General features: G+C 45.2%; 45 protein-coding genes (2 of these 45 running past the window's edge). 13 read left to right on the plus strand and 32 right to left on the minus strand.

Going from position 1 to position 57,671, the window contains the following annotated elements; genetic code table 11:
- The 4 genes from NDI33_RS07730 to NDI33_RS07745 all read right to left on the minus strand — a co-directional run.
- Window positions 1-199 carry the beginning of a GIY-YIG nuclease family protein gene (locus NDI33_RS07730; protein ID WP_190677380.1) on the minus strand. It extends 464 nt beyond the left edge of the window, so 199 of the gene's 663 nt are visible here — the first part of the coding sequence; its start codon is at window positions 197-199; its stop codon lies beyond the left edge, outside the window.
- 117 nt (window positions 200-316) lie between these two features.
- On the minus strand, window positions 317-697 hold the full coding sequence (locus tag NDI33_RS07735; protein ID WP_190677289.1) for a DUF1823 family protein: 381 nt from the start codon (window positions 695-697) through the stop codon (window positions 317-319).
- Between the two features lie 118 nt (window positions 698-815).
- Entirely contained in the window at window positions 816-2,387 is a 1,572-nt protein-coding gene (locus NDI33_RS07740) for an ATP-binding protein (RefSeq protein WP_190677291.1), read from the minus strand.
- Between the two features lie 721 nt (window positions 2,388-3,108).
- Window positions 3,109-4,896 carry a DUF3352 domain-containing protein gene (locus NDI33_RS07745; protein ID WP_190677293.1) on the minus strand — a complete coding sequence of 596 codons (1,788 nt, stop codon included), beginning with the start codon at window positions 4,894-4,896 and terminating at the stop codon, window positions 3,109-3,111.
- 130 nt (window positions 4,897-5,026) lie between these two features.
- Between NDI33_RS07745 and NDI33_RS07750 the strand changes: the two genes are divergently transcribed.
- The 7 genes from NDI33_RS07750 (at window position 5,027) to bioF (ending at window position 10,840) form a co-directional block, all read left to right on the plus strand.
- Window positions 5,027-5,386, plus strand: a complete 360-nt coding sequence (locus tag NDI33_RS07750; RefSeq protein ID WP_190677294.1) for a rhodanese-like domain-containing protein — start codon at window positions 5,027-5,029, stop codon at window positions 5,384-5,386.
- A 197-nt stretch (window positions 5,387-5,583) separates the two neighbouring features.
- Window positions 5,584-5,775: a hypothetical protein gene (locus NDI33_RS07755; RefSeq protein WP_190677296.1), complete on the plus strand. Its 192-nt coding sequence runs from the start codon at window positions 5,584-5,586 to the stop codon at window positions 5,773-5,775.
- A gap of 123 nt (window positions 5,776-5,898) precedes the next feature.
- Window positions 5,899-7,011, plus strand: coding sequence for a heat-inducible transcriptional repressor HrcA (gene hrcA, locus NDI33_RS07760; protein ID WP_190677298.1), 1,113 nt, complete (start codon window positions 5,899-5,901; stop codon window positions 7,009-7,011).
- Between the two features lie 126 nt (window positions 7,012-7,137).
- Window positions 7,138-7,824, plus strand: coding sequence for a DUF2834 domain-containing protein (locus tag NDI33_RS07765; RefSeq protein ID WP_190677300.1), 687 nt, complete (start codon window positions 7,138-7,140; stop codon window positions 7,822-7,824).
- Between the two features lie 14 nt (window positions 7,825-7,838).
- Window positions 7,839-8,522, plus strand: coding sequence for a hypothetical protein (locus tag NDI33_RS07770; protein ID WP_190677301.1), 684 nt, complete (start codon window positions 7,839-7,841; stop codon window positions 8,520-8,522).
- Window positions 8,523-8,702: 180 nt separating this feature from the next.
- On the plus strand, window positions 8,703-9,386 hold the full coding sequence (locus tag NDI33_RS07775) for a DUF2834 domain-containing protein (protein WP_190677303.1): 684 nt from the start codon (window positions 8,703-8,705) through the stop codon (window positions 9,384-9,386).
- A 281-nt stretch (window positions 9,387-9,667) separates the two neighbouring features.
- The gene (gene bioF / locus NDI33_RS07780) at window positions 9,668-10,840 is read left to right on the plus strand and encodes an 8-amino-7-oxononanoate synthase (protein WP_190677305.1); all 1,173 of its coding nucleotides are present in this window, start codon (window positions 9,668-9,670) and stop codon (window positions 10,838-10,840) included.
- A gap of 99 nt (window positions 10,841-10,939) precedes the next feature.
- Here the strand turns inward: bioF and NDI33_RS07785 are convergent, their stop codons facing one another.
- Together NDI33_RS07785 and NDI33_RS07790 are read right to left on the minus strand one after the other, a co-directional pair.
- Window positions 10,940-12,361 carry a general stress protein gene (locus tag NDI33_RS07785; RefSeq protein WP_190677307.1) on the minus strand — a complete coding sequence of 474 codons (1,422 nt, stop codon included), beginning with the start codon at window positions 12,359-12,361 and terminating at the stop codon, window positions 10,940-10,942.
- A 62-nt stretch (window positions 12,362-12,423) separates the two neighbouring features.
- Complete coding sequence (locus NDI33_RS07790) at window positions 12,424-12,588, minus strand: hypothetical protein (protein ID WP_190677309.1); 165 nt, start codon at window positions 12,586-12,588, stop codon at window positions 12,424-12,426.
- Window positions 12,589-12,968: 380 nt separating this feature from the next.
- On the opposite strand from NDI33_RS07790, the gene NDI33_RS07795 reads away from it, so the two are divergent.
- Both NDI33_RS07795 and NDI33_RS07800 read left to right on the plus strand, forming a co-directional pair.
- A complete protein-coding gene (locus NDI33_RS07795; RefSeq protein ID WP_190677315.1) occupies window positions 12,969-14,567 on the plus strand; it encodes a HAMP domain-containing sensor histidine kinase in 1,599 nt (532 codons plus the stop codon).
- Window positions 14,568-14,725: 158 nt separating this feature from the next.
- Window positions 14,726-17,347 (plus strand): CHAT domain-containing tetratricopeptide repeat protein, encoded by a 2,622-nt coding sequence (locus NDI33_RS07800; RefSeq protein WP_190677317.1) that lies wholly within the window; start codon window positions 14,726-14,728, stop codon window positions 17,345-17,347.
- A gap of 50 nt (window positions 17,348-17,397) precedes the next feature.
- On the opposite strand, the gene NDI33_RS07805 is transcribed toward NDI33_RS07800, so the two are convergent.
- From NDI33_RS07805 to NDI33_RS07875, 15 genes are all read right to left on the minus strand, one after another.
- The gene (locus tag NDI33_RS07805; protein ID WP_190677387.1) at window positions 17,398-19,686 is read right to left on the minus strand and encodes a CBS domain-containing protein; all 2,289 of its coding nucleotides are present in this window, start codon (window positions 19,684-19,686) and stop codon (window positions 17,398-17,400) included.
- Window positions 19,687-20,169: 483 nt separating this feature from the next.
- The gene (locus tag NDI33_RS07810; protein WP_339380271.1) at window positions 20,170-20,652 is read right to left on the minus strand and encodes a hypothetical protein; all 483 of its coding nucleotides are present in this window, start codon (window positions 20,650-20,652) and stop codon (window positions 20,170-20,172) included.
- Between the two features lie 197 nt (window positions 20,653-20,849).
- A complete protein-coding gene (recF, locus tag NDI33_RS07815; protein WP_190525340.1) occupies window positions 20,850-22,013 on the minus strand; it encodes a DNA replication/repair protein RecF in 1,164 nt (387 codons plus the stop codon).
- 106 nt (window positions 22,014-22,119) lie between these two features.
- A complete protein-coding gene (locus NDI33_RS07820; protein ID WP_190525339.1) occupies window positions 22,120-24,966 on the minus strand; it encodes an HAD-IC family P-type ATPase in 2,847 nt (948 codons plus the stop codon).
- A 65-nt stretch (window positions 24,967-25,031) separates the two neighbouring features.
- Complete coding sequence (locus NDI33_RS07825; RefSeq protein ID WP_190410392.1) at window positions 25,032-25,922, minus strand: lipid kinase; 891 nt, start codon at window positions 25,920-25,922, stop codon at window positions 25,032-25,034.
- Between the two features lie 165 nt (window positions 25,923-26,087).
- The gene (locus NDI33_RS07830; RefSeq protein WP_190410393.1) at window positions 26,088-27,182 is read right to left on the minus strand and encodes a glycosyltransferase family 1 protein; all 1,095 of its coding nucleotides are present in this window, start codon (window positions 27,180-27,182) and stop codon (window positions 26,088-26,090) included.
- On the minus strand, window positions 27,179-28,345 hold the full coding sequence (locus NDI33_RS07835; RefSeq protein WP_190410394.1) for a glycosyltransferase family 1 protein: 1,167 nt from the start codon (window positions 28,343-28,345) through the stop codon (window positions 27,179-27,181). The genes NDI33_RS07830 and NDI33_RS07835 overlap by 4 nt, the downstream gene beginning before the upstream one ends.
- A gap of 37 nt (window positions 28,346-28,382) precedes the next feature.
- Window positions 28,383-29,522, minus strand: a complete 1,140-nt coding sequence (gene rffA / locus NDI33_RS07840; RefSeq protein WP_339380833.1) for a dTDP-4-amino-4,6-dideoxygalactose transaminase — start codon at window positions 29,520-29,522, stop codon at window positions 28,383-28,385.
- A gap of 40 nt (window positions 29,523-29,562) precedes the next feature.
- On the minus strand, window positions 29,563-30,753 hold the full coding sequence (locus NDI33_RS07845; RefSeq protein WP_190410395.1) for a hypothetical protein: 1,191 nt from the start codon (window positions 30,751-30,753) through the stop codon (window positions 29,563-29,565).
- Window positions 30,750-31,616, minus strand: coding sequence for a class I SAM-dependent methyltransferase (locus NDI33_RS07850; RefSeq protein WP_190410396.1), 867 nt, complete (start codon window positions 31,614-31,616; stop codon window positions 30,750-30,752). Before NDI33_RS07850 ends, NDI33_RS07845 begins: the two co-directional genes overlap by 4 nt.
- A gap of 20 nt (window positions 31,617-31,636) precedes the next feature.
- A complete protein-coding gene (locus tag NDI33_RS07855; RefSeq protein WP_190410397.1) occupies window positions 31,637-32,317 on the minus strand; it encodes a GNAT family N-acetyltransferase in 681 nt (226 codons plus the stop codon).
- The gene (locus NDI33_RS07860; protein WP_190410398.1) at window positions 32,304-33,290 is read right to left on the minus strand and encodes a glycosyltransferase family 2 protein; all 987 of its coding nucleotides are present in this window, start codon (window positions 33,288-33,290) and stop codon (window positions 32,304-32,306) included. Before NDI33_RS07860 ends, NDI33_RS07855 begins: the two co-directional genes overlap by 14 nt.
- A 16-nt stretch (window positions 33,291-33,306) precedes the next feature.
- On the minus strand, window positions 33,307-34,041 hold the full coding sequence (locus tag NDI33_RS07865) for a sugar phosphate nucleotidyltransferase (protein ID WP_190410438.1): 735 nt from the start codon (window positions 34,039-34,041) through the stop codon (window positions 33,307-33,309).
- A gap of 118 nt (window positions 34,042-34,159) precedes the next feature.
- Entirely contained in the window at window positions 34,160-35,818 is a 1,659-nt protein-coding gene (locus NDI33_RS07870) for a hypothetical protein (RefSeq protein ID WP_190410399.1), read from the minus strand.
- An 11-nt stretch (window positions 35,819-35,829) separates the two neighbouring features.
- The gene (locus tag NDI33_RS07875; RefSeq protein ID WP_190410400.1) at window positions 35,830-36,762 is read right to left on the minus strand and encodes a glycosyltransferase family 2 protein; all 933 of its coding nucleotides are present in this window, start codon (window positions 36,760-36,762) and stop codon (window positions 35,830-35,832) included.
- Window positions 36,763-36,901: 139 nt separating this feature from the next.
- Between NDI33_RS07875 and NDI33_RS07880 the strand changes: the two genes are divergently transcribed.
- The gene (locus NDI33_RS07880; protein ID WP_190410401.1) at window positions 36,902-37,672 is read left to right on the plus strand and encodes a methyltransferase domain-containing protein; all 771 of its coding nucleotides are present in this window, start codon (window positions 36,902-36,904) and stop codon (window positions 37,670-37,672) included.
- Between the two features lie 168 nt (window positions 37,673-37,840).
- Here the strand turns inward: NDI33_RS07880 and NDI33_RS07885 are convergent, their stop codons facing one another.
- The 4 genes from NDI33_RS07885 to NDI33_RS07900 form a co-directional block, all read right to left on the minus strand.
- On the minus strand, window positions 37,841-41,107 hold the full coding sequence (locus NDI33_RS07885; RefSeq protein ID WP_190410402.1) for a glycosyltransferase: 3,267 nt from the start codon (window positions 41,105-41,107) through the stop codon (window positions 37,841-37,843).
- A gap of 248 nt (window positions 41,108-41,355) precedes the next feature.
- Window positions 41,356-42,699 (minus strand): hypothetical protein, encoded by a 1,344-nt coding sequence (locus NDI33_RS07890; protein ID WP_190677321.1) that lies wholly within the window; start codon window positions 42,697-42,699, stop codon window positions 41,356-41,358.
- 47 nt (window positions 42,700-42,746) lie between these two features.
- Complete coding sequence (locus NDI33_RS07895; RefSeq protein ID WP_190410404.1) at window positions 42,747-44,129, minus strand: ABC transporter ATP-binding protein; 1,383 nt, start codon at window positions 44,127-44,129, stop codon at window positions 42,747-42,749.
- A 45-nt stretch (window positions 44,130-44,174) separates the two neighbouring features.
- A complete protein-coding gene (locus NDI33_RS07900; protein WP_190410405.1) occupies window positions 44,175-45,020 on the minus strand; it encodes an ABC transporter permease in 846 nt (281 codons plus the stop codon).
- 437 nt (window positions 45,021-45,457) lie between these two features.
- On the opposite strand from NDI33_RS07900, the gene NDI33_RS07905 reads away from it, so the two are divergent.
- The 3 genes from NDI33_RS07905 (at window position 45,458) to chlG (ending at window position 47,839) form a co-directional block, all read left to right on the plus strand.
- On the plus strand, window positions 45,458-45,652 hold the full coding sequence (locus tag NDI33_RS07905; protein WP_190410406.1) for a DUF2862 domain-containing protein: 195 nt from the start codon (window positions 45,458-45,460) through the stop codon (window positions 45,650-45,652).
- A 6-nt stretch (window positions 45,653-45,658) separates the two neighbouring features.
- Window positions 45,659-46,756 (plus strand): ArsA family ATPase, encoded by a 1,098-nt coding sequence (locus tag NDI33_RS07910; protein ID WP_190677323.1) that lies wholly within the window; start codon window positions 45,659-45,661, stop codon window positions 46,754-46,756.
- 90 nt (window positions 46,757-46,846) lie between these two features.
- The gene (chlG, locus tag NDI33_RS07915) at window positions 46,847-47,839 is read left to right on the plus strand and encodes a chlorophyll synthase ChlG (RefSeq protein ID WP_190677325.1); all 993 of its coding nucleotides are present in this window, start codon (window positions 46,847-46,849) and stop codon (window positions 47,837-47,839) included.
- An 84-nt stretch (window positions 47,840-47,923) separates the two neighbouring features.
- Here chlG and hpsP read toward each other — a convergent pair whose 3' ends face one another.
- From hpsP to NDI33_RS07950, 7 genes are all read right to left on the minus strand, one after another.
- On the minus strand, window positions 47,924-49,123 hold the full coding sequence (gene hpsP / locus NDI33_RS07920) for a hormogonium polysaccharide biosynthesis glycosyltransferase HpsP (RefSeq protein WP_190677327.1): 1,200 nt from the start codon (window positions 49,121-49,123) through the stop codon (window positions 47,924-47,926).
- A 35-nt stretch (window positions 49,124-49,158) separates the two neighbouring features.
- Entirely contained in the window at window positions 49,159-50,334 is a 1,176-nt protein-coding gene (hpsO, locus tag NDI33_RS07925; protein WP_190677328.1) for a hormogonium polysaccharide biosynthesis glycosyltransferase HpsO, read from the minus strand.
- Window positions 50,335-50,383: 49 nt separating this feature from the next.
- Window positions 50,384-51,979: a glycosyltransferase family 39 protein gene (locus NDI33_RS07930; protein ID WP_190677330.1), complete on the minus strand. Its 1,596-nt coding sequence runs from the start codon at window positions 51,977-51,979 to the stop codon at window positions 50,384-50,386.
- A 2-nt stretch (window positions 51,980-51,981) separates the two neighbouring features.
- Window positions 51,982-52,959, minus strand: coding sequence for a hormogonium polysaccharide biosynthesis glycosyltransferase HpsN (gene hpsN / locus NDI33_RS07935; RefSeq protein ID WP_339380834.1), 978 nt, complete (start codon window positions 52,957-52,959; stop codon window positions 51,982-51,984).
- Window positions 52,960-53,026: 67 nt separating this feature from the next.
- Window positions 53,027-54,709: a hormogonium polysaccharide biosynthesis protein HpsL gene (hpsL, locus tag NDI33_RS07940; protein ID WP_190531482.1), complete on the minus strand. Its 1,683-nt coding sequence runs from the start codon at window positions 54,707-54,709 to the stop codon at window positions 53,027-53,029.
- A 104-nt stretch (window positions 54,710-54,813) separates the two neighbouring features.
- A complete protein-coding gene (glmM, locus tag NDI33_RS07945) occupies window positions 54,814-56,277 on the minus strand; it encodes a phosphoglucosamine mutase (RefSeq protein WP_190525304.1) in 1,464 nt (487 codons plus the stop codon).
- Window positions 56,278-56,350: 73 nt separating this feature from the next.
- A protein-coding gene (locus NDI33_RS07950; RefSeq protein ID WP_190677332.1) for an ATP-binding protein crosses the window boundary here: on the minus strand, window positions 56,351-57,671 show its 3' portion. The gene runs 653 nt beyond the window's last position; the window shows 1,321 of its 1,974 coding nt (coding positions 654-1,974); its start codon lies off the right edge, out of view; the stop codon is at window positions 56,351-56,353.

The following is a 57,671-nucleotide window of genomic DNA, read 5'->3' on the forward strand; positions in this document are numbered from 1 at the left end:
CAGCGATTTTCGCATTCTGGACGCGATCGCACCAACTCTGAAGCGGTAGCACTTCAGTTCCATCGTTTTCGAGATCGACAGGAGTCGCTATCTCAGGGGCACCGTGTTCGTCGTCGGAGCTATACAAAAAGTCGTGCAGCCCCCGGTGCCCTTCGGGTACATTTTGGTGTTCAACGGGCACATTCTGGTTTGTCTCCACCTGAATTAGTCTCCATTCAATGAATTTGCTACCGGGAGTCAGCCAATCCTGGGATTTATCCACTCCCGATAACTTGTTTATAGTTTAGGGCGTGGGCAGTGGTGATTTGAGTCCCGCTTAGTATGACTTAGTTGAACGGGTGGTTTGCATATAGCTCAACAGCCAATTCGCCGCTGTTGCCCGACGAGTCTGTCTGGGACCAAATTCACCTAATTTGTAGCCTTTAAAGCCGAGTTGTTCTTTTAGTAGCTGCTTGTTTTCTGCCGGAATCGAGCGAGTTAGCTTCACCGTTGGTGGACGGTTCTCAATAAAATCAGGCGGTTGTGGATATTCATCTCGCCATTCTGGGGGAACTTCGCTCGCGTCCCATTGATTCGCCCCTGTGTCGTAGCGATAACCCAAGCATTGCCACACCAGTTGGTTCACTGTGGCATCATCAATTTCATCGTTCAGGATAGCCCAAATCGTTTCGGTATTCAGCGGCGGTAAGTTAGACATGAGAATGAACAATTAACAACAAAAGCTGTATCAATAAAATACAACTTTTTTCCTTGGCTAAATATCTCTGGAGAATTCCATTCGCACTTTTTACAAAAATGGTGCGCTCTCACGGCTGTTAACTTGCCAAAAGTTGATTTCTTCTGTTAAGCGTTGATTCTTCCTGGGTGTGCCACACGGGAATCTCAATACAAAATTCTGTTCCTTGTCCAGGTACCGATACGCAATTAAGCGAACCTTTGTGCTTCTCTACTACAATCTGATAGCTAATGGATAACCCTAGCCCAGTACCTTTACCGACAGGCTTGGTGGTAAAAAATGGCTCAAATAATCGGGCTTTAACATCTTCATTCATGCCCTGCCCGTTATCAGCAATCCGCACAATAATCGTATTGGAAGAAGTCAGTTCTGTGCGAATCAAAATTTGACTGGGTTTGTTGAGTAATTCATCCGAACTGCGAACCCCCGAAATAGAACCTTTATTTAGGATTTCGCTACTGTAACGCTCTAACTCATCAATCGCATTGCCGAGCAAATTCATAAATACCTGGCTCATTTGCCCTGGGTAACATTCCACCAAAGGTAAATCAGCATACTCTTTAATCACTTCAATTTCTGCATGGTTGCCATGTGCTTTTAGTCGGTTTTGCAAAATCAGCAGGGTATTATCAATCCCTTCGTGAAGGTTCACCTGCTGCATAACCTGTTCATCATTGCGAGAAAAATTTCGCAACGATAGCACAATCTGATGAATACGCTTTGCCCCTATTTCCATTGAAGACATCACTTTAGGGAGATCTTCTCTGAGAAAATCTATGTCGATTTCTGCGATTTTTTCTTGCATCAAGCAGCTAGGATTGGGGCACTCTTGCTCGTAAAGCGTCACTAAATCCAGCAAATTTTGCACATAGTCAACTGCATAATTTAGGTTCCCATAGATAAAGCTAACAGGGTTGTTGATTTCGTGAGCCACCCCTGCTACCAAACATCCCAAATTGGACATTTTTTCTTTTTCAACGAGTTGGGATTGGACTTGTTGCAGGTCGTGCAAAGCTTGCTCTAAATGCTTTGATTGAGCAACAGCTTGGGCAGCGGTGGCACAACTTTGCTCGTAGAGTTCCGCTTGATGAATATTAAGGGCGAGTTGTTCAATATCACTTTCTTGTTGATATTGGCTCACCACTGCATCTAGAGCCTCAAGCAGGTTGGTAGAAGACTCTGTAAGAATGTAACGTAGATGCGGATTGTCGGAGGTTAGTTCTTCAGGGGTTGCTTGGGCGATCGCTCTTGCTTGCGCGATATATTGGCGTATGTGCTGGTCTAAATTTAGCGGTGGCTTAAAGTACATTGACCAAACAACGGGTGATGGTTGACCTGGTAGTTTCATCTCCGGATTGCCCTCGATTAAACCACTATGCGACCGTTCCATCAAATCCAGGTCAGCTTGCAAAGTAGAGCGCAATTTCTCTTGCTCGGCAATATCTTTTGTACAGACCAGTCTTAAGGCGAACAGTGCCGTGCGTTGAGATAACATCCGCTGACGACCACTGATATTAACCACCGCTGCGTTAATTTCCCGCACTGTATTAATTTCGTTTAAATGTAAATAATTAGCCAAGACAAGTACCGGCAATAATTCAAATAACCCTAAAGATTGCGGAATTATACCATTAGCCGTTTTTTTTGTCATGGTACTTGTTAGATTTTTTTGAAGTGAAAAGCAAAAAAACCGCGAATCTACTGTATAGTCACGTAAATCTATGACTAAGTTCCAGTTTACTTGTAATTTAAAGATGCAGCTTTGACTTCCTCCGAATTATTGCTTGGCTAGTACTGAAAAACTATGAACCAAAGCGGTACCAAATTTAGTGCATTTTTATACGGATTAAAAAAATTAGCGTCACTTAAAGGCCTTCGTGAATCTCAACCAGCTTCATCTCAGCTTCATCTAACCATGAGAAATTTCACAAATTCAAGACAATTTGCTGAATTCTATCTGCCTTTTAATTGATAGAGGCGTCAGATTTCAAGAAGGTCTCGGATATAATTATTGGTCTAAACCAGGTTGCCATAAATAAAATTCACAGAATCGTTAATTTCGTGGGCGATATCGGCAACTAGACAGCAGAGGCTGGGCATTTTTTCGGTTTAAATTCAGTTGCGTTTAGGTTCGTTGTAACTGTTTTACTGACTACAAACAAGGCTTGGGGAGCAAAACGGAACTGGCAGTTCAAGAAGACTTGTGTATACACAGTAGCTCAAAGAATAAAGAACCCCAAGAGATAGCTTTCTTGGGGTTCCGGGAAATTATGGAAATTTAGTGGACATGATATGACTCAGCAGCGGGGGAGGCGGGAAGTTTTTAGCGATTACTGATTACCGATTCCCTTGCCCCAACTCGGATGTGCGAATCATTCCTCAGCCTTAGCACCTAGACGGAGGAAGACTTTACTGCGGCGAACCCCGTCATCGCTGCCGTAGCTGCTAAAGGCAAGCGAATTTAGCTCGTTAAATAACGGTTTTGCCACCAGTTCCACCACTCTGACAATGGGCAGCTGACGCTCTAAAAACGCCTGACTAGATGCCCAGTCTAGATACAAATAGCCGTTATTTGGCTGGGGTAAAGAGGTGATGTTTGCCTGGAAGCGATCGCTCTTGACGAGAGAATTATCAGGAGCCTTAATCGCTTGATTCATTGCTTCGATCGAAGTGGTGAAAATCTCGTATTTGCCAATACTGGCGTGAACTCCTTTCACCTGTGCCTCTAGCTTGACTGAATCTTGGTCTTCACCCTGATTCTTATCGGCAGTGGTTGTGAGTTGTGTCCAGGCAGAGATCGGTTGATTCTCCAGGGTAAATGAGCTAACGCTCAACCCTTGCTGTTTGGCAACAGCGTCTAGACGATCGATTGCCGCCTCTGCTTTTGTCGTTGCTGATTTCTCGGCGACAAAAATCCAATCTGAATCTTTGCGGTCGGCACGAGGTAGCATTCCTAAAGCGTACTCGCCTTGCACCCAACTAAAGATATCTTGCTTTAAATCAATGCCCCAACGAGCTTGGAGATTCGCGATGGGTTGATCGATCAGTTGGACAAGGCTATCATCGCTATCTAATCCAGAAGTGAGTTGAGTCCACAGTTGCTCTAAGTTACTCCCAGAAGCTGCGATCGCTATTTTCTCTGGTAGATACTGCAACGCTCCGACTGGTTGAGATAGGCTGGGAGTTGTCGGGGGGATTTCCTGTCCGGTAGCCGCTAATAAAGCGGTTTCTGCCAGCAATCCTTGAGTTTTTGGAGAGATGGCGATCGCTAAACTCTCATAGGTTGGGTCAATTTCCATCTGTGAATTGTTCCCCAGCAACTTCGCCAGCGCGGGTAGATTCACATAAGTCAGACCAATTTTCGGCTGAGAGATGCTTTCGATTGCCCGCTGATAAGAAGTTGAATCGCTGAGGCTGAGATTGGGCGCTTGCACATTATTAATGGCTTCTTTCAGCACCCTAGGATTATTGGCAAACAACACAAAGCGATCGCCAACAACTGCGGTAGCAACCGAGTTTTGAGCTGAGGCGCGGTTTATTGCGTCTTTTGGCAATGCCGATCTATCGCGGTTGTAAAAGCCTTTATTTCCAGCATCTTGAGTTTTGACGACCGACTCTTGATTCTTATAAATCAGCTTGACACCTTTATAAGTCTCAAAGACTAAATCTGTCTCAACATTTGCTTGCTTCTGCCAGAACAAATCCACAAACTCGCGGCTGCGTTGCGGATTTTTGGTGGTGACAGCCAGTAGCAGCCCGCGCTGCTCTCCATTGTCACGGGTGCGATCGATATCTAAGCTGGTGAGAGCCAGCGTGATTTCATCCCCCAGCCAGGGTTGGATATCTCGGCGATAGTCCAGATCCGTGTTCGCGAGTAAGCTTTGTTTAAATTGGTTGAGTTCTGCACGCGATCGCTTGCGGTTCGCGGGACGCGCTACAGCCTGCCGCAACCCTTCCAACCGATCTGGATTCACAAGCAATGACACCATTACGGGTGCCTTTTTCGGCACAAATATGGTGGCAGATGGGTTCGTCACCTCCCCACCCCCTAGAAGGGCGAGAGGACTGTTTGCCCTCAGCCAGTAAAAGCCACCGGCACCAATTAACAGCAGCACTAAAACGCCAGCTGCCAGAACGTAGAAAAACGAGCGTCGCTTCATGGTGAAATGTAGACCTTGGGTGAGCGCGATTCAGCTAAGAACACTAATCCCGATGCCAGAACCTATTATTTCAGCTCATCGGACTGCCAACTATTAAAATCTTAGTTAATCTCCAGCGTTGCACAACCTCATGTCTGCTCAATCTTTTCGCCAAGATATTCCCCAGATTAGCGTAGAAGAACTTGCCAGCCGTCTTGCCGATTCCCCTGAGAGTCTGCAATTGGTGGATGTGCGAGAACCACAGGAAGTTGCGATCGCCAGCATTGAGGGTTTTGAAAACCTCCCTTTGTCGGAATTTGCCGACTGGGCTGACCAAATCCACGCCCAGTTCGATCCGCACGCCGAGACGTTGGTCCTCTGCCATCATGGCATCCGTTCGGCTCAGATGTGCCAGTGGCTCCAAATGCAAGGCTTCACCAATGTCAAAAATGTTGCTGGTGGCATCGATGCCTACTCGCTCCGAGTTGATCCGACGATTTCCCAATACTAACGATCCCAGTGCAAAACTATCTTGAAGCTGAAACCTCTTCCCCAACCCCTTTCCTGCAACAAGAGGACAAGAATTCTCTTTCTTCCCTACTAAGGACAAAGGCTGGGGCTAGATTTTTTAATTAAATACGGTTCACGATATTGTTTTAATTTTTACTAGCGAAATAAGTATTTAGAGGTTTTGGCTGACAAACTTCAATGCAGTCGAGTAGACTACAGACAATCCTGATAGAGACTGTGGACTCTAGAGTTACGGGTAGCGATAATGTCCTAACTCTGCGATCGATCGTCATGATATGTCTAAGGTTGGAGTTCGGCGGCTGTTATGCTTCTACTGGCTGGGTGTGGCGAACCGGCAGGCAGAAGGCAGCATCTGCTATTCTGTTTTAACCTATCCTATTTTAATCGGCTGCTTGCTTGACAAGAGCGCCGGACTTACTGAGAAATTCATCATCAGAAGTCCAGGAATTTCCAATTGTTTTTAAAACCCTATCCAATTCGGCTTTCGTTTAAATGGCTAGGCAAGTAAGTCTGACTGACCGTCAACAACGTATTCTCTGGGCAACTGTCCGTCACTATATTGCGACGGCTGAGCCAGTCGGCTCAAAAGCTTTGGTAGACGAGTATAATCTGTGCGTCAGTCCAGCGACGATTCGCAATGCAATGGGCGTCTTAGAGAAAGCGGGGTTGCTCTATCAACCCCATACCTCGGCTGGACGGGTTCCCTCTGACTCTGGCTATCGAATTTATGTCGATCAATTAATTAAGCCTTCTGAAGCCTTGGGGCGTCAGGTAGAGCAGTTATTCACAGACCGTTTGAACTTGGAACATCAGAGTTTCGAGACTGTGTTGCGGGGTGCAGCGCAAATTCTGGCAACGCTCAGCGGTTATATTACCCTGATCACGATGCCGCAGACTCGGACTAATCGTTTGCGGCATTTGCAACTGGTGCAGCTCGATCCGGGAAGGGTGATGCTGATTGTGGTGACGGATTCTTATGAGACGACTAGCGTCTTAATGGAGTTACCGCTCTCAGAATCGGAGGATGAGCAACCGGACGCAGAAATTGTAGATCGGGAGTTGCAAATTTTATCGAATTTTCTGAATAGCCACTTGCGGGGGCGATCGCTCAGTGAATTGGTAACTTTAGACTGGAGCGAACTAGACCGAGAATTTCAACGATATGTCGATTCTTTGCGAAATCTGCTCTCCGACTTGATCCGTCGCACTTCTCAACCTGCCATAACCCCAATTATGGTTCGCGGCGTCGCTGAAGTATTGCGTCAGCCAGAATTTTCCGAGTTACAGCAAGTGCAGACGCTTATACACCTATTGGAAGAGGAACAAGACCAGCTGTGGCCTTTAATCTTTGAATGGCCTAGACCAGATGTCACGGCTATCTCAGATGTACCTTCTGGTTCGCGGGTGACGGTGCGGATTGGTTCGGAAAATCCTTTAGAACCGATGCGTACCTGTACGCTGATTTCTGCAACTTACCAGCAGGGTTCAGTACCCGTGGGAAGTGTGGGGGTTTTGGGGCCAACGCGGATGGTGTACGAAAATGCGATCGCACTCGTTGAAGCTGCCGCCGATTATCTCTCTGATGCTCTTACGCAACCCGCTTAATTTAGAAAACGGCTACCCAATAGCTAATCGCGATTAGCTATTGGGTAGCCGTTCACTACGAACCACGAACGATAAATATGGCTAATTTCGATTAGCTCTAATTTTTACTTTTCATTTTTCATTGATATGGTTAGAAAAGTTGGCTTTTGGTCGCTTTGGGCAGCATTTATTACCTATGCCTTTCTATTAGCGCCTCCTGAACAACCAGGCACTTTTGAACTGATAAAAAATCTCTCTACAGGTCAATGGACGGGGATTAACCCCCTAGTTGTCGCTCTATTCAATCTGCTGGGCATCGTACCGATGATTTACGCCTGCCTAATGTTGATTGATGGCAAACAGCAAAAGGTAAAAGCTTGGCCTTTTTCGGCGTTCTCTTTTGGAGTCGGAGCGTTTGCTTTGCTACCTTATTTAGCACTGCGAGAACCCAACCAGGAATTTCACGGAGAAAAGAATTTATTTCTAAAAATACTCGATTCCCGGTGGCTTGGTTTTTTGCTAACATTCGGTGCTGGGAGTTTGGTTGTATATGGCTTATTGGGCGGGAATTGGGCAGATTATATTCAGCAGTTCCAGACAAATCGCTTCGTTCATGTCATGAGTTTGGATTTCTGCCTGCTGTGGTTAATATTTCCCGCACTTCTGGGAGATGATATGGCGCGTCGGGGAATCAAGAATTCTACACTTTTTTGGATAGTAGTGCTGATTCCTTTGTTTGGGGCTTTAGCTTATCTTTGCCTGCGTCCTCCCTTACCAGAAACTAATGCCGAAGCTTTCTCCACGGAACGGCAACCCGCACAATCTAGAAATTAAAATTTGATGGAAATATGGCTAGAAAAACAGCACTTTGGTTATTATGGGCTGGATTTATCTCCTATGTTTTGCTGCTGGCACCACCAATTACGCCAGACACACTGAGGCTCATTAAAAATATATTGACGGGTCAGTGGACCCAGGTCAACCCAATTATCCTTTCTATATTTTCCCTGATTGGCATCTGGATACTCATCTATAGCTGTCTTTTGTTCGTCGATGGGAGGATGCAAAAGATTCGTTTCTGGCCTTTTGCTTTGGGTTCAGCGGGAACGGGAGTGATTAGCCTAATACCTTATTTAGCATTGAGGGAACCGAATCAAGAGTTTTCCGGGCAAAAGGATACCTTGCTGAAAGTTTTTGATTCTCGCTGGACGGGTATTATCCTCAATTTCAGCACGCTTTTCTTGCTAGCATTTGGCTTGCTTGCGGGTGATTGGGCAGGGTTTATTCAACAATTCCAAAGCGATCGCTTTGTCAATGGCATGAGTTTGGCTTTTTGCATGTTCTGTCTGTTGTTTCCGAGCGTTCTCGGCGATGATATGGCGCGTCGAGGGTTCAATATTCCCCCAGTTTTTTGGGCAGTATCGCTGGTTCCTCTGCTGGGACCCCTTGCCTATCTCTGTATTCGTCCACCTTTACCAGAAGCCGGTGCTGGTTCAGCACCAGAGTCTGTTGCGAACACTACACGAGTGTGAACAATTTTCGAGGTTTTCAGGAGAGAACAAACCGCGGAGGTCGCAGAGGACGCGGAGGAAAGAAAGGAGAGGCTGTGGCTTTCTTTTGAATGCAAGTTGGTGTGACTTAAGACGGAGGTAAGTGCTGTTATCTGACTTTTAAAGTTAAATAATTGATGTATAAAGTTATGGGTCAAGATTATGGGCAGAAAAATTGCCTTGTTCTTGATATGGATTACATTTCTTGTCTATACCGTATGGTTAGATCCACTTGCTCAACCAGAGACGTTTTCGCTGGTTTGGAAGTTGTTAACATTCCAGTTGGCAGATGTGAATGCAATTCTTGTGGCTATCTTCTGGCTCATGGGCGTTTGGCCTATGATTTATGCTTGTCTGATGTTTGCTGATGGCACAACGCAACCGTTTCGCTCATGGCCTTCTTTCATTGGGGCAAATGGAACGGGTGTGATTTGCTTGATCCCCTATTTAATTTTCCGAAAATCAAATCAAGAATTTTCTGGACCGAAGGATAAATTACTAAAAATTCTAGATTCCCGTTGGACAGGAATTTTCCTACTGTTAACAACGATTGGCTTACTTGCCTACGCAATATTTGCTGGAGATTGGGGAGATTATATTCAACAGTTTAAAACCAGGGAATTCGTTCACCTCATCAGTTTGGATTTTTGTCTGATGTGCCTGGTGTTTCCATTAACGTCACTGTTTGACGATGATATGGCTCGTCGGGACATAAAGGATGCTCGAATTTTCTGGGCGGTGGCGCTAGTACCTTTATTGGGACCACTTGCTTATCTTTGCCTGCGTCCATCTTTACCCGAATCAAGTGCTGAGGTCAGCTTTCAATCGTCTAATTTGACAGCTTAGCTTGCGAGTTGTTCCAGGAGAAAATGTAGAGACGCGCTGTAGCTTGTCTAGGAGGAGAGAAGCATAATTGCCACTTTTCCGGTATTTTCTTTTATAGCAATTCTCGTTTGGATGCAGTACCGTTTAACCCCACCCCTACCCCTCCCCTCAAGCAGGAAGAGGTTCAATACTGTCCCCTCACCGAAAAGTGGAGAGAGGGGATTGGGGGTGAGGTTAGGAGTGTGTTGCAACAAAGTGAGAACTGCTATACAGGCAAGTTAAAGGTGCGATAACCGATCGAAATGCCAACGAATCCTTACGCTTGGGTAGAGCAATCCCTCGCCACCATTCACCGCGCAGATTGGTATCGGTCGGTGCAAGCGATCGCTAGTCGTCCGGGTGCGACGGTGTTGCTGGAGGGGCGTGAAGTCATCAATTTTGCCAGTAATGATTACTTGGGACTCGCGGGGGATGAACGCCTCATCCAAGCCGCAGTAGCGGCTACTCAGACATTTGGCACGGGTAGCACGGGTTCTCGGTTACTCAGCGGACATCGGGAACTGCATCGGGAATTGGAAAAAGCGATCGCATCCCTCAAACAAACTGAAGATGCCTTAGTTTTTAGTTCTGGATATCTGGCAAACTTGGGAGCGATCGCGGCTTTAGTCGGAAAACGCGACCTGATTGTGTCTGATGGGTACAATCACTCCAGTCTGAAAAATGGGGCAATTCTTAGTGGTGCAATGGTTATTGAATACCCTCACTGCAATGTTGAGGAGTTAAAAACCCAACTGAATTTACACCGGGAAAAATACCGTCGATGCTTGATTCTTACAGACAGCGTCTTCAGTATGGACGGCGATTTGTGCCCCTTACCGGGACTGTTAAAGCTGGCGGAGGAATTTAGCTGTATGCTGCTCGTTGATGAAGCTCATGCCACAGGGGTACTCGGAGCAACGGGTGCTGGGTGTGTAGAACATTTTCGCTGTAGCAACGTCCCGTTAATTCAAATCGGCACCCTCAGCAAAGCTTTAGGCAGTTTGGGTGGATATGTCGCAGGCAACTCGGCTGTGATTGACTTTTTGCGGAATCGGGCACCTAGTTGGATTTATACCACGGCTCTTTCACCCGCTGATACCGCTGCGGCATTGGAAGCAGTTCGCATCATCCAAAAAGAACCGGAACGCCTCGCTAGTCTGTGGCGTAATGTCAATTTTCTCAAACAGCAGATTGCCCAGAAGTTACCACTACAATTACTGCCTTCTGAATCACCCATTCTCTGCTTTCCCTTGGAAAGTGCAGAAGCAGCGCTAAAAATGGGACATCAACTAAAAACATCCGGCATTTTCGCCCCAGCGATTCGTCCTCCCACGGTGCCTACGAGTCGAATTCGGCTCTCGGTAATGGCAACCCATGAAACTGCCCATCTTCAACGATTGGTGGAGGCGTTAATGGGTAATATTCAGCCTGGTTGATTCCCCGTAATATAAGAACCCCTCCCTGCCATCGCCTGCGGCTCCAGTTCCCGTCCCCGTAAGCGGGGAGGGTTGGGGGTGGGGTTCCAGGTGGAAAAACTATTGCCGATGGTCAACGATGGTAACGCGATCGCTTACTTGGGTCACGTTATCCTGAGACTTAATCTCATTCACAGCCGTCAGATTCTCCTGAGGTTCGATGATGCGGTTAGTGGAATCGGTTCTCGAAGTTGTAGAAGGCGGTACATCGTAGATAGCCCACTCTTGAATGCCGCGATTGCTCAGAACTGATTCGGCACGTTCGATATCGTCTTCGGTGCCATCTACCATAACCAGATAATCACCGCGAGCCACAAGATTGTTATAAACTTGCGCTCGATCTTCAGGAATTCCCAAACCCAGCAGTGCGCCAATCAAGCCACCTGCGGCTGCGCCGATTCCACTCCCCGCCAGGGTGGTTGCGATCGCAGTTGCGGTAGCACCAGCCAACAAAATCGGGCCAACTCCGGGAATCGCCAATACACCCAAACCGAGTAATAGGCCCGTCAGACCGCCTAAAGCACCCCCTGCGATCGCCCCTGTGGTTGCGCTTTCATCAACGTTATTGTCATCAACGCGATCGCTCATTTCAACGCCAGCGATTTGATCCTGGGGGTCTGCATCTCTGGCAACGACGGAAACTTTACTCATCGGAAAGCCAGAATTACTCAGCTCGTGAAGTGCATCTTCCGTATCCCGACGGCTGACAAAGGCACCAACGGCTCGCTTGTGTCGGCTGAAATCGCTGTCATTGACATTATCTTCTGTAGGAACATAGGTGATGGGAGAGGCGGCACCCAGCGGATTCATTCCTAACGAAGAGGAATAACCCGTCGCCAGGGGATCGAGTCCCAATGGGGAAGGATACGTGCTGCTGATCGGATCGAAGGGGGTTGAGGAAGAAGCGCCATAATTGTCAGGAACCGCCGAAACCCCAGTCACATTGTAGACACCCCAATGCTGAATACCTTGCCGGTTCAAAATCGATTCAGCACGATTAATTTCGTCTTGCGTACCCTCGACAATTACTAAATAATCTCCTTGGGAGACTCGGTGGTTGTAAACTTTGGCTTGTTCTTCAGGAATTCCTAAACCCATCAGTGTGCCGACAATGCCACCTGTCGCAGCGCCAACCGCACCCCCGATTAAAGCATCTCCCAGAATAGAAGCGATCGCACCTCCTGCGATAACCGGACCAAATCCCGGAACTGCCAACGCACTTAAGGCTCCTAGGACGCCAACTAAACCGCCGACCGCACCGCCTGCTAAGGCACCCGCCGCTGCACCCCCACCGGCTTCATTGCCGCCTCCGTAAGGGTTGACTTCAGCACCAGCTACCTCATCTTGCCGAGTGCTATCCCGTGCCACCACAGAAACTGTGTTCATGGCAAAACCAGAGTCCCTAAGCTCGTTGAGCGCATATTCCGCCTGTTCAGGTGTAGAAAATACGCCGACAGCTCGCTTGTTTTGGTCGAGGGTCATTTTTTTCCTCCTAGAAGTATTCAATAACTTCCGTCAGCACAAATACAGAATCAATTTTTTATTTATGCACTTTGCTTATCTTTCTGTTTTTTTCTACACTTTTCATCAGCCTGGAGATGTAAAATTTCCTCTATCAACAGATGGGTAAAAGATGTTCTTCTGTCTGACCCTAATGCATTTTTTGCATCAGTTTTTTTGACGAAAAACTCTTTTTGGTTTTTGCTCATTTTTTTGTATGCCTTTATTCCTTGCCCCTTAGCATGAGTGGAAAGACACTTATAGTTTGTCTTATACAGTAAACTTAACCCCGAAGCTGCTTCTGTTTCGGGGAAGGGGAAAGAACTTATCTTTTATGAACTTACTTTTATAAGGAGAGGAGTTGCCAAGAGATTAACGGACCTTTATCAGGGAGAACCGGCTCCTAGAGCATGAATGGGGAGATTCTGCCCCGATGACCCTGAGAAATTTTTCCGAACAGAGCGCGGGAATTGCCACTGATTCGTTCGGTTATACCACCACCGATAGAGGGCAACTATCGGTACGCTCATAATCAGAAGTAGTTTAAAGACGCACCGCCAGTTGATTGCCGTTAAAGGGGTGGATCTTTGTGCAAAAAAAGTGGTTACTACCAACCATCAGTGAAATATTAGCCCAGAGCGAACACAGCGAACAAACTGGGGCAAATTCTGTTATGCCTTCTGTAGAGCAGACAGCAGAAAAAGCGCATGGATTGCGCCCTGCCAGCCGGACGGCACGAGAGTACGCCCGTGCCTCGCGGGAGTGGTGTGGAGCGATCGCTGCCTTGGAACAATTGTTGCTGCAAGTTCTAGAACCTGCTAAACCTGATGCGCCACAAACCTTGGGCTTAGTTTTAGCGGGTCCTGTGCCGGTTCTGAGCCACCCAGCGGTAATGACTCGCGTTCATACCGGAATTTTTACAGCAGAGCGATTTAATCCTCTGGCATTAATGCCATTTCTGCTGCCTCCCGCAACAACTCAGCAAAAGGAAAACGAACCTCAATCCACTTCCAACTTCCCGTTAATCCCTGCCGATCCCTTAACAAGCGAACAGTTTTGCGTAATTTTTACACCACGGTTTAGTTTGGTGATGGTTGTTGGAGAAGATATTACAGGTGCCCCAGCTTTCCAATATTCTTTTGATCCGCAAGTGGTGGAGCAAGCGTGGCAAACTTTGCGATCGCGCTTGTTGCTGACTAGCCTTCATCAAGTGAGTCAGTTAGAAACTTTAGTCGAACGCTTTGCACCCCAAGCGCCCGATTATCGAACCGTTATGCAATTTAGCCGGTTGCTGTTGAAACATTTGCCCGAAGAAATCAGAGGCGATCGGAAAGACGCCGATTTATCCCGTCTTGGGTGTGGGCAAGAAGCAAAAGGTAAAGAGCTAGAAGATAATTCCGAACTGCCAATTTTGAATCCTAAATTAATTGAAAATTCAAAATTTAAAATTCAAAATTCTAATGATGTGGAATTACTTCAAGCGTTTGCCCACGAAGTACGGACGCCCCTGAGTACCATACGCACCTTAACGCGGCTGTTGCTGAAGCGCCGCAACGAATTAGCACCGGACATCATCAGGCGTTTGGAAGCGATCGATCGCGAGTGTACCGAGCAAATTGACCGCATGGAGTTGTTTTTCCGGGCGGTGGAATTAGAAACAGAAACCGTTAAGCGCTCGCCCGTTCACCTGACTGCGATGTCGGTAGCGCAGGTCTTCCAAAACAGCATTCCTCGCTGGCAAAAACAAGCAAATCGTCGCAACTTAACCCTAGAGGTGGTATTACCGCAAAAGCTCCCCGCTGTTGTCAGTAATCCCGCCATGCTGGATCAGGTACTAACTGGGTTAATTGAAAACTTCACTCGCAGCATCCCCGCAGGCGGTCATATTCAGGTGGAGGTGACACCCGCCGGAGACCAGCTAAAATTGCAACTCCAGTCTCAAAACCAACCTGACGAAAGCGGCAACTCGCTAGCCGCAGACAACAACCCACCAACGTGCAAGTCAATTGGTCAGCTATTGATGTTTCAGCCAGAAACCGGATGTTTGAGCCTCAATCTCAACGTCACCAAAAATCTCTTCCAAGCGTTAGGAGGAAAACTGATTGTACGGCAACGACCCCAGCAAGGTGAGGTCATGACGGTTTTCCTACCGTTAGATGTGGATGGTTCCGGCATTTGGAATGCTTAATTGGTAATCGCGGGATAGCGATCGCTATCCCGCCACTAATGCAAGTCTTAATATCTAGCATCCGCTCTTCGTTACAGCCGCGATCGCTGGACAGTATCTTTGTGTCTGGGCTATGACAGTGTAGCTACTGCCGCACATCTACACCTGTTGACCCAGCCATGCGACGCCCAAAAATCGGACTGATGCTATTCGCCATGCTTGTTGCCAATGGCGTGACACCAGTTGCCAATCTTCCAGCACCCTTAACAGCACCCCAAGCGTTGGCTCAAACCCCAAATGCAAGGAAAGCGGAAGCAGAGCGACTGGATGGGCAAGCATTTGACCAGTATCTTGCCAATCAACAGGAAGCGGCATTACAGTCTTGGCAACAGGCACTCTTGATCTACCAGGAACTCAAAGACCGCCGAGGCGAGGAGTTGGTCCTAGAAAAGATCGACATGGTTTATGAGACTCAAGCAGATCGCCTACGTAAACAAGGAGCTGGGCAGTATTTTACCAGTCAATGGGCAGCGGCATTACAGTCTTTGGAACAGTCACTCTTAATCTACCGGAACATCAAAAACCGAAAAGGCGAGGCATTGGCGCTAGGAGGGATAGGACTGGTTCATGACTCTCTAGGTGACTATGCCAAAGCGATTGATTACACTCAGCAGCAGTTGGGGATCGCACGAGAAATAGAAGACCCACTTAATGAGAGGGCGGCATTGGCCAATCTGGGAGGGATTTACCTTAACTTGGGAAACTACCCTAAGGGGATTGAGTATTCTCAGCAGGTATTGGCGCTCGTTGCAGCAGATGGATTTCCAGATCCACAAGCTGAGGGAAAGGCAGTAGCCAATCTAGGAGCAGCTTACGTTTCCCTGGGAGACTATGCCAAGGCGATTGACTACCTTCAGCAGCAGTTAGCCAACGCACGGGAAATAGGAGACCAACGAAGCGAAGGGGCGGCACTGGGCAATCTGGGAGTGGCTTACAGTAACCTTGGAGACTATGCTAAAGCGATTGAATCCTCTCAGCAGCAGTTAGCGATCGCACAGGAAGTTAAAAATCGACGAAGTGAGGGGTCGGCACTAGCCAATCTGGCAACAGCTTATCTTTATTTAGATGACTATACCAAGGCGATTGATTATACTCAGCAGAGTTTGGCGATCGCACGAGAAATCAAAGATCGACGCAATGAAGGAGCTTTACTAGGTAATCTGGGAGTGGCTTACCGTCGCCTTGGAGACTATGCTAAAGCGCTTGAATACTCTCAGCAACAGTTAGCGATCGCACAAGAAATTCAAAACCGTGAAAGCGAAGGCATAGCGCTGCAAAATATAGGTTTTACTCTCTATAAACAAGGCAATTTCGTAACCGCAGAGCCAATTTTAATGGATGGAATTAAGGTTCTGGAATCTATTCGAGCGGGCTTAGGCAGTAACGATGCGAATAAAGTGTCAATCTTTGAAAGGCAAGTTGGTACGTACCAGACATTACAAAAAGTCCTCATTGCCCAGAGTAAAACTGAGCCAGCACTGGAAATTGCGGAGCGGGGAAGGGCACGAGCCTTTGTGGAATTACTCGCTGATAGGTTGCAGGATGACAGGTTACAGGTTGAAGGTTCAGCTCCACCTTCTAACCTTCAACCTCTTACCATTGAGCAAATTAAACAAATTGCTAAAGCGCAAACCTCGACACTCGTTCAATATTCGATTATTTACGACACATTCAAAGTTCAAGGTAAACAAAAAGCTCAAGAATCAGAACTTTATATTTGGGTCATCAAGCCTACAGGTGAAGTAACGTTTCGCACGGCTGACTTGAAACCTCTGTGGCAAAAACAAAATATTTCTCTAGAAGAACTTGTTACTAGCAGCCGTGATTCCATCGGCGTTAGAGGTCGTGGCCTTGCCGTTGCCTCTAAAGTGGATAAAACCAGCACTAATAAACGATTACAGCAACTGCATCAACTGCTGATTCAACCGATTGCTGACCTATTGCCAAAAGACCCCAACGACCGAATTATTTTCATCCCTCAACGTGAGCTGTTCCTAGTTCCCTTCCCAGCACTCCAAGATGCCAGTGGCCAATACTTCATCGAACAACACACTATTGTGACAGCACCCGCTATTCAGGTTCTGGAGCTAACCCACAAGCAACGGCAACGTGTATCGGGAAAGGAAGTGCTAGTGGTAGGCAATCCTACAATGCCTAAAATTGCTCCTAAAATTGGGGAGAAACCGGAGCCGTTATCTCAGCTACCGGGTGCGGAACAGGAAGCAAAAGCGATCGCTTCTCTCCTCAAAACCAAACCGCTCATTGGCAAGCAAGCGACCAAAATAGCGATCGCGCAACAGATGCCCAAAGCGAAGATTATTCATCTGGCGACACATGGATTGCTGGATGATTTTCAAGGTTTGGGTGTACCGGGTGCGATCGCTCTCGCTCCATCTGAGCAGGATACTGGCTTACTCACCGCTAGCGAAATTCTAGACATGAAACTGAATGCTGAGCTAGTCGTGCTGAGTGCTTGCGACACTGGCAGAGGCAAAATTACCGGCGATGGCGTTATCGGACTATCTCGCAGCTTAATTACTGCGGGTATACCCAGTGTAATTGTGTCCCTCTGGTCGGTTCCAGACGCCCCTACAGCATCCTTAATGACCGAATTTTATCAAAACCTTCAGAAGAATCCCGACAAAGCGCAAGCGATGCGTCAGGCAATGCTGACAACAATGAAGCAACACCCCGATCCGAAAGACTGGGCGGCTTTTACTCTTATTGGAGAAGCACAATAATTAAAACAGAAAAATAGAAATTTTTCTGTTTTAATTCCTTCTCCCATTGGCTAAGCTCCGTGTAGCTGTTGCTCTTCATTTCGCTCAATGGCAGGCTTCAGACGACGGGGTGAATAGACACACTCAGTATGAGTTGTCTGTCGGATTGGAATCTGAATTACAAACTCAGTTCCCTCACCGGGTGCGGAAATACACTTCAGCTGACCGCCGTGTTTTTCCACAATCTGATAGCAAATTGATAATCCTAAGCCGGTACCTTTACCCACAGGTTTCGTTGTGAAGAAAGGGTCAAACATTTGACGCCGTACCGCTTCCGTCATCCCAATTCCGTTGTCTTCAATCCTGATAGCTACCTGATTTTTACCGACTAATTCGGTGCGTATCCAAATTGTCGGGGGTTGAGAATCGATACTGTCCTCCCCATGAGCCATCCCCCATGATTCCTTAGCAAAGACCTCTTCGAGGGCATCAATGGCATTACTGAGAATATTCATAAATACCTGGTTAATCTGCCCCCCCAAACACTCCACAGCAGGGAGATTGCCATATTCTTTAATAATTTTAATCCCAGAGCGTCCCGCTTTTGCTTCTAGTTGATTTTGTAATATCAGAAGAGTACTATTTATCCCGTCGTGTATATTCACAAATTTCTGTTGCGCTTCATCCAATCGGGAGAAATTTCGTAGGGACAGTACCAAGTCCCGGATACGGTTGGCTCCCACCTTCATCGAGCCTAAAAGTTTCGGGAGGTCTGTCTTCAAAAAATCTAGGTCAATTGCCTCAATTTCTGTTTGAATTTCCGGTTCTGGTTGAGGATGATGCTTGATATAAAGTTGCAGCAGATTCAGCAAATCCTGGACATATTGACCGGCATAGCTGAGATTGCCGTAAATAAAATTAATCGGATTGTTAATTTCGTGGGCAATACCAGCTACCAGTTGCCCCAAACTGGACATTTTTTCTGTTTGAATCAGCTGGGCTTGGGTTTTTTGCAGTTGGTGTAAAGTTTGTTCCAGATGTTCGGCTTGTTGTTGTAGAGACGCGATTAATCCTGTCTTTTGCGCCTCTGATTTCCGCAAAGCCGCCTCTACTGCGACACGCTCAATAATGTCCTTTTTGAGAAGCACATTCGCTTGAGCTAATTCGGCAGTTTGCTCCTCTACTTGTCTTTTTAAGTTATCGTGCGCTTGTCGCAATGCCTTTTCAGCTCGTTTGCGCTCAGCAATTTCACAACGCAATCGCTCGTTGCTATTTTCTAATGCTTTGGTACGCTCTTCTACTGCCTGCTGCAATACCTCAATGACATTGTACATATCCGCTGGGTTCAGCACTTGTAGCAGGCTGGTTTGGGAGACAATGCCGAGTAATTCGCCCTGATTGCTAGCAACTACCAGACGTCGCACGCGCCGCCGCTGCATTTCTTGATGGGCAACCCATAGGGAATCTGAGGGTTGCAGACAAAATAAGGGTGTACTCATTACGTCTTTTGCCTGCAATTTCGACAAGTCTAATTCCATCGCCTGAAACTGCACCACATCTCGCTCGGTGACAATGCCTACGGGCATTGGGAATTGAGAATTAAGCGTCTTTATTGGCTTGTTCTCAATTTTGTTTTCCCTCTGTTCTGTAATGACGACACAGCTGACTAGCTGACTCGCCATGATTTGGGCTAAATCGAGAACAGAAGCCGTTATAGGCGCATGAACGACTTGGGATGTCATCACATCCGCGACGTATCGCAATCGCGTTAGAAGATTAACGGGTTGCAACGCTTTGCGAATACTATCGTGCGTGACAATTCCGACTACCCCTGCATTATCGTCAATGATTGGCAAATGGCGAATTCGGTGCTGACGAAACAAGGAAAGAGCCGTGAAAACATCGTGAGCTTCTGATTGTCTGAGGGTAATGGCTGGTTGCGTGACGACATCGGCAATTTTGACGTTAATTAGGGAAGCTCTGGCGGCAGTCAGTCTAACAATATCGCGCTCTGTAAAGACTCCCACAAGCTGCGATCCTTGCATGACTAAGACACAATGACCTGCGGCATCGGCAGTGTCAAAATCGGTCTCCTCTTGTGACAACCAACAGGATGCAGGGTGCGGCAAGGCGGCGTTCATTCCCTCGCTCGCCTCCCAGCTTGGGTCTTCTGACGCTGCACTGGTGTCTGCTTGTGTCCCTCTGGCTTGGGTTCCTCTGGGCAACTCACAACTACTCCGTAACTGGCTCATGAGCGCCAATACATCAAGGAGAGGTGTGTCAGGCGCTACAGTCAGAGGCTGACGGTCAATAGCAGGGTCTAGAGATAGGCAAGGAAGCGGCAGGGCGTTGGGCTGCATTGTGAACCCATCCAGTAATTTCCACAGGGGTACTGTTGGCAATTGTAAACTGTGATACACCCAAACTTCTGCTAATTCTTAGTTATGTGCAATAAATCATTACTTGATTGCAATAAATATTTATGTTTTATGAAAGAAAATAAATCCCTAGATAGAGGGCTAATTCATAAATTGTCTATATAAAATCAGTACAAGTATCCTAAGAGCAAATATTTCCCTTTCTAGAAGAGAGTCCAATGAGTCCAATGGTTCTTAGCTCTTCAAAAATGAGGAATCGAGGGTTATTTTTCTTATCAAAAAAGAATAATAAAAAGGCTCCAGCAACGACTCAAAATTAGGATAACGAGCAAGAACAAATACATTAAACCCAAATTCGTGCTGGTATATTGCACCTAAAATAATTTACAAATAAGCTTAATGATTAGGGTATAGGCTAATTGCTAATTGGGCAAAAAAGGGCTTTGATTAGCGACTAGCCATTCGTTATTCAGGCTTAAACAGCACCAGTATTTTATCAACAATCGCATCACCAGCGCGGGTTTGCAGGATGGAATATGCTAATTCAATGAACGCAAAATCAGGGCGATTGTCTGTTTTAATCAGTTTGCTAGCAGGATAAAAAGTAATGTCATTGACAATGCCTTCATTCGTTATCCCTGTTTGCCAACCTGCTCGATTCCACGACAGCGATTTCCCACGTAAAGTCAACTGAAACCACTCGATATCATCTTCTCGCAGGTCAATAAACAGATCGAAATAAGGTTCTCCACCCTGATACCATACTCTTTTGACGCCATCTCCCTTGGCTGAGGTCAATAGCTTCTGATTGATCCGTCGCAACGAAGCGCCCAGTCCTGCAATCTCATCCCGATCCATAGCCATATCCATTTTTCGCATAGCAGCAAGGTTAATTACGTCACAATCAATCTGGGCGTAGGTTGACAGTTCGTTAAATAAGTAAGGCACGGATTCTCTCTTTAGAACATATTGGTGGATACGAGACTTCTGAGGGTGACTCCGGATTTGAGAATAAGGTTAGAGGCTGCAAGCCAGCGATTAACACTAAAAGAGAAAGAACGACTTGTTATAGGTGCAGGTTTATCCATCTAGTTGGCTATTTACAAATATTTGGCTTCAATCCGTCCTTATGCAACTAACAAACTTCATCGTTTTATTTGTCCTGCCTGAACAGAGAGAATTTGAGAAGAATTCAACCACTGGGCATCGAAGGAACCTAAGTGAGTAGTGGTAATCAGGGTCTGAAAGCGGTCTTGGATGGCATCTAACAGTTGATTTTGGCGGTTTGGGTCTAACTCGGCTAGAACATCATCAAGTAGCAACAGCGGCGGTTCTCCAACGACTTCTTCAATCAGCTTTAGCTCTGCCAGTTTCAGTGCCAAGACTAGGGTTCGCTGCTGACCTTGGGAGCCATAGATTCTTGCCGGTGTTTGGTTGATGGTAAACTCAACTTCGTCCCGGTGAGGACCGACGAGGGTTGTGCCTTGGTGATGTTCGACGACCCGACGCTGTTGAATTTTCTCTAAAAAAGCTTGCTGTACCGCTTCGGGTTCTTCCTTCTCCAGGGTGACATTGGGGGCATATTTTAATTCCAGCACTTCAGCTCTACCGCTAATGCTAGCGTGCCAAGCCTGAGCGAGAGGTGCCAGCCGTGTCAGGACTCTGGCTCGACGACGGGTAACGCGAGAACCCGCGATCGCTAATTGGACATCCCACAACGCCAATTCAGAGTCCCGATTCAAGTCTCCAGACTTGGTGGAAATTTCCTCTTGCCTGTTACTAGAAGAAGGTTGGGCTTTTCTCGCTTCTTGTCTTAATAAGGCGTTGCGCTGCCGTAATACTTGGTTATATTGCTGCAAAATGTGGGCGTAGACGGGTTCCAACTGGGTGAGGATGGAATCTAGCCAGTTGCGGCGTTGTTCGGGGGCACCTCGCACTAGATCTAAATCTAAACTGGAGAATTCTACAGCGTTGAGGACGCCGAGAAAATCCATTTGGCGTCGCAAAGCTTCTTGGTTAATGGCTGCGGTACGACGCCCTTGAGTGCGGAGGGTTAAAGCCAGATCCACTAAGCCGTTAGCGCGTTCCAGCGTGGCTGTAATTTTACCGTCCGCCGCGCCTTCGCGGATCAGGTCGCGATCGCGTCCGGCTCGATGGCTTTTGAGGGTTGATAGTAACTCGACTGCTTCCAAAAGATTGGATTTTCCTTGGGCATTATTCCCCACCAAAATCGTCTTAGGAGCCTCGAAATCAACTCCACAATCCAAGTAGTTGCGAAACTGGCGCAGGTGGAGGGTTTTGAGATACATAGCTAATGGATCATTAGTAATGGAATGGGTAATGGGGCATGGGTGATTATTTTCAGCCTAGATTCTTCCAATAACCAGTCCCTAATTCCCCATTACTTATTACCCATTACCGTCTGCCTTTGTAAAAAAAACGGATAAACAGTTTTTCCATCTCAACCCAAACGAACATTAAGGCACTGAAGCCGATACAAATACCGAGTTCAGTAAGAGTCAGGTAGTGAGTTCCAAAGAAAGAACGCAGAGGGGGTACGTAGACGAGCATTAGCTGCAACGCCGTGGTAACAACCACCGCTCCCCACAAATACAGGTTGGTAAAGGGATTCATCTCGATCGTCAGTTGGCTGTTAGAACGAACCGCCAAAGCGTGTCCCATCTGAGCGAGACACAAGGTTGTAAAGACCATCGTCTTCCAAACATCTGGATTTCCCGGATAGCCGGGTGCATGAGTATAGTTGTAAGCCCATGCCATCAAAGCAATACTGATAATCGCAAAGACAATCCCAATCCGAACCATGTAAGAACCCAGCCCTTGGGCAAAAATACTTTCGCGGGGATTCATGGGAGGACGGCGCATCACGTCGGGTTCTGCGGGTTCTACGGCAAGGGCGAGAGCGGGTAAACCATCCGTAACCAGGTTCATCCAGAGAATCTGCAACGGCGAGAGCGGAACGCCCCCCAAGCCAAGCAGAGGTGCAGCGGCAATGGTCAACACTTCGCCGATGTTGCTGCCCAAAATGTATTTAATAAAGCGGCGAATATTACTGTAAACTGTCCGCCCTTCTTCAGTAGCGGCGACGATAGTGGCGAAGTTGTCGTCCAGTAGCACCATATCGCTGGCTTCTTTACTGACGTCGGTGCCGGTAATGCCCATTGCGATGCCGATGTCGGCTTGTTTGAGTGCTGGGGCATCGTTGACGCCATCGCCGGTCATGGCGACAAATCTACCGCGACGCTGGAGGGCTTGAACAATGCGGAGTTTGTGTTCGGGGGCAACACGGGCGTAGATGCTAACTTCGTCAACGACTTGATCTAGCTCCTCTGGACTAAACTTTTGCAGTTGTTGACCTGTGAGGACGCGATCGCCTTCTTGGGCAATCCCTAAATCTTGGGCGATCGCTTGTGCTGTTAGCTGGTGGTCGCCAGTAATCATCATGGCTCGAATTCCAGCGGCTTTGCATTTAGCGACTGCATCCCGCACTTCCGGACGCGGAGCATCCTGCATTCCGACTAAACCCAGCCAAACTAATTCTTGCTCGTTTGTTTCCTCCGATCCTTCGGGCGGAACGCTCTCTAAAGGCTTGTAAGCAAATCCCAGTACCCGCAAGCCCTTACTTGCCATCTGGTTATTTTGCTCCAGAATTTGAGTTCGTTGCTCATCGCGCAGAACTTCGCTCTGGTCGCCTACCTGAATTTGGGTACAACGCTCCAAAATTAACTCTGGAGAACCCTTCGTAAACATCAGGTGGCTGCTAGAAAAAGGCGTGTTTTGAATCCAAGCGCCCGCTTCGCAGATCGCGCTCATCCGCTTGCGTTCGGAGGAAAAAGGAAACTCGGCAACGCGGCGCATTTGGCGGCTTAGCGGTTCCTTATCAATTCCTCCCTTCCCAGCCAGGACAATTAATGCCCCTTCTGTGGGGTCGCCGAGAATTGCCCACTCATTCTTGTCGTGCTGTAACATTGCGTCATTACAAAGCACGCAGCCAAGCATCAGGATTTGCAGATCCCGATACTGCTCTGCGGCTACCTGCCGCTCGTCGAGATAAAATTCTCCGGTAGGGATGTAACCTTCGCCGGTAACGCGGAAGGTATGGTTTGCCGTGTCTACCCGCTGCACCACCATTTTATTTTGGGTGAGGGTGCCGGTTTTATCCGAGCAGATAGTTGTGACAGAACCGAGGGTTTCTACCGCTGGGAGTTTGCGAATCAGTGCGTGGCGGCGTACCATCCGCTGGGTTCCCAGTGCCAACGTCACTGTAATGACTGCTGGCAAGCCTTCTGGCACTACCGCCACTGCCATCGATAGAGAAACTTCCACAAGGTCTTGCAAGACATTCCAGTTCCAACGCCCCTGGCTGAAGAAATTATGCAGCATTCCGCCGACGATGACGATGGCAACTAAGATCAAAGAACCCGTCACCAGCACGTTGCCCAGCTGGGTCATTCGCTGTTGCAACGGGGTGTCTTCAGCTTCGACGGATTGCAGCATATCGGCAATTTTGCCGAGTTCCGTCTTCATACCAGTGCCGGTGACGATGACCTTGCCGCGCCCTTGGACGACTTCAGTGCCTTGAAAGACTAAGTTAATGCGATCGCCCAATGCGGTTTCTTCACTCAGATGCACCGCTGCCTGCTTACTTGATGGATGAGCTTCGCCGGTTAGTGCCGATTCCCGCACTTGCAGATTTGACTCTTCAATTAGACGCCCGTCGGCGGAAACCTGCACCCCTGCTTCGAGGAGCATGATGTCTCCTGGAACAAGATCCTTGCCGTCCACCTCTAATTGTCTGCCATCGCGGATCGTTCGCACTTTCGGAGAGGAAAGCTTCTTGAGGGCGGCAAGTGCTTTTTCGGCGCGGCTTTCCTGGAGATAGCCCAAGACGCCGTTAAGGATGACAATCAGTAAAATTGCAATTGTGTCCTTGAAGGGAATTTCACCAGGGGCTAATCTGCCAGCGCGTAAATCCACCAGGTCTAGAATCCCGGAAATCAGTGCTACTAGAATCAGCATCAACAACATGATGTTCTTGAACTGATCGAGCAAGATTTCCCAGGTACTTCGACCCGCAGTTTCTTGCAGTTCGTTGGGGCCGTATTGCTGCAACCGCTGTTTGGCTTCCTGGGTCGTCAGACCAACTTCTGGGTCGCTTGCTAGCTGCTCCAGTGTCTTGTCCACTGGTAGAGTATGCCAGACGCTTGCTAGATCGGGTTTTGAATGTGAAGGAGATGGGGTCACGGGAAATGCTTTAACACCTACTAGCACTTAATCATAGGGCTTAAATCCGGTGACTGGGAGGTATTTTAAGGAGTGCGTAGGGGTGATTGTGGAACTAAAACCGATATTGCTTTAGGAATTAGGCGAAATTTGGCAGGGGTGTAAGTGGTGATTTCACCATCAGTATTAATCGGGAGAGGTTTTAGCGTGGATACCTCAATTTCCCGCCCTTGAAGACTTCGCACCTCAGGCCATTCTGCTTGTTTTCCTTTTAGCATGGAAGGTAGCAATCGGACGATCTGCCATGCATTTTGAACTTCCAAGCTGTACAGATCCAAGCGCTGATCGTCAATGGTAGCATCGTCAGCAACGGTCATGCCACCGCCGTAATATCGTCCGTTGCCTACGGCAATCTGAACGGTTCTCACCTGAATAGATTCGCCATTGAGACGAATTTTTGCTAGAAAAGGACGCGATCGCCCAACTACCTGGATGGCGGTGACTGCATAGGCGAAGACTCCCCAGCGTTGCTTAGTTTCTTTGGTTAGCTGCTGAGTAATTTGCACGCTCAATCCGAGACTAGCAACATTGAAGAAGTGCTTTCCATTCACCCAACCTAAGTCAATTCGCTGTTTTTGACCTGTTGCAATTACCTCGCAAGCTTCGGGGAGGGAGACAGGAATTGAAAGGGTTCGTGCCAGGTCGTTGGCTGTTCCTAAAGGTAGGATGCCTAGCGGGAGTTGGGTGTCAATCAGACCCTCGGCAGCGGCATTTAGGGTGCCATCTCCGCCACCGATGATAACCAGATCGACGCGATCGCGGTAACGACGGATAATTTCTGGTATCTGCTGGGGCTTTTGTGTGGACTCTTCTTGCAGGTCAAAGCCTAACTCCTGCAATTTGGCAACCGCCTCTGATAGACCTTGTTTTCCTCGGCGTGCGTGGCGATTTAGCAGCAACAATGCTCGCCGGTTCATGCTGAGCCTCTTCCATTAATTGTCAATTATCTTGACAAACCTTTGATAAAAAGAAATCTACCTGGGGAGGCAAGAGGAATTGAAGCTTGAAGGAGAATCTTGAGCTGACCCCCAATCTTAACTTGACAATTTGCCACTTTGTAATTTTGATAATTTTCGCTGTGTTTACAAATATCGCTGAAGGACTTGGGCAGTCGCTTGTCCAGTTTTTGTCCAGCTAAATTGACTGGCTCTAGCAAGACTAGCTTGACGAAGACGCGATCGCCATCCTGAATCCGTCACCACTGCCTGCATCGCTTCGGCAATTTCTCCCACGTTGTAGGGATTGACTAAAAGGGCGGCGTCACCCGCGACTTCTGGCAGCGAGGAGAGGTTGGAAGTAATCACGGGGGTGCCACACGCCATTGCTTCTAAAACGGGCAGTCCAAAGCCCTCCCAGAGGCTAGGGAAGACGAGAGCGATCGCTTGATTAATTAGCGTCGGCAATTCCTCGTAGGAAACGTAATCTAGAAATTTTACTTGATTCTTTATACCTAGCTGTTCCACCTGCGCCATCAACACAGGCGTATAACGCTTATCCCCAGATCCAGCTATCCATAATTCATTGTCACGGCAACTTGGTAAAGTAGCGAATGCGTTAATTAACCGAGCAATATTTTTGTAGGGATCTTGGCGACCAATATAGAGGAAATAATTGCTTCTAGGAATATTTAGAAACCGAAAATGATTGACGTCATAAGCCAAATGAATTGGCGTAATTTTATATTCTGGAATGTGGAAGAAATCAATAATATCCTGAGCGGTGGAGCTAGAGTTACAAATAATATGCTCAGCTTGCGCTAAAACCTGGGGAATATAGTAGCGGAAGTAGAGCGTTAGGGGAGAAAAGCGTTTAGGAAACCGCAGCGGGATGAGATCGTGAACCATTACCACTGAACGGCAACCCGCATACAACGGCGCTTCAGGAACTGGGGAAAAGATTAAACTAGAATTCAATTTTTTGTAAATTTTGGGCAACTGCCGCTGCGTCCACAGCAGACGGCGAAAATGCCCTTTTGACCCTTGTGCGGGGGTTAGATCCGACGGAACTGGATAGCAGCGATAGTTGGGAAAATTTTGGGCTGTCAGTAAGGTTGGTTCGAGAGGCTGTAGATGAGGAAAAAGATTTATGGCATAGGTGCTGATGCCAGTAGGTTGAGAAAAAATGAAGGAAAGATTGATGAGCAAGTGATTGAATAAGCAATCCTCTAAATTACTCATGTCAACAATGACTTATATGCCTTAAGCGTTTCCTGTGCCGTTCTTTCCCAAGAAAATAGTTTAGCTCTTTCTTTACCCTTCTGAATTAATTCGCTACGAAGCTGAGAATCACTAATTACTTTCAAAATTGCATCTGCCAAGCTAGCCGGATCATCCGGGTCAATCAAAAGGGCTGCATCTCCTGCCACTTCTGGCAATGAGGATGTATTAGATGTGATAACAGGTGCGCCTAAAGTCATTGCTTCCAATACAGGCAGACCAAATCCCTCGTAGTAGGATGGATACACAAAAGCATCAGCTTTGGAGTAAAACACAGCAACCATTTCATCAGATAAATAGTCAAGGTGATGAATCTGGCTTCTCCATGCTGAACTTTCAATTTCTCTAAATATGGGTTCGTAATTCCATCCTTTCTGACCAATTAAAACCAATTGATGCTCTAATTTGTATTTTTCCTTCAAGAAATTAAAGGCTTTAATTAAATTATTAATATTTTTTCTTGGCTCAAGTGTACTCACAAATAACAAGTATGGTTTGGAAAAGTCATATTCACTAGATGCCTCCATTTGATGCGCTAGTTCTTCAGATAAATATCCGGAATAGTAGCGACTGGCCAGCGGAGTTACATAAATCCGTTGAGGATCTACGCCCAAGTAGTCAACAATGTCTTTTTTAGAGCTTTCTGAAATTGTTAGTACTAAATCTGTCCATTCCAAGCACTTTTTGACTCGCTTATTGTATGTTTTTACGACAGAGTTAGTATAAGCTGGAAATTTAATAAACGTTAAATCATAAACATTCATAATTTTTAGAGCGTTTCTACAGGGATAAACGTAATAATTTGTTCCCTGTAATATATCTGGTTCATCCAGATGCTTTTCAAAGTACTTAGATACCATCCAATTCGAAGGTATAGACAATAAAATGTTTGAAATTCTAACTGGTATGGGAACTATATGAAACTGAGAATCTATATTTAAAGATTTAGGAGGAGATATATTCCGGCGTAGCCAATTTCTTAAGCCAGGTTGGTAAGAAATACTTAACTGAAACTTTTCTTTAACCTGTAGTGGATGGAGGGAGCGAATTAAGTTGGTAACATAAAGACCGACCCCGCTAGCATTTGGCTGTATGGGTGTTGCATCAATTGTGATTTTTAGCATTTAGGTTAAATTGTATAGATTCTTTCATAAATGGTTACTAAAATTTAGTTGTAAACCATTCATAAACTATATCGGTAACAGGTTCTTGCTCCAAGCTTATCCACATGGGTAAACGAACCAGCCGTTCACTTGCAGTATCTGTTACGTTCAAGCTGCCATGAGCTTTCCCATATTTTTTACCTGCTGGGGATGAGTGCAGAGGAATATAATGGAACACTGCTCCAATTTTTTTAGGCTTGAGGTATTCCAGTAGTTCGGCCCTATGTTCTCCATTCTGGAGTAACAGATAATACAAATGCCCATTTTGTTGGCAATTTTTAGGTATTATGGGGCGTCTGAGAATGCCTTTTTCCTCTACATCCAAAAACCGTTTGTGGTAGTTTTCCCAGATTTTTAATCGATTCTGGGTAATCTCTTCTGCTAATTCTAGTTGAGCTAAAAGGAATGCAGCCACAAGTTCACTAGGTAAGTATGAAGAACCAATGTCCACCCATGTATATTTGTCGATCTGTCCTCTAAAAAACTTGCTACGGTTTGTACCCTTCTCACGGATAATCTCAGCCCGTTCAATTAATTTAGAATCATTAATTAATAAAGCTCCCCCTTCGCCAGAAATCAAATTTTTAGTTTCGTGAAAGCTTAGAGCAGCCAGATGTCCAATACTACCCAAAGGTCGCTCCTTATATTTAGACATTATGCCTTGAGCAGCATCTTCAATGACTAAAAGATTGTATTTGTCTGCCAGTGCCATAATGACATCCATTTCGCACCCTACACCTGCATAATGAACTGGAACAATGGCTTTGGTCTTGGATGTAATAGCAGCTTCTATCTGAGACTCATCAATATTGAGAGTATCTGGGCGAATGTCTACGAAAACTGGCACAGCCCCACGTAATACAAAAGCATTAGCAGTAGATACAAATGTATAAGATGGCATAATTATTTCATCCCCTGGCTGGATGTCTGCGAGAATTGCTGCCATCTCTAATGCTGCCGTACAAGAATGAGTTAATAATGCTTTGTAACAGCCAATTTTTGACTCTAACCAAGCATGGCATTTTTTACTGAATTCACCGTCTCCAGAAAGGTGCTGGTTCTGAATGGCTTGAGCAATGTACTCAAGTTCGCGACCCGTAGCAAAAGGAACATTAAAAGGAACTTTATGAATATTCACGGCTTTTATAAAATTGCTTGCTAAATTACTGCTAAAAAACTTAATAATTGCCCGTTTGCGTTACATACATTAAATATACTAAACCATTAATAAAATGCAACCCAAAAAGTAATAAGCAAAAGAAAAACTTGGTTTTTAATTTATAAAAAATACTAGCAAAATAAAAATCTTTTAAGTTTTGTTGCTTAAATAAAAATAAAATTGAATAAACAAAAAGTATAAATAAAGTAATTTGTCCCCCCCATAAAAAGTTACCAGCATACATCCTACTTGATTCTCCTAAAAAGTAAATATAAAAAATAGAGACTAAAAATACCAACCAAGCTAAATTAAGACTAAACTCAGTTTTAGCTTTTTTCCAAAACAAAATATAAACAGATAATGGGAAAAGAATTGACATTATAAAATCATACAAAAGGCTATTTGAGTAGAAGCTCATAACTTTAAAAGGAGCAAAAACTATGCTACTCTTTCCTCCTTTGATAAAAGTTGGATCGCTTAGGTATGTCAAGCTGAACTGCCACCCAAGAACTATGAGGGCTGGAACACAGAGACTCCAAATTATTAGCCTACTGTTTATAAATTTATTCATATATAATTTATATATTATTACAAAAAATATAGCTGGTATCAGGCAAATAATATAATTAGGCTTAGTTATCAAAGACAGTATCGTTAGAAAAAATAAACTTAGATTTATTTTCTTAGTCTTAGAGTATGATTCTGGATGCTTAAAAATCTCACTTATTGTATTGAAAATCAATAGGCATATCGGTTTAGCAAGCAACGTTGTGGCACTATGATACATAGTTATTCCTATATACCCAAGATAAAGCCTAGGGTATGTAAATAAACTAATAGGTGTAATAATCATTAAAGCTAAAGTTATCGGTATGGAGTAAAATTCCTTTTTAGAAAAAGGAATGTTTTGACGAATATTACACTCAGCAATTATAGCTAAAATCCAGCAAGCACATATAGGAACAATATAGTATCCAGCAATATTAAAACTAATAAAAGGAGCAAGAATATGTATAATAATAACGAGTAATTGATATAAAAAATGAGGAGTTCCAATAAATTTTCTTTCTGCCATTTGTTGAGCTAATTCAATGTGAAAAGTATAAGTTCCTGTTGGATCGGCTGGGTAGAGACGAGAAAGAGGTAGACCCCAGAGTACAGTGACTCCAATAAGTAAAATGATTATTGTAATTAAATTGCTTTTTTTCACTTTTTGGCAATTAATAGTAGAGAGCCGCCCAATGGAAATGACAAACCTAACCGGATTGCTGCACGTTCAAAATCAAGCACTTTTCCTAGAATAGAATTTGCTAAACCGCTTATTCTCAGTTCAGATAAAGGATCGTAGTTTAGCTGAGGCCGTTGCTGCTGCGAGCGAGAAAGAAGCATGAGTGGTAGGAGGAGCGAGACAAAAGATGTCATTCTCACAATCTTAAACCCAGCCCGTTGTACTTTTGTTTTTAACTCTTGAGCGCGATATCGGCGTACATGATGAGCATAATCGTCGGCTTGGCTCCATAGCCAAGGATGCTGTGGAACTGTTAGTATAATTCCCCCTCCTGGTTTTGTTGCTCGATACATTTCCGCTAAAACTATGCGATCTTCTTTAATATGTTCCAGTACGTCAAAAGCGCCGATAATATCAAATTCTTCCTCAAAGGGAATTTTACAGGCATCCATCTGGAATAAGTCGGCTTTAGAAAGCCGTTGGGCAGCGAAAGCCAAGCCAGTGCTGAATATTTCACTTCCAGATAAGGTTAGTTTAGGGAATGCTTTCTCAATACCAGCTAAAACAAAACCAGTTCCACAACCAATTTCTAAAAAGTTTTGAGCTTGGGGAAAGTAGCGTCCTAGCGCCCAAAGTAGTAAATGGTTGCGAGAACAGAACCAAAAATTTTCGGCCTCTAAAGTGGCCAATTGGGGAAAAAAATTAGGCTCGTAGTTATCATTTATTTGTGCAAATTCAGGTGAAAATGATAAAAAGCCATCAATTCGTTTGGGTCTATAGGAACATGAAAGACATGCCCAGTTCAAGCTATCAAATCGCGTGCCACACTTGCTACAAATTTTCATGTTAATTTAGCAAATCAGTATTATTTCACTAAGATATGGTAAACATCGACTGGATTCCTAAACTTAAATCCTAGCGAGGAGTAAAGATTGAGAACTGAAATATTAGAAGCTGAAATTGAACTTGTCAGTTCCTGATATTTTTGGCTAAATACTTCTTGACAAGCAGCGCTCCAGAAGTACTTAGCCATTCCTCTTCCTCTATATTCTTCACTTAACGCATGAAGAACGATTTTATTTTCAACACATCCCCAAAATCCAGCTATCTGACCATCAGACATTAACCCGAAAACATTTTGAGAGTTATAAAGTTCTTTAAGCCATAAGTCATATCTAAGATCGGCTAGATTCCGATCTAGATTAAAATCTTTATGGAATCGACCATGAATAAAAGCTCCATGAGAAATTTTAATTAAATCGTCTATAGAAACTAACTTAGAAATTTGAATTCCTGCTTTTACATATTCCACAAAGCTATTGCGATTACAGTAAGGTTCAATTAAGGTATCACAGTAATAAAAACCATATTCATGCAAAATTTTTTTAGAGAAAAGTGGATTGACTTTTACGGTGTAATGTCCAGGCTGGAGTACCTTAAAAACTGAATTAAAGATTTCTTCGGATTTAGAAACAATTTCAAAGGTATCGAAGCCAAATACTTTGCTATCCCAAGGAGTCGGCAAAATATACTCAGAAATGTCCATTATTTACACCTTGGATTCGTTTGGAATCAGCTAGGGTTTTTAAAGTTGAAGGAGTAAATGTAGAATTTCTGATGAGATATAAAGGTCTTTTCTTAGCTTCATCAAAACTTTTCCCTAAGTAGATGCCAATAATGCCAAGATTAGAAATAATAATTCCTCCTAGGAAATACAAAGAAACAATAAGGCTAGTCCAACCTGTAACAACGGAACCATAAATAGCTGCATTTATAAAAATATAAGCTCCATATAAGAAAGCAAAAAACGATATCATAAATCCCAAGCGAATAGATAACCGGAGCGGTTTATCAGAATAAGCAATTGTAGTTTCAGATGCTAATTTCCAAAGCTTGCGGAATGTGTATGTACTTTTCCCGGCTAGGCGAGAATCATGCTTTACATCAATGCTGGCAGTTGGAAAACCCATCCAGTCTACCAAACCACCAAAAAATCTCAATTGTTCGCGCATAAGACGAAAACTTTCTAAAACTTTCCGCGAAATCATCCGGAAGTTGCCAACTTGAGCATCATATTTAATATCTGCAAGGTAGCTAAATATTTTATAAAATAGCCTCGAAGTCAGACGCTTCAAAATTGGATCTTTTCGCTTACCTCTCCGAGCAAGCACTACATCATAACCTTCTTGTGCTTTGGCGTAAAATCGGGGGATTTCTTCAGGACGATCCTGCAAATCACAGTCCATCACTACTACCCAGTCACTATCACAATAATCTAAACCAGCTGTAATTCCGTAATGTTGCCCAAAATTGCGACTGAACTGAATTCCCTTTACTCGCCGATCCTGATGGGCTAACTCCAGAATAATCTCCCAGGAGCGATCGCCACCACAGTCCTCTACCAAAATTATTTCAAAATCTTCTGAAATTGTTTCTAAAGAATCTTTTAAACGTTCATAGAGTTCATGCAAACAATCCTCAGCTTTATAAACAGGAATAACCACAGATATATGAGGCATATTTTTTTACCTAACCTCAGATGTCGTACAAGATTTGATTATCATTTAACAACATGAGATTGTTAGCTTCATTGAATGAATTGAAAGTTCCTGCATCCATCCAGCGTCCATTTACAAAGCTGAATTGCAACTGCCCCTGTTTTAGATAGAGTTCGTTAATATTAGTAATTTCCAGTTCTCCCCGCTCGGAGGGCTGAACCTTACGTATCAAATCAAACACTTGGCGATCGTACATATAACAACCGACAACAGCATAGTTAGTCTTGGGTTCTGTAGGTTTTTCTTCAATTTTAATAATTTGCTTTTCATCAAGAGCTGCGATTGCAAATCGTTCTGGATCTCCAACTTCCTTGAGGAGAACTCTAGCTCCCTCAGCTTGTTCCGCAAAAGCTTCAACGTGTTGGCGGATAGAATACTCGAAAATATTATCACCTAGTAGCACAACTATTTTTTTCCCTTGTGCAAATTGCTCCCCTAGGGATAAAGCGTCAGCGATACCTGCTGCTTCTTCTTGGACTCGGTATGTAAATTCACAGCCAAATCTTTTTCCCGACCCTAAAGAATTTACAACATCTCCCATATGGTTGGTGGAAGTCACTATTAAAATATCCGTAATGCCTGAACTTGCTAGTTGTTTAACTGAATGCCAGATCATGGGTTCTTTCCCAACTGGCAACAAGTGCTTATTCGTGACTTCCGTCAAGGGGGCAAGCCGTGTCCCTTTACCACCAGCAAGAATGATTCCTTTCACACTAATCTCTGTAGTTTTTGAATAAGAAACTAACTCAAGCATCGAGATTTTCTGTTATAAGCTGCGATAAAAACTGAAACTCACGAAGTTTTGCTTTTTTTAAGGTTGCACCTAAAAACTACCTTGTGAGATTGCGATAACCCGCCAGAGTACCATATTGCGGACTTTCTAGGACGAAAATTTGTTTCCAGTTCGGATCGTTGCGTATCTGCTCTGCTACATATTTGGCTACTAAACGAGTTTTGGGGCTGGGTTTGACCTGCCACCAAGTATTCGTTTCTGCCCGCCCTGGGTCATTAAACACCACAGCAATGTCAACCTGTTGAGTAGTATCAGCGTAAACACGCTCACTCAATTTGTTTGCAGACAGGTTGGGGTAGAAGCCTGACCAGTAAGATTCATGGACAGTAAAAAGTTTATTAGCTGGTAACGGTAATTTACCATAGCGGTAGAACGTTTCCATGCTAGGTATATAGGTATATTCGTCGAAATAAGAACTCCAAACCACTGAGCCTCCTGCTCTAATCAATTCTTGAGCTAGGGCAACATCAAGCGCTTTTAGTTCTTTCGCTTCAGGATAAGGATGTGTAGCAAAGGAATAGTTGTCTAGAGTCGCACGTCCTCCTAACAAAAGTGCTACAGAAATTAACATGGCTGACAACCGCACTAGCACTCGGTGGTTTGACCAATTCTGGCTAATAGTAACAGGTGATACAACTGCAAAGAATATCAAGGGCACGGCATACATAGTGGAATGTCCGCCCTCCCCTGCACGGAGTACAAGAACTAAGAAAAGAATAACGGAACTGGCGTACCAGATTGAAATTATCAGGTCTTTCCATCTCCGACTTATATCTTGCCAGAACAATACTAAATTAACTAAACAAATAGTACCAAGGATAAAAGTTCCAGGAATTCCAAATAAGTAGTCTACTAAGAAATGGATTACAAAAGTAGTTGATGCTAGTAAGCTCCGATTCAAAGCATATCCATAGACCGTGTAATACTCTAGGTTGCTCTTAAGGTGAGAAATCAAGAAGTATCCAGCTAATAGACCAGTTGTAATACCGATTACGCAAAGCGGCAACAAGATTGTCTTGACAGGAGCACCCTCGCGCCGCCATCGCTGAATAAGGTAGCCCGCCAAGACAGGTACACAGATTACAAAAGCATAGGCTGCGGCAATATAGCGGCTAAGAGTAGCACATGAGGCTAGTACAGCAAATCCAACCAGCCACTTCAAACTTCGCCCTCCGGAGGAGTTTAAAAGGCATAAGGCTGCTCCTCCAATGAGAATAGCTGCGGGGAGATCTAGCCAGTAAGCGCTTAAGCCGAGTCTTGGATGAAATATTCCTGGTATTGCACAAAATAGAGCCATACAGGAAATTGCGTAGGGAGTGCAATCAGTTCGACGGTGAACTGTCCAACCAAGCAGCCCTAAAAAAATGAAGAGCATTGGCAGCACAGTAGCTACATGGCCTACATTATTAGCTAGCAAACTAGGAGCAAAAAGGATCAGCGGTACTGTCCGTAATGGATGTCTGTTGTTGACCAACCATTCTTGTATAGCTAACCCAAGACGCCCTTCATTTGCTAGGCGGACATATAGACGAGCATTCTGTAAAGAATAGGATATAGGATCGTAGAAGTAAGAATAATTCTCTAGGTAAGCTTGCTCAATCTTGATGGTAATAAATCCTATTACGCTGGTTAGAAAAAAGGCCCATAAAAATATAACAAATAGTGGTGACTTTAGCCATTCTCGCATCCAGGTCATATAATTATTCTCTACCAGATAATTTTATTGCTTTTAGGATTTGATAGTACCGATCTTCTAAACCAAGATAAATTTGGGAAAAACCACCAAAATGCCATTTTGGCAAGGATAATAGGTGGGATCCATCTTTTCCATCGAAGAAATCCCCAGAAGCTATTCCAGATTAATGCTTTAGTAAACTGCCTAACTTGATTATCATCATATCTACTTAAATTAGTAGTTTCTTCAACTTTTATTAAAGCATATCCAAAAATCCAATTCTCTGGAACATTTTTAAAATTTTTATCTAACATCTCATTAATTTCACAATGGGCTTCCAATCTTTTCCCAAGAGTTTTATTAGTTTTATACATCCGCGAACCTGCCAATTTTTGGGGCAAATAGTAAAAATCAATATTTTTCCCATAACGGAGCCATAGCTCATAGTCCATACAGTATTCTAAGGAAGCATCTAAGTTGCCGAACTTTTCCACTAAGCTGCGTCTAAAAAATACTGCTGGTTGGCAAAGATAGCAGATTGACTTCAATCGGTCATAGTTCCAAGGCTCTGTGGGAAAAGAAGCTATGATCCTCCCTTCCTCATCAATCCAGTCAGCATCTCCATATACAGCTTGTACGTTTGGATAAGCTTCAAATACCGCTTTAACTGCTTCAAAAGCTCCTGAATAGTAAATATCATCGGAATTAATCCAGGCAATAACATCACCCGTTGTCATTGATATACCTTTATTTACGGCATCCGCTTGTCCGCGATCAGGTTCCGATATCCAGTGAATTTTATGATTGTAAAAATTTAGGATTTCTATTGTTTCATCCTGACTACCCCCGTCACAAATAACGTACTCCATGTCGGGCATTTTTTGTGCTAATACGCTTTGGACAGTATGTTTAATGAAACGCCCTTGGCAAAATGAAGGGGTAATAACGCTAAATCGCAAACTCACAGCACACTTCCTGACGCGAAAATTGAATAAATAATATGTAAAGGCTATCGAACTAGCTCAATAATTGCTTTTGACATTAGCTTGAAAAAAGCTATATTATAACCAATCGTAAGATAATAACTGTTAGGTAAGGTTCAAAATGTCTACAAAGGGTAATCAATCTCTTTTTGCTACACCTCTGCAAGTAGATAATTTAGAGGAGTGTTCATTTTACCATGTCATGGACATACCAGGCGTAGGTGAGGTAGGCGACCACTGGGATCTGCGTAAAACGATAGACAGTTATTTCGGGCAATTTGATTTTAATTCCAAGACTGTTCTAGATGTTGGCGCTGCCAGCGGTTTTCTAACATTTGAAATGGAGCGCCGAGGAGCTTCAGTAACATCGTTTGACATAATTGACGGTTCCATGTGGGATATAGTTCCTCACAACAAGAAATACTTTGACCGCGATCGCTTAGCTAAAAACTTACAGTGGCATATTGACAGAATTAAGAAGGGATACTGGTATGCACACAAAGCTTTTGCTTCTAAAGCATGCGTATACTACGGGGACATTTATGATTTTTCTAAGGCGTTGGGCGAATTTGATGTTGTGATGTTCGGAATGGTTTTGCCCCATTTGCGAGATCCTTTCAAAGCGCTGCATTCTGCATCAGAGTTATCCAAAGAGTGGATCGTTATTACTCAGCAGGGATCGAGCGATAAAAATCCAACTATGCACTTGATGCCTCGAAAGGGCGATACGTCAGATTCAATTAGCTGGTGGTTAATGTCTGATTCATGTGTTCAACAAATGTTGGAAGTTATCGGGTTTGAGATAAGCTCAATTAGCAAGTCAAAGCATTTTTGTAAAGTGCGAAACCACTTTGAAGAATGCACAACATACATTGCTCGTCGAGTTGATTAATCATTAACCTCTTATTTCTCCTTTATCGCTCTTCTGTCACTTTCATGGAATTCAACGACTTTACGTTGTTTCAGACCAATAAAAATCAAGGCTTCATGACAGTTTGACAGAAGAGCAATACTTATTAAGACATTAGAAGATGTAGTGATTAGTTTTGTAAGTAATAGTCTATTTCTTTGCAAATATACTACCACTGCTTCGCTTTGGTAAGCTAGCCAATACATCCAACCAGTCTGTAAGGCGCGGCAAATTTGAGTCCCAGGTGTAGTAGCGTTCCACTACTTCGCGTCCCTGTTGTGCCAGTGTGTTTGCCAGCTCTGGATTGTCAAGCAAGCGCACAATAGCCGCAGCTAATTCCTCATCACTGTGACCCACCAGTAAATGTTTTTCATCCTCAAGGTTTAACCCTTCTTGAGCTATGGGCGAACAGACCATCGGTACGCCAGCGCTGAGCGCCTCCAATACCTTGTATTTAGTGCCGCTGCCTGAAAGCAACGGTACACAAGCTACTGAGGCAAGAGCTAAGTAGGATCGCACATCATCTACTTTGCCGGTCACGACTGTCTTGTGACCATCGCTCTGCGCTAGCAGTGCTGGCTCAGGGGATTGACCCACAATCCACAAGCAGGCTTCAGGATAACGCTGCCGCACCAGTGGCATAATGCGATGCAATAGCCGCCATGCTGCTTGTTGGTTGGGTAAATAGGCCAGACTCCCAACAAACATAATGTGTGGTTTGTCGCTACCTTGCCGCTCGGTAAAAGCAAAATAGTGGGGATCTACACCATTTTCAATTACTAATACCCGCTCGGGGGCGAAGCCATACTTAGCCACAAAAATATTTTTATCAAGTTCGCTCACAGCGATCACCCCATCATAAGCACATAGGTTTTCTTGCTCAAAGCATAAGGCACGGCGAGCCTCCAAGGAGAGCGCCACTTTTGCTATGCCCCGTTGCGAGGCAGCAAGGCGCTGCATTCGCACTGCTTCAACATCGTAAGATGCCATAATGAACCGTGTACGCAATCCTGCGGTTTTTAGTGTCAGCGCCACAGAATTGACTTGTGGACTAACAAATAGAAAGTCTGGCTGTTCGCGCTCGATAGTTTCTTGTATTGCACCTTTAAGGTATGCTGAAATAACCGATAGTGTTTGGGCGATATCCCCGTGGAAGTGCGGTCCTAGTACTGGCAAGTTGCGGCATCGCATCTGGCTAACTATACGGCTTTTGATCGTCCGCTGCAATGCTTTTATATCTACCAAGTCGGGCTGCTGTGCAGCAATTGTCTGGGGAGTATGTAGTTTTTCTAAAAATGGTGCCAGTATATTTTCCCGATCGCTAAATAGGTTCTCTTGTAAGGCAAAAAACTCGATTTTGCTAACTGTAAGCAGGTGCCGTATCAGATGAAAATCGCGAATTTCGCCACCGGAATAACCCGGATGACAAGGCAAAAAGAAAGAGCAAAATACTGAGGAGTAGCGTATGTTTTTTCTGTAAATACGATAAGCTGATGAGACTGGTATTAAGTTCGCATGAGCATCCAGTTTAACAGTAGGTGGCTGTGGTGATGTTGGGGTTTGTGGCTTTAACCTTCGTAGAGCGACAATGGGCAGCCATTGCTCCAGTTCCTCTGGATTACCAACGCGGGTCACAGTGGAAAGTCCCACTAATGTAGCAATCGCCCAGAAACGCGCATCACGAGGGTAGTTTTCGTACTTACGGGACATATAGCTGCTGACAAAATCCCGGAAGGTTGAGCGAAACTCCGTTGAACGTAGAGACGGCCACCAAGGGCGGCTGAAGCGATACAACTCAACTAAAAACTTGTTCCAATCGCTAGTTTTACTTGCCGCATGGATACGGTAAAAAGCCTGTGTGCGTTCGATCTTCTTAATTTTGGCTTTCCAGGCAAAGCGCCAAAACAGCTCAAAGTCAAAGATGTAATGATATGTTTCATTCAGATAACCGCATGATTTCAGCAGGCGATTGCGGAAGAATACGGTAGGCTGGGGTACAGCATGGACATACGACCAGTAAGCTGGTATGCGATTTAGTGGCTGCACCTCGCCATAGTACAAACCTGTGCGAGAACCGTGGTTCGCTAGGTAAAGCTTGTTTTCTTCATCAATGTAAAGCGCATTAGCGAATACCATATCTAGTTCAGGGTCTTCAACGAATGCCCGACCAACCTGCCACAAAGCATCGCTAGCTAACATATCGTCTGAGTTTAGCCATGCGAGAATTTCACCCGTAGCCATAGCAAACCCTTTATTAATAGCATGAGCCGGACCGCGATCGGGTTCTGATATCCAGTAGGTTAACTGTTGTTGGTAGCGAAGTATCACATCTACGCTACCGTCTGTAGAACCACCGTCGAAAACAAGTATTTCCAACTTCGGGTAGCCCTGACACAATATACTTTCTAGCGTCTGACTCAGGAACTGCGCCTGGTTAAAGGAAGGGATGATAATACTAATTAAGGGTAATGTAGAGAAGTCAAGTTGGGGTAGGTGTTGAGGAGTAATTGCAGTTGCAAACGGTAGATAAACTTTATCTTGTGGATCGCTTTGTTCGGGAAAGCCATCATCGTTTCCGCATTGCTGAGCCAGCTGTTGTCTAATGGCATTCATGCCCTCAAGCAGATGGTGGCGTAGCTGGGTTGTTGCACTTGTCGCACAGTTATTGGTTACACTCACAAGGGTCTCCAACATATAAAACAAGCTGCCAGGGGTTGCCTCCTGTTGAGTATGAAATTGGATCATGTGAGCGATCTCAAAGGCACGGCTAAGCTTACCGCTACGGGTTTTGGTTTCCTCGTACTCGCGGCTTACCGCCAAAAACTCGTTGATCAATACAGCGGGGTAGCACTTGGCAATGCGGATGAGAATATCCCAGTCCATGCAGAAACATAGTTTTGAGTCTAGCCCCCCAACTTCATCCCAAGCCCTGCGCCAAAAGAAGACAGATGGCTGAAGAATGTAGTCAAGGCCTTGCATCAGCGCCTCACGGTTTAGTGCCAGGTGCCGTCGGCAGAAGGGAGTATAGGATTCGCTTGATTGGTTGTAGCGCAGACCATTGCCAATGTAGAGTCCGTGTTCTGGAAAAGCTGCATAGGCACGTCCCGCACTCCAGAGGGAGTCACCCCAGTAGAAGTCATCTGAGTTGAGCCAGGTTACAAGTTCGCCTGTGCAGTGTTGCATACCCAAATTGATTGCCTCTGACTGACCACCATCGGGCTGGCTTTGCCAGTATGTCAACTTTGGCTCATATGAGTGAATAATATTTAGACTCTCATCAGTAGAACCACCATCCATTACTATGACTTCAAGGCGTGGGTACCCTTGACAAAAGATGCTCTCCAGCGTCTGACCTAGGTATTTGCCTTGGTTAAAAGATGGCACGATAATGCTGATTGAAGGTAGTTTATACATCATTACTGGTATGCGTTGAACCAATTCTGTTCATTTAGCAATCACTTTTGTTTAAAAGGCTTGTCTATGCCTCTGCCATCGGTGGGGAACTAATTAATAATAACTTCCTGCTGTAATAAAGTGTCAAAATAGACTGCAATCTCAACTTTGAACACGAGCAGTCAAACAATTATTTGTACGCCAATGTCAGCATCATCTTAACTCTTAATCTAAAGCCATGATTACAGTTGATTTTGCTTGAATCATAACTCTTATTTAAGCTTAATTAATTTTCTAAGCCACCTAGATAATCGCTCTATATTTTTGAAAAGAATCAGACGATCAGCTTCGCTTCGCTGGAGCTGCTCAGACAACTGTTCAATGACTGTCAAACGAGCCGCACGATCAGCTTCGCTTCGCTGGAGCTGCTCAGACAACTGTTCAATGACTGTCAAACGAGCCACACGGTCAGCTTCGCTTCGCTGGAGCTGCTCAGACAACTGTTCAATGACTGTCAAACGAGCCACACGGTCAGCTTCGCTTTGCTGGAGCTGCTCGGACAACTGCTCAATGACTATCAAACGAGCCGCACGGTCTGCTTCGCTTTGTAGGAGCTGGGACTGCGAGCGCTCTAATTCTGCTTGATTTTGCTGGAGCTGAGAGTGCGAACGCTCTAATTCTGCTTGATTTTGCTGGAGCTGAGAGTGCGAGCGCTCTAATTCTACCTGAGTCTGATATTTTAGATCGTTAGCTTTTGTGAGGGCTTGGTCGCGAACCTCCACTATTCTCCAAAAAGCATCGACTTGTTTTTCAATTTCCATATTTTCATAGCCCAATAGTTGATCTGCTTGCTGACAATTTTTATCTAAACTCGCAGCAATGTAAGACTCAGCTCCCTGGTTACTTTCCATTACAGCTATTGTCCTTATTTTACCCCCTCTAGATGGTTTAGATAAAGTATTATCACCTGTACAATAAGTAAACTTACTAAAGTCATTCACAAAATTATCACTGTAGTTGATATTAAGAACATCACACATTCGTGTTAATTCTTTTTCTGGCTTCCGGCAAAAATTTTCATAGTGAAACAATGGATATTTTGAAATTTTTTGCACATAAGCTAGGTAACAAATTCCAAATTCTTTGATTGGTAATTTTCGTAAATGTTTGAAAGTGCGTGTCAAAGATTCATAAACATCAGCAGACCGTCGTGCTAAGACTACAGGAGAGATAGTAAATCCAGATTGCTCTAAATATAGTTCTTGCTCCAGAACCATACTTGGTGCATAAATATCATCACTTGCGTTATCCAAAAAGTTTATTGTTGTCCAATCACGAATTATTAAGTGGCTGTTCTGCTGTCGCGCCACCTCCACTAGTAATCGAATTTTCTCTACGTATTTTTTTTTGCTAAAATCTGAAAAATCACCAGACGAAACTAACTTAAACCAGTCACGTGCTTGAACTTCAATTGGAACAAGTGAAGCATGAGGATTTACTTCTGAAAGAATAATATTACCTGGTATACATCCTAAGCAGCGATTAATTAATGTGCCACCAGAACGTGCAAAAGTGTAAAGTACGGGGAGTTTTATTTGCTTTAATGTTTCCCGCATAGAATTGAGCTAATGGATTTAAACAAACAACTATTCTAGATAATATTTTATTCTTCTGTAACACAATTCAATGATAAAATTTTTGATTTTACACCGAAATCTACATAGCCTGATCTTAAAGTATCTGATTCTTCAGGCTGTACTCTAAACATTGCTGCATCAACTAGACGATGAACAAAGACTTCAGAGTGATTTAACCTACCCAAAACTCCTGCATTTAAAAAATATACTCCTGGTTGTAGATAACAGGAAAATCTAAACTTGACTTGGAGTTCTTTGCCTTTATCTACGTATTCTATGGGCTTATCTATTGTGTGAGATGCTGCTCCTCCTAATTCAAATCCTTCAATTGTTTTAATTACCATTCCGAACCTAACTCTATGTATCTTTTCCAGAAATTTTACTGAGTAAGTATAAATGTATTCTTTTCTTCTTTTTAGAAGATTTACTCGCCTACCTTCTATAGTAGTAACATAAGGTTTTTCAATAAGCGCTCCACAAGATACATACGACAAAGTACTTTTTGGAATAAGGTTCGGATCGTAGGTCTCATAAAAATCATCGATATTTTTAGTTTGGCTTGAAGTTTTATACTCTAATTCTTCTTGACTGGCTTCTAATAAAATTTCATTTTTTTCATTTTTTATAAAATGCTTCCCATTCCGGATGTTTTCTCGAATTTTTTCTGCTTCATCTACAGGTGCATATATCAATTTTTGATAGTTAGAAATTACTGTCTTAGGTGTTGCTACTAGCAGATTCTCTCCTTTGTCTAGTAAAACTGCTGATCTACATAAGCCTATAACTGAAGGTGCTGAGTGTGAAACAAAAAGGATGGTTACACCTCTTTCCTGAAGAGCTTGAATACGTCCAAAACACTTTCGCTGAAAAGCTTCATCACCAACTGCTAGAGCCTCATCCACAATAAAAATGTCAGGTTCAACGCTAATAGAAACTGCAAATGCTAGCCTCACAAACATTCCACTGGAATAAGTCTTAACGGGTTGCTCCATAAAATCACTAATATCAGCAAATGCAGCAATTTCATCAAATTTTGCTTCTATATGTTTTCGCTCTAAACCTAGTAGCTGTCCATTAAAAAAGACATTTTGTCTTCCTGTAAATTCAGGATTAAATCCGCTGCCAAGTTCTAATAAAGCTGAAATCCGTCCATTGACCCTTACCTCTCCAGTAGTGGGTGTTATTGTTCTGACAATAATCTGCAATAACGTACTCTTCCCAGAACCATTGCGCCCCACAATTCCTAAAGCTTGCCCCTTGGGCACTTCCAAGTTAATATCACGCAGTGCCCAAAATTCATCTGCCCTACTATCTCCCGGCAACAATAACTCCTTGAGCCGGTCTACAGGTCGCTCATAGCGCTTAAAGCACTTAGAAACATTCCTCAGCGAAATTGCAATCTCACTCATTACGCCACTGCTTCAAACACCACAACTCGCAGACTCAATTACACCCTAGAGTACATCAGCAAACGCCGGACGCAATCTTTTGTATAGCGATAACCCTGCAAAAAACACTACCAGAGAAACCACCGCTACAAGACTCCACTCTCCCCAGTGTTTTATTTCTCCCACTAGCACCAAATCTCTATAAACCTCAGCGATCGCTGTCATCGGATTTAACCAAAACACCCAACCTCGCCATTCCTCCGGAATCGCTGATGCTGGATAAATAATCGGTGTTACGTAGAACCAGAGGTTTAAGATAACTCCCAGCGTTTGAGGAATATCTCGCAAAAACACCGTCAGTCCTGCCACTAAATAACCCAAGCCAGCGGTTAACAACAACTGCGGTAGCCAAATCAGGGGCAACAGTGCCAACGTCGTGTGTAGAGTTCCAGCCGACACCGCCACTAACAGAATCAACGCCATCAAGCCAAATGAACTTTCAATAAATGTCGATAAAATCGGTACAAGCGGTAACAACGCCAGCGGAAACACTACCTTCTTGACCAAGTTTGGCTGTCCCACCACCGAACTTGCTGCTTGGGTAAGTCCACTCGTAAATGCAAGCCAGGGAAGCAACCCCGCAAATAGCCATAAACCATAGGTAATATTATTCGCTGGCAAACCCTTTAAAGTCAGCTTTACCTGCAAGACAATCGAGAAAACATAGGTATAAATCAGCAACTGCGACAGCTGATTAACTAAAGGCCAAAAATTGCCTAGAACCGAACCCTTATATCGCGCTTCCAAATCCCGCCGCACCAGGGTTCTCAACAAATCCAGCTTTGCCCACCACAGGTCATTAACCGGCAGCAAACGCCTCACCCTGCCAGCTTTGCGAACAACTGCTTTCATCGACTTCAACAAATCCCGCTACTCTCTCACAACCAAAACACGAAGCCACTTTTTTCTATGAAGCTGAGTCAAACCTTAGAGTTCCCATTGTCGCTTTTTGGCATTTGTTTGGATTTTGTAACAAGTCTAGTCTATTAAGTTAAAGATGATATAGGAAATTTGCTGCAATACAAGCAGAAGTTTTGCGAGTGGCAGCTTCTGCCGAGGTAAAGCTTAGCAGCCTCAAGGTCATCTTGGTGCTACGCCAAAGCGGTAGAGCAAAGAGTTTGGGTCTAAATACCGTCCCTGGGTATTGATTCAGAGGTGAGCTGAACCAAAAGAAAGCGATGTCCTAAGAGGACGACCTTCGGTTCGCTACTGCTCGATCAAACCAATCTCCGAGGTTTTGCCCTAAACTGTGGAATGATTCGGAATGGTTCATTTGCATCGGAGCAGCAATGGAGATCGGTCAGAAAGTAAAAGTATACCGCCTCAGAGACAGGGTTTCTCCCGCCGTTGTTAATAAACTGGGGAAAGTCGGCACCATCAAAGGCTACAAAATGACGGATGGTAGTGGCGTTGGGGTCGTCGTGCAATTTGACGACAACTCGACCACTTGGTTTTTTGAAGATGAACTGAAACCCGCACAATAAGAACAGATGGCCCTGATTTTAACGTTTTTGGGCAAAGGCGGCACGGGTCGCACCACAGTCGCGATCGCAGCCGCCAAACAACTGGCAAGCAAGGGAGCGCGAGTGCTACTTGCCGGACAAGACCCCGGCCCCACTCTCGGATTGCTCCTAGGGGCGTCCCCTAGCGTTGACCCCCAGGAACTGGAGCAAAACTTACAGGTAGTCCAGTTCCAGTCTGCCGTGCTACTCGAACGCAGCTGGGAAGAAGTCAAAAAACTGGAAGCGCAGTATCTACGGACGCCTCTGCTGAAAAATGTCTACGGTCAGGAGCTGGGCGTTCTGCCAGGGATGGACAGCGCCTTGGCTCTCAACGCCATCCGCGAGTACGAAGCCAGTGGCAAGTATGACGTAATCATCTACGACGGCAGCGGCGACCAGACTACCCTGCGGATGCTGGGGATGCCAGAGATACTCAGCTGGTATATTCGCCGGTTCCGAAAAGTCGTGGAAGATTCCGACCTGTGGAGAACCGTTTCGCCCTTTATTCAACCCATTAGCAGCGCTGTTCTCAATGTGTCATGGACTGGGGATAACTTTGCCCAACAGCCCACCAATGAGGTGAACAATCTGCTAGAGCGAGGGAGAGCCGCAGTCGCTAACCCCAACCGCGTTGCCGCCTATTTGGTAACGACGGGTGCGCCAACTGCTGTTGCCACCGCCCAGTATTTTTGGGGCAGTGCCCAACAAGTCGGGCTGACCGTAGGAGGTGTTCTGCTCAACCAAGAATCGGTCGCAGAAGGTATTTCGGAAAACTTTACTCCACTTGCGGTCAGTGCCCTTCCCAGCTCGCCACCGGGCGACTGGCAACCACTCATAGACGCCCTCCCAGATTTGCGCCAAGTATCGGGGCTGCCCAAACCTATCGAGATTGACATTCCAGGTCGTCAGGTACGTCTATTCTTGCCTGGTTTTGATAAAAAGCAGGTAAAACTCACCCAATACGGCCCTGAAGTCACCATCGAAGCCGGAGATCAGCGGCGCAATATCTCCTTACCCCCCCAGTTGAGCGGTCAACCCGTCAAAGGCGCTAAATTTCAAAATAGTTACTTGGCGATTTCGTTCTAATTGGTCATTGAGAATTGGTAATGGGTGATGGGTACTTGATAATGACCATTACCCGTTACCCATTACCTATTACCTATTACCCATTAGCAAATGACAACCGACAAACAACAAACAACCGATAACAACCCATCTGAGCGGAGTGCGAAAACTCGTCAACTGCTGGGCATGAAAGGTGCCGCTCCTGGCGAGACTTCTATCTGGAAAATTCGCTTGCAGTTGATGAAGCCGATTACCTGGATTCCCTTGATTTGGGGCGTTGTCTGCGGTGCGGCTTCTTCCGGTGAATACACTTGGACGCTGGAAAATGTCCTGAAAGCCGCTACTTGTATGCTGCTGTCGGGACCTATTTTAGTTGGGTATACCCAAACTTTAAATGATTTTTACGATCGCGATATCGACGCGATTAACGAACCCTACCGTCCGATTCCCTCTGGTGCCATTTCTGTTCCCCAAGTGGTGACGCAAATTTTGGTACTGTTATTTGCGGGGTTAGGGCTTTCCTACGTTTTAGATAAATGGGCGGGACATAATTTTCCTACCATCACCTGCATTGCCTTGGGCGGTACGTTGCTCGCCTATATTTACTCTGCACCACCGCTGAAGCTGAAGAAAAATGGCTGGCTGGGCAATTACGCCCTTGGTGCGAGTTACATTGCTCTCCCCTGGTGGACAGGTCACGCGCTGTTTGGCGAGTTAAACCCTACGATTATGCTTCTGACCCTGTTCTACAGTTTGGCGGGGTTGGGAATTGCGGTGGTGAATGACTTCAAAAGCGTTGAAGGCGATCGCCAACTCGGTCTACAATCGCTTCCGGTGATGTTTGGTGTTGGCACGGCTGCATGGATATGCGTGCTGATGATCGATATCTTTCAAGCTGGAATTGCCGCGTATTTAATTAGCATCCACCAAAATCTTTATGCGGCAATCTTGATATTACTCATCATCCCCCAAATCACTTTTCAAGATATGTATTTTCTGCGCGATCCCTTGAAAAATGATGTGAAATATCAGGCAAGCGCTCAACCTTTCCTAGTTCTAGGAATGCTTGTTGCTGGTTTGGCATTAGGTCACGCCGCTTATTAGTAGTAGCGCGTCTAGGCTAGAATGCTTGGTTAAACAAATGTCTGAAAACTTACATTTCAAGCTTTTTAGGTCTGAGTAAGCCCACTAAATTAGACTGGACGCGCTACTACTTTTGCTTGTAAGAATTTGTTTGTAAGCTTTAATGGTTGTTTGAGCGATCGCTTTCCAACTGTAATTTTTCAAAGCGTACTCTTGGGCATTGATTCCCCGTCGCTGTCGTTCCGAAGCATCAACAAGTGAATCGCGCAATTGTTTAGTTAAACTATCCACATCACAGGTGCAAACCCAGCCAGCTTCCACTTGTTTAATTTCCTCCCAGATATAAACTTGGTCAGAAATTACTACCGGGGTTCCGTTACACATCGCCTCTGCTACAGCAATGCCAAAGTTTTCGTAGTAAGAAGGGAGGACAAATACATCGGCATCTTGTAGGAAGGCAGTTTTCGACTCACCAGTTACAAATCCGGTTATAGTAGTGCGATCGCGTAAAGGTGACGCTTGCAACTGTTCTCGAATTTTGTTCTCATAAGCTGGATCTTGCGGATTTCCACCTGCCAGCACAAAGTGAAAATCAGTACCCTCTTCTAAAAGTTTTTCCAAGGCTGGAATCAGTAAATTTAGCCCTTTTTTTGGGTCAATCCGAGACATGAATAGCAGCAAAGGCTGAGTCTCCGGAATGCCTAATTCCTTTCTAGCTTGCCCCTTCGGGAGCATCGCTGGCTGCTTTACGCCTAAGGGAATTACCACATCTGGCGTTGAAGTTCCGAAGCGTTCGGAAATCTTAGCTTCTTGGGAGCTGGTGAAGTGAATTCCCGCCGCACCTGCTAAATTGGGACGTTCTAGCAGTGCCGCGTAAATCTGCTTCAACTGCTTCTTCTTGCGTAAGTCTGAGGGGTCTAGCGTCCCCAGAGGACGCATTAAATAGGGTAAATGACGCGATCTCGCCACAGTCGCTGCCGCCGTGCTTACAGGCGAAAATAAAGCGTGGATATGAGCTAAATCAAATTCAGCCGCGTGTCCTGCTAACCAGCGCAACAAATCTAGGGAAAACTTATAGCGTCGGAACGGGGAGCAGGGGAAATAACGCACTTGATAGCCGTTTTGTTCCACCGGACGGTCGAGAGGCACATCCAAGGGTGGCTGACCGACATCACCGTTGCTATTTGTTGTTAGTACCGTCACCTCTACCCCTTCAGACGCCAGTGCCTCTGATAGCCCCAGAACCATCTGACTGGGACCCCCATAAACTAAAGAAATTGAAGGGACAATTTGTAAAATTTTCATTTTGTTTGTCAGTTGTCAGTTGTCAGTTGTAAGCACTACTGACAACTGACTAACTGTTTATAAAAATCTAATTGCTGCTTAGCTAATGCAGTATTTGTATATTGCGCGATCGCTCGTTCATAACCCAGCTTACCCAACTTCTGGGCTAAATCTGGTTGTTCCATCAATTGCCCCAGGCAATTTTGCAAAGCTACTGCATCTTTCTCTGGAAAGATTAACCCCGCATCTCCAATGACGTGCGGAATTTCCCCGGAATCAGAACCAATTACAGGAACTTGGCAAGCCATCGCTTCAATCAGCACATGACCAAACTGTTCTTTCCAACCAGCGGCAGTCAAAGTTTTAAACTTATAAGTTGTTTCTGAAGGTAACACTAGCGTATTCATCAGGTTGATATAGCAGGGAACTGCGTCATGAGGAACGCTTTCCACCAAAATCAATTTATCTTTAATCCCCGCCTCAGCGGCTTGTTCTAGTAGTACCGATTGCAAGGGGCCGCGACCGAGTAAAAGCAATTTCCAGGGGCGTGACTGCAAGCCTTTCAACGCTTGCAACAGCGTCAGCAGACCTTTTTCTTCCACAAACCGCCCCACAAACCCGACTACAAATTCATCCGGTTGAATCCCCAGTTTTGCTGCCAATTCTGGCTGCGGTGTTGGTGAGAACAATCTCTCATCTACACCCAGCTGCGGCATCACCTTGCTAGGGCCGTCGTAGCCACGCTGCCGCAATATATCCACACCATCTTGATTTCCAGCAATCAGTCCGTGAGTGTGTCGTAGGTTATAAGCTTCTAGCAAGGAAACCGGAAATTTTAGTTCGTAGGGTAAGTTCCACCAGGTAAAAAACACATTTTTTGCCTTCAGCCCCAACAGTCGATTGAGCGTAATCAGCTGAGCATAACCTAAAGCTTTTGAACCCTGTTCCACTTGAATAATCTGGGGTCGAAACTGGCGCAACAAGGAAATCAAGTCAGCCCCAAAGGTAAGCATTCCCTGGTTGTTCTGGCTGAAATTAGAAACTGGCACGATTTGAAAAGAGCCTTCTTGACGCAGCTGAGTTTCAATCGTCTTATTTTGAACACCCCCAGGTTGCCACTGGCGCGGCACAACGACAGTTACTTCAATTCCGGGTTCCAGTTGAGCTAACGCCCTTAGTTTCTCGCAGTTGAGGTCAACGATATAAGTGTGACTGGCAACTAAAATTTTCATTGCGAATATCAAGAACTATTTTTGAATGTTTAGATTTCGGCTATTAGCTTTAGTTTTTTTCTAAACGCCAAATATCCTGTATTTTAGGTGAATTATTCTGTGCTACCAAAACAGGTTCTATTTTATAGTTCTGCTCTTGCTTTAGTTTCTGAAGCAGTCCTTTAGACACTTCCAATAAAAAAACATCGCTATAACCGTCTGGTACATTGACTGAGCTAGCTTTTTTAGTCAGTATTTTAAACTGTATTTTTGAATCTAGTAGATAGCTGAGCGTGAATGCACGACCTAAATTATCAGTAATTACTAGAGGACGAGTTGCTTGGTTGATTGTACGAGCTACCGCTGGATAGTGTGGGCTGCCAAAAGCCGACCAAGAAGGAGTTTGAGCAATAATTACACAGGATATAATTCCGCTTAGAAGTACGGCTGATGCTGCTACTTTTCCAAATGTTCTTTGCCAAGATTGTTTGGAACTTAACCAATTAGCTAAAAAGTACGAAACTACTATTTCTAAACCTAAAACGGTAGGGATTAAATATCTAAAACGGGTCGTAATAGAACCTCCGCTAATTATATCCTTGAGCATTAGTAGGACTCCTGTCATCCCAATTAATGTCAAAATAAATAACCATACCCGTTCTGGATTTTTTTTGAAAAGTAGATAAAAAGAAAAGCCAGTAATTATTAAGATTAAAGGAGTAAAAAATAATTGTAAATATCGTAAATTTTGAGTAAGACCAGCCCAAGGATCGTAAAAATCAACAAAAGTAGTTACTATATTGCCTATCCAGACCTTAATCAGTGATAGCAAAGGGATGCGGCTTGATACCTGATCGACTGAATACGAAGACATACCCGATGCCATAAAAAGATAAAACCACGGCAAAAAAATTAATCCACTACAAGCCGAGGCAAGTAGATAACATATTAAATTTCTGTAAAATCGAAATCTTTCGGTAAGAAAAACATAGGCCCCGTGTGCAATTAAAACAAATCCAAATAGTACATTAGAATATAAACCACCAATAGCAGTTATTCCATATATTACCCAACTAAGTTTTGTCTTGGTTCGCATCGCTCTCAAAAGAGCCGCGCTGGATAATAAAGTGACGACTGCCAGTAAACTATACGGTCGCACCACTTGAGCATATTGTAAATGAAATGGAGAGACAGCGACTAGAGCTGTGGCGATCCAGGCGACAAGGTGAAATTCAAATAATTCCCAACATAGCCAATAAATACCTACTAAAACAAAAAGACTAATAAATGCTGAAAAGCTTCTTTGAATGATTAACGGATTACTAAATATATGGGTTCCCAATTCTGACCAGATTCGCATTCCCACTGAAAAAACAGGTGGAAATACATAGGGTTCTACTACCAACCTTTGAATAGATTGACTGAAACTTATATCAGGGTTTATCCACTGATACTTCTGTAGCTCGTCAACTCCAACTACCGAATCATCAACTGCTAAGAACCGTTGACCGAATATGTATGTGGTGCTAAAAGTCTCATCATTTGAATAAATTTTTTGGTCGAGGTGATAAAACCTCAAAAAAATGCCTAAAACCAAAGAGAGAATGAGCAAAGCTTTTAGAAAAAGGGGAAGCACATGAAGATCGGGTGTTGTTTTATTTTCCATAGCTACGCCTCCTTTTTGTCGAGCTGGGTGTATATTTGACCATCTGCCCAGTTAGATTGAATAACTGTACCCAATGCTTTAAAGAATCCGAGAGTGTAGGAAACACCGCGACTAAGGATTTTGATGGGAGAACCGCTTTTGTAACAAGGGGGATGACCTAAAACGTGACAGTCAAATAGCTTGGCAAAGAATCGCAGACATTGAGCTGGGGTGAGGTTTTTGAAGCCTAATAGAAAGTGGTTGTGATAGAAGGTAAGTTGGTACTGGAGCGATCGCGTACTAATATCGTGACAGCCGCCAGTTTCTTCTCCTAGGTGAACTAAATCAGCATCAGGGTCGTACCAAATCTGATACCCCGTCTGCCGCAACCTTAGACAAAAATCCGACTCTTCGCGCACCGCACTTCCCCGAAAACGCTCATCAAAATGCAGTCCGTGCTTCGTAAAAATTTCTCGCCGGAAAGACATATTGCAGCCTCTGGCAGTCAGAACGCGCTGCGGCTTCACGGTATGCACTAAGTCAATGTGGTACCAGGCAATTCCAGGGTCCATCGCTTCTGGGGGCAAATCCTCAATCGTCAACTTATTGCCGGAATCTTCCAACTTCATCCGGTCAAATACTCGCCCTGCCACCGCACCCACTTCCGGACGCTCTAAATAATTGCGAGCATGAGCCTCTAAATATCCAGGCTTTAGCAGGACATCATCATCCAGAAATAACACAATTTCCCCAACTGCCCGCCGTACCGCATAATTTCGGGCACCCGGTAAACTTGCCCAATCTACGCGAAACCAACGAATTTTACCGCTGTTTGCCAACTCCTCAAGATACGCTTGAGTTTCGGGCTGGTGCGTGGCGGTTTGATCGACCACTAGCACTTCAAAGGCTGGGTAGTCTTGCAGCAAGACATCTTTGAGCGTGTCTCGCAAAGGTTCTTCACGTCCGTAAGTGGGGATAATAACCGAAATCAAAGGCTTCACGGTTTACTGCTCCGAAATGCAATTGAATAGTGAGCGATCGCTGAATACTGAGCGATCGCTGCCTTAATTATGTGGCAGGTACCGGGCTTGTTTTGCCGACAGTACGCCTTCCAGATGATTTGCGGCGTCCTTTCTTCTTCGTTTTAGCCTCATCATTTTCCTCCTCTGCCAATCGCTTCTCTTGTTCCTGCTTATCTATTTCTGGCAATTTAAAAATAACACCGGCAAAAAACCAGTAATAAATTGCCACCTCGGTATCCAAGGGATACCAGTAAGTGTTATAACTTAGCACTAAAATCAAAACCCAAAAACTGGCACCAAAACTGCGTAAACTTTTGTCTTTCACCGAGCGGTAAATTTTGAAAGTAATCGCTGTCAAGCAAGTCACGAAAACTAGAAACGCCAACGTGCCTGCCGGGCCAATTTCGTATAGAACCTTAGGGTAGTAAGTTTCAACCAGCGCTGCATCACCAAAAATTCGGGTGGAATTGGTAGCCGTTCCCAAACCGCGTCCCAAAAATCCCCGCTGTTTCTTCATTGCCCAATTAAATTGCTCCACAATAAATGCTTGGGGAGGTGAAGCATTCCAGCGGCTGACAAAACTATCGATCCGCTCCTGAATTAAAGCTGGGTTGGCGGCGGCGGCGATGCTCAACACCACACCTAGCCCGACTCCAACGGGGATAAACCGTTTGAGGTTCGCTACTTGTCCTGTAAGCACCAGCAGCAGTACGAAGACAACGGGAACCAGCGACAGGGCAATTCTTTGACCGGAAATCACCGCATTGGCAAAGACAAGTGCCATACCGACTAAACCACCAATCCGCCAGAAAAACGAAGTGTCACAGAAGGCAGTTGCAAAGGTAAAAAAGGCGTTGGAAATCAGGAACCATGCCCAGTGCCAAGGAGAGACAAACGTACCTGGTAAGCGAATCATCCCGACTTCCGGGCTGTAAACCAAAGCGCCACCGACAAAACACTTGGCATCCAGGGTTGCCTTAAACAAAGCATCAGCAACCAGTCCTCTGGTACCAGCACATCTACCGCTAGTCAGCATCGAGTACTGAATAAAGCCAAGGATACAGCAGATGATGGCGAGAACCAGATGCATTCGTGTCAGGAAGAGCAATTCCTTTTTTGTCCGAATCAGATAGTAGGCACAAAAAGCCAGGGGAACATACCCCAGAAAAACTTTTAGACCCAAAACTCCCTGCAAAAAGGGTTGTCCCGACCTACCGCCCGAAAATTGTAGGAAGCCGTTAACAAGAAACAGCGTCAGCCCAGAAAAGACTAACAGAATGTACAAGCTCGGCTTGATCTCTTTGGAAATCAGGATGGGTAGCTTTTTCCTTTGACAGTCCTTTACTAGAGCAATCAATGCGGGAATATAGATTCCATCTTTAGCCAGCTGGAATACAGGATTCCCGCCGCCAATCCAGTAGGTGACGGTGCCATTAATCGGTAGGTAAAGGAGGAATGCCCATAGGGCTTTGCGGGGATATTTGTAGGAAAACCCCAGCGCCGGAATTGCTAAAGAGGCTAAGGCTGCTTTTGGTCCAGCGGCGAGAAATAGGAAGATAGCAAGAACGGCGGCAATCCCCACGCTGGCAAAGGCAAATTGAGTGAATTCTTTTCGCGCCTGCTGCGCCTTGCGCTTTTGGGCTAACTGCTCCTTAAGACTTAGGGTTGGCGTTTGAGACTGCTGTTTTGTATTTTTAGACTTTTTGGATTTTAGCTTTGATTTCGGCATGGGGGAGCTTGAAGCTGCCGGTACCCATCGATTTTGGCATACATGATTTGAGATGCGTGGATTAGCGATCGCATCCACACTATCCACGCATCTCTTTCTCAAAATCACGCCAGATGTTGTTCGACGGCGAGAACCAGCTGTTCTGTCCAGTGATTTGTTAAGTCGGCACTGGCGGCTTCCACCATAACTCGGATGACGGGTTCGGTGCCAGAGGCGCGAACTAAAATTCTTCCTTGGTCTCCCATCGCTGCTTCCGCTTGAGCGATCGCATTTGTCACAGCGTCGCACTCTTGCCAGCGCCGTCTCTTTTCGCGGTCTTCCACCCGCACATTTCGCAGCAGCTGCGGATAAGTCTGAAAGCTTCCATCGATCAGTTCCGAGAGGGATTGCCCAGTGCTATGCACCAGTGCTGCTATATGTAAAGCGGTCAGCAAGCCATCTCCAGTGAGACTGTAATGGTGGCAGAGGATATGTCCTGATTGCTCGCCGCCCAGCTTTCCTCCAGTCCGGAGCATTTCCGCCTGTACGTACTGATCGCCAACGGCTGTCCTGACGAAAGAACCGCCAAGCTGTTTCCAGGCGCGTTCAAAGCCCAAATTCGCCATGACGGTCGCCACGATCAAATCTCCAGGCAACTGTCCAGCTTGCCTCAGGGTATTGCCCCAAAAATAGAGGATATAGTCGCCGTCAACGACGCGACCTTGGGCATCGACTGCCATGACTCGGTCGGCATCTCCATCAAAAGCAAAGCCTAAGTCAGCACCATACTGCTTGACGGCTGACTGGAGGGAGCCGAGGTGAGTCGAACCGCAATTTACATTGATGCGATCGCCATCGGGACGATCGTGCAAGCAGATGACTTCTGCCCCCATCTCTTGAAACACCGCTGGTGCTAGATGAACCGCTGCGCCCCAAGCCAGATCCAGCACGACTCGCAACCCTTTTAGCCCGATCCCTGGTGCGAGCGATCGCTTCAGCAAGTCCAGATAATTTGTCACTAACTCCGGTCGATGATAATGCTGTCCCCAGCTACCATTCAACGTGGCGAAATTCGCCCTTCCTCTTAAAGCCGCTTCAATGTCCTGCTGCAATGCGGGGGGTAGCTTTGTACCATCCGATCCAAAAAACTTGATTCCGTTATCTTCTGGCGGATTGTGGCTAGCAGAGATCATCACCCCGCCTACAGCTTGGGAGGCGCTGGTGAGATGAGCCACGCAGGGAGTCGGGCATAGCCCTAGATTCCACACTTCCAGTCCCGCTGACGTTAAACCAGCCGCAAGCGCCATTGCCAGCATATCGCTAGAGTTTCTAGAATCCTGCCCTAAAATCACCGGCCCTGAGGTGGTTGCCGATGCCCGCAGCACTTGACCTGCCCAAAAGCCCACTTGCAAGGCTAGGGATGCACTCAACAATTCTCCAGCTTTTCCGCGAATGCCATCGGTGCCAAACAGGGGAGTCGTTGGCAACGCGAGGAAACTGGAAGCAGGATTATTACCAATCCGGATGCCTGGTTGCTCTACCTCAGTCACAGGACTAGAGAGCTGAGGACGGCTTGGGGATGAAACCATATTTTTAAACCACTCCAACACACAACACACTTACAGTGGAGGATAGCACCTTCCGGAATAACCCAAACCTCTCTTAGGGTCTGCCGTTGGCTTGCTCTAGCTCAAGGCGGCTGCTGAGTGCGATCGCATTCGGATGTTTGCTGGGCAAGACCAGTGCAAACTCAGTTCCCTTCCCCGGCTGCGAATTCACCTCAATTTTGCCTTGATGCTTTTCCATAATTTGGGCGCAAATTGCCAGTCCTAGCCCGGTACCTTTTCCCGCAGGCTTAGTAGTGAAGAAGGGATCGAACAGTTTGTTTTGAATATCTGGGGGAATACCGAGACCGTTATCTCTAATCCGCACTCGTACAAACCCGGGATTTTCTGTTTCTATTTCCGTCTGAATCAAAATCTGCGGGCTGGTTTGCTGGCTTTGCTCAAGCAAGGCGTCAATTCCATTGCTCAAGATATTCATAAATACTTGGTTAAGTTGTGCTGGATAACACTCAACTAAAGGCAACTCTCCATATTGCTTAGTTACTTCAATGCCGCGTTTAAGTCGATGATTGAGAATCAATAAAGTGCTGTCAATTCCTTCATGAATATCAACAGGTTTCATTTCCGCTTCGTCTAAGCGAGAGAAATTTCGCAAAGACAGCACGATTTGACGGATGCGCTCAGTTCCCATCTTCATCGAAGAGAGTATTTTCGGCAAATCATCAGCGACAAAATCTATGTCAAATGCTTGAATTTGAGCTTGGATTTCTGGGGCGCTATTGGGATAATGTTGCTGGTAAAGATCGATCAGCGCGAGTAAATCCTGCGTGTACTCGCTGACGTGGCTCAAGTTGCCGTAGATAAAGTTAACTGGATTATTAATTTCATGGGCGACTCCTGCTACCATTTGACCCAAGCTAGACATTTTTTCCGTTTGAATCAAACGGGCTTGAGTTTGCCGGAGATCGTGTAAAGTGTGGCTGAGTTCGGTAGCTTGAGACACTAACTCAGCATTCAGTTCTTGTAAATGAGCGCGAGCTACTTCTAGCTGCTGATTTTTGCCCTCTAGTTCTTCAGTCCGTTCTGCTACCCGTCTTTCCAAAGTCTGGCGAGCGAACTCCAATTCTTGAGTATAATTTGCAACTCGTTGAATGAGGGTGTTGAAGGAAATCGCTAATACTCCAACTTCATCTTGAGTAAGGACAGGAGCTTGCAGGTCAAAATTAGCTTCCTCATTCGCCTGAGTCACTACTTTAGTAACTGCTTCAATCGGATGAGCGATCGCGCGACTGGTATAAATGGCGATCGCAACCGCGATCGCACTCGACAGTAGCATGGCAGCGATCGTAACCTGGGTTCCTACCTTTTCTGCCTCTTCTAGACCCTCATAGGCTTCTTCTTCTGCCTTGTGAGCGTTT

Source organism: Trichocoleus sp. DQ-A1, from assembly GCF_039961955.1.
GTDB lineage: Bacteria > Cyanobacteriota > Cyanobacteriia > Cyanobacteriales > FACHB-T130 > FACHB-T130.

What these genes read in the sequence shown, in the direction of transcription:
- hrcA (WP_190677298.1), top strand. Translation starts at nt 5,899, where the DNA reads ATGGCTAGGCAAGTAAGTCTGACTGACCGTCAACAACGTATTCTCTGG.
- NDI33_RS07830 (WP_190410393.1), bottom strand. Translation starts at nt 27,182, where the DNA reads ATGAGTAATTTAGAGGATTGCTTATTCAATCACTTGCTCATCAATCTT.
- NDI33_RS07805 (WP_190677387.1), bottom strand. Translation starts at nt 19,686, where the DNA reads ATGCAGCCCAACGCCCTGCCGCTTCCTTGCCTATCTCTAGACCCTGCT.
- hpsP (WP_190677327.1), bottom strand. Translation starts at nt 49,123, where the DNA reads ATGAAAATTTTACAAATTGTCCCTTCAATTTCTTTAGTTTATGGGGGT.
- NDI33_RS07900 (WP_190410405.1), bottom strand. Translation starts at nt 45,020, where the DNA reads ATGAAAGCAGTTGTTCGCAAAGCTGGCAGGGTGAGGCGTTTGCTGCCG.
- NDI33_RS07910 (WP_190677323.1), top strand. Translation starts at nt 45,659, where the DNA reads ATGGCCCTGATTTTAACGTTTTTGGGCAAAGGCGGCACGGGTCGCACC.
- NDI33_RS07885 (WP_190410402.1), bottom strand. Translation starts at nt 41,107, where the DNA reads ATGATGTATAAACTACCTTCAATCAGCATTATCGTGCCATCTTTTAAC.
- bioF (WP_190677305.1), top strand. Translation starts at nt 9,668, where the DNA reads ATGCCAACGAATCCTTACGCTTGGGTAGAGCAATCCCTCGCCACCATT.
- NDI33_RS07785 (WP_190677307.1), bottom strand. Translation starts at nt 12,361, where the DNA reads ATGACCCTCGACCAAAACAAGCGAGCTGTCGGCGTATTTTCTACACCT.
- NDI33_RS07790 (WP_190677309.1), bottom strand. Translation starts at nt 12,588, where the DNA reads ATGAGCAAAAACCAAAAAGAGTTTTTCGTCAAAAAAACTGATGCAAAA.
- NDI33_RS07750 (WP_190677294.1), top strand. Translation starts at nt 5,027, where the DNA reads ATGTCTGCTCAATCTTTTCGCCAAGATATTCCCCAGATTAGCGTAGAA.
- NDI33_RS07870 (WP_190410399.1), bottom strand. Translation starts at nt 35,818, where the DNA reads ATGACCTGGATGCGAGAATGGCTAAAGTCACCACTATTTGTTATATTT.
- NDI33_RS07825 (WP_190410392.1), bottom strand. Translation starts at nt 25,922, where the DNA reads ATGAACCGGCGAGCATTGTTGCTGCTAAATCGCCACGCACGCCGAGGA.
- NDI33_RS07745 (WP_190677293.1), bottom strand. Translation starts at nt 4,896, where the DNA reads ATGAAGCGACGCTCGTTTTTCTACGTTCTGGCAGCTGGCGTTTTAGTG.
- NDI33_RS07905 (WP_190410406.1), top strand. Translation starts at nt 45,458, where the DNA reads ATGGAGATCGGTCAGAAAGTAAAAGTATACCGCCTCAGAGACAGGGTT.
- NDI33_RS07800 (WP_190677317.1), top strand. Translation starts at nt 14,726, where the DNA reads ATGCGACGCCCAAAAATCGGACTGATGCTATTCGCCATGCTTGTTGCC.
- glmM (WP_190525304.1), bottom strand. Translation starts at nt 56,277, where the DNA reads ATGGTTTCATCCCCAAGCCGTCCTCAGCTCTCTAGTCCTGTGACTGAG.
- hpsL (WP_190531482.1), bottom strand. Translation starts at nt 54,709, where the DNA reads ATGCCGAAATCAAAGCTAAAATCCAAAAAGTCTAAAAATACAAAACAG.
- NDI33_RS07775 (WP_190677303.1), top strand. Translation starts at nt 8,703, where the DNA reads ATGGGCAGAAAAATTGCCTTGTTCTTGATATGGATTACATTTCTTGTC.
- NDI33_RS07740 (WP_190677291.1), bottom strand. Translation starts at nt 2,387, where the DNA reads ATGACAAAAAAAACGGCTAATGGTATAATTCCGCAATCTTTAGGGTTA.
- NDI33_RS07770 (WP_190677301.1), top strand. Translation starts at nt 7,839, where the DNA reads ATGGCTAGAAAAACAGCACTTTGGTTATTATGGGCTGGATTTATCTCC.
- NDI33_RS07850 (WP_190410396.1), bottom strand. Translation starts at nt 31,616, where the DNA reads ATGAAAATTTGTAGCAAGTGTGGCACGCGATTTGATAGCTTGAACTGG.
- recF (WP_190525340.1), bottom strand. Translation starts at nt 22,013, where the DNA reads ATGTATCTCAAAACCCTCCACCTGCGCCAGTTTCGCAACTACTTGGAT.
- hpsO (WP_190677328.1), bottom strand. Translation starts at nt 50,334, where the DNA reads ATGAAAATTTTAGTTGCCAGTCACACTTATATCGTTGACCTCAACTGC.
- NDI33_RS07855 (WP_190410397.1), bottom strand. Translation starts at nt 32,317, where the DNA reads ATGGACATTTCTGAGTATATTTTGCCGACTCCTTGGGATAGCAAAGTA.
- NDI33_RS07930 (WP_190677330.1), bottom strand. Translation starts at nt 51,979, where the DNA reads ATGGAAAATAAAACAACACCCGATCTTCATGTGCTTCCCCTTTTTCTA.
- NDI33_RS07890 (WP_190677321.1), bottom strand. Translation starts at nt 42,699, where the DNA reads ATGCGGGAAACATTAAAGCAAATAAAACTCCCCGTACTTTACACTTTT.
- NDI33_RS07835 (WP_190410394.1), bottom strand. Translation starts at nt 28,345, where the DNA reads ATGCTAAAAATCACAATTGATGCAACACCCATACAGCCAAATGCTAGC.
- NDI33_RS07895 (WP_190410404.1), bottom strand. Translation starts at nt 44,129, where the DNA reads ATGAGTGAGATTGCAATTTCGCTGAGGAATGTTTCTAAGTGCTTTAAG.
- NDI33_RS07755 (WP_190677296.1), top strand. Translation starts at nt 5,584, where the DNA reads ATGCAGTCGAGTAGACTACAGACAATCCTGATAGAGACTGTGGACTCT.
- chlG (WP_190677325.1), top strand. Translation starts at nt 46,847, where the DNA reads ATGACAACCGACAAACAACAAACAACCGATAACAACCCATCTGAGCGG.
- NDI33_RS07880 (WP_190410401.1), top strand. Translation starts at nt 36,902, where the DNA reads ATGTCTACAAAGGGTAATCAATCTCTTTTTGCTACACCTCTGCAAGTA.
- NDI33_RS07735 (WP_190677289.1), bottom strand. Translation starts at nt 697, where the DNA reads ATGTCTAACTTACCGCCGCTGAATACCGAAACGATTTGGGCTATCCTG.
- NDI33_RS07765 (WP_190677300.1), top strand. Translation starts at nt 7,138, where the DNA reads ATGGTTAGAAAAGTTGGCTTTTGGTCGCTTTGGGCAGCATTTATTACC.
- NDI33_RS07860 (WP_190410398.1), bottom strand. Translation starts at nt 33,290, where the DNA reads ATGCCTCATATATCTGTGGTTATTCCTGTTTATAAAGCTGAGGATTGT.